The organism is Photobacterium sp. AWH4_225, assembly GCF_056158405.1.
On sequence record NZ_JBSWTF010000004.1, the window covers coordinates 403,701 to 461,371 of the forward strand.

A 57,671-nucleotide genomic window follows, 5' to 3' on the forward strand; every position below is an offset into this window, starting at 1 on the left:
TAAACCTTTTGGATATCAATTGTTCAATAACCAAGTACGACTATAATGCTAGCTCTAATCTATATAAATGATTAGAGGATAATGAGATTTTTCAATAGTAAAAACAGCTTTAAATAATACATGTTAGCTTCCAAGGTAAAAGTATACTGTTGCATGTATTACAAAAGGACAAACTTTCTCAGTTTAGAAAAACTGATGTATTTCTATTGTGTATTAATAATAAAAAATGAACTACCCTTTCCTTGAATGAATAAATAAATTCAAGGGATACCCACATGAAATACGTATTCGCTTTAATATTGGCTTTATGTTCTTTTTCTTCTTATGCGACAACAGATAAAGAATTGTGCGAACAATATGGTCATGCTTTGGCTGGTAATTATGTTGAAAAGCAAAAGGTTTTTCTTAGTGAATTGACATCACGAACCCAGCAAGGCTCTTGGTCGTTAAGCGTAGAAGAATGCGCAATGTATATCAAGCGTGGTAAAAATGACTTCAACTATGAACTCGTTGAGATCGTTCTCGATTAATTTTGTCTCGTTACCAATATTTAAAAATAAGGCCACTGCTTTTGCAGTAGCCTTTTTAATTTTTGATTAAGAATTACTCTAAAGCAATAATTCTTCAACTATCTCACCCGTTGCCTTCCCAGTAATATTGGTTTCTTAAACAACGAATTAAGTGGCAAGTTAAAACAATCGATAATAGATTAAGAGCTCCCCCTCATCTACTTATTGCCCACGGTTTTGCTTCGGATAGTTTGATGGAAATAGCGCTCGTCGGCTTTCATCATCCACCGTTGATTTAAACTCGATATCTTTGTCTATGCTTCGAGCGACGGCCACTGCTGGGCGGCTATTCACGCTTTCAAACCAACGCTTGAGGTTAGGGTATGGCGCTAGCCCCTCTTCACCCAATACAACCTGTGCCTTATCAATCCAGCCCCATGCAGCCACATCTGCAATCGTAAACTCATCACTGACAATGAATTCACGCCCTTCAAGATGACCATCTAACACTTCATAGTGGCGTTGTGCTTCCCGCAAGTAACGATTTTGCGCATAGGGGATTTGCTCTGGAGCCATACGGTGAAAATGCACACATTGGCCGGAAAATGGACCCAAGCCTGATGCTATGAACATCATCCAGGACAGCAATTCTGCACGGTCTTCTGCCTTACCAGCCAACAACCCTGTTTTTTCTGATAGGTATAACAAGATGGCATTAGAGTCGAATACACGGGTACCTTCATCCACAATCGCTGGAAGCTTGCCATTTGGGTTGATCGCACGGAACTCCGCAGTATGCTGCTCCCCTTTTAGCGTATCTACCGCAACCAGTTCATAAGGCAGATCTGTTTCAGCAAGAAATAGGGCAACCTTCATTGGGTTAGGTGTTTGATGAAAATAAAACTTAAGCATTGATGACTCTCCTGATGAATGGTGTGTAGCCGAAGACGTCTGTCGGCAACGTGTTATCCCTTGTAGCAAAAGGTTTTACTAGCTCTAATCATTAAACTATAGAACAACCTGAACGATCGCTCAATAAATTTTTGAGCATTCGTTCAAAAAATTAAATGGTATTTAACTTTCCGGATGAGATTTAGAAAGATCTACCTGCAAACCAACATAAAAATCATCACCCATAACATATATAACTAAGCCATGCTGATTTATGGCCTCCTTCATGCTATTTCGATCTGGATAAATGCCCGCACACGTCTACAGTAATGTCTAATACCACCATCTATGGCTATGCCATATAAGCTGACATTATGAACTCCCACCAAGAAACTCTCAGCAGTCAGTTTCAAGGAAGAATCATCGTACCTGATGACAGTGATTACGATGACATACGACAAATATGGAATGCGATGATAGATAAACGGCCTGCAGTTATCGCTCAATGCAGCAGTGCCTCTGATGTGCTTGCCGCACTCAATTACGCCAAAACGAATGACCTAGAAATCACCGTCCGCGGCGCTGGTCATAACATTGCCGGTAATTCGATTTGTGATAACGGGCTAATGATTGATCTTTCCAGCATGAATAATGTCACGGTCAACCCCAAAACCAAACGAGCACTAGTCCAGCCCGGAGCCACATTGGCAGATATTGATGCAGCAACCCAACAACACGGGCTCGCAACTCCTGTTGGCATTAATTCCACCACAGGTATTTCCGGGCTCACACTAGGCGGTGGTTTCGGCTGGCTCACCCGCAAATACGGAATGACTATCGACAACTTGGTATCTGCCCAAGTCTTGATTGCCGACGGTCGCCAACTGACGGCTTCAGCCAATGAAAACAGTGACTTGTTCTGGGCTATACGCGGCGGAGGCGGCAACTTTGGTATCGTCACTGAATTTGAATTCCAACTTCACCCTGTTGGCCCTGAAGTGCTGGCCGGCCTGATGGTTTTCCCGTTCGAGCAAGCCAAGCAAGTGCTAGAACAATACCGGGCATTCACCCAAGCAGCCCCAGCTGACCTCAATGTCTGGATAGTCATGCGCCAAGCACCGCCGTTACCGTTTTTGCCTGAAGAAGTACATGGTAAGGAAGTCATTGTGCTGGCTATTTTCTATGAAGGTGATTTGGCACTGGGTGAAAGCTTGCTTAACCCACTGCGCCAGTTCGGCACGCCTCATGGCGAGCATATAGGAGCCCAACCTTACACTGCCTGGCAGCAAGCCTTCGATCCCCTACTCACTGAAGGCATGCGTAACTATTGGAAATCGCACAACTTCACCGAACTGCACGACGAAGCCTTGGATCTCTTACTACATTACGCAGGTAACTTACCCTCACCGCACTGCGAGATCTTTATTGGCCAGCTTGCCGGGGCTGCCAATCAGGTCGCTTCCGATGCGATGGCCTACAGTAGTCGCGATGCAAAATTTGTTCTAAATGTCCATGCCCGCTGGGAGACGCCAGCCGAAGATGAAGGCGCTATAAACTGGGCAAGAGACTTCTTCAAAGCCACCACGCCTTATGCATCTGCGGGAGCTTATGTGAACTTCATGACTGAAGAAGAAGGTGGTCGAGTAACCGCAGCCTATGACAGTAATTATCAACGATTGGTTGAGCTGAAACGCCAATATGACCCTGATAATCTGTTCCATCATAATCAGAATATTAAGCCGTAATATCAAACCAAATTTACATTCTGTGCCAAGGCTGCTTTTGCGGTCTTGGTTCATTTTGAGACAAGCTTCCCACACCCAATTATCTTACTCGACCCAGATCAAACTTCTGTCACTTAACCCCTAAGTGCTTCAATACTATGACTACACTTATAGTGAAAATCATCATTGGAGGGGGAAGGATTATGGACTTCACACAAAAGATGAGACTGAGGGGTAAAGCCGAAGAAGATCTCTATTTCGCCGAACAAGACAGAGCACTTATTGAAGCCCTGCACGATATGCAGGAAAACGGTGAAATTGACAACTGGCATAAGTCGTCCAAGCGTGACAGTCAAGCAAAGTCGCAATAAATCTGTTCCAAATAACTTTTCGCGGCTCTGAGGCAAGACAGATAAGGAACCTTGTTCAATAAGGTTTCTTTGGTCGTGCTTGGTATTTAACACGAATAACTGAGCCTAAAGACTAACTTTAGTTCAAAGGGCTAAGCCCAAGCCGGGTTTATGCTGTCAGCGATTTTTTCATATAGAGTGCTGTCCATATTTCTCCATTAGCTGCCTTGAAACCCTTCTCCCGCCTATTCACAACAAAGCCCAATGATTCATAACAACGTCTTGCCTTGTTGTTATGTTCAAAGACTGTTAGCTTAAGATGCTCAGCGTTTAACTGGGTTCGTGCATACTCTATTGCAAGCTCTACCATCCTACGTCCGTGACCTTTGCCTCGGCTTGATGGTTCACCAATTAGGACACGGCATAATCGATACGTTGTCGCTGATTCTCGAAATAACTCTATGTATCCAAGTCGTTGTCCATCTTCATGAAGTATCAGAGGTGTGACTTCTTCATAGGTAAGGTGTTTTGAAAGTTGGGATTTCTCTAGCGGGAATGTAAATCGGTCACCACCCCAGAGGTGATTAAACTCAGCAGAATGAACCCAATTGATTAACACATCCATATCTTCCTGACTAAAGCTGACTAGCTTCATCCTTTGCTCCTTCCTTGGCCACACCAGCCTATTACTGGTAACTATCGAGTAATGCGCCGCCGAAAACGTTTATGTATCCCGCCAGTTACGTTAAACTTCACGGCAACTGACAATCAATAGTCACCCTGATACCTCAAATCGGCTCTAATCTCGCTGATTCGAGAGTAATTTATCTTGAGAGACTGATTTCGGCACATCATTCTTGCAAGTACTATGGTACTTAATGCCGGTGTCCGAGCCAATAAGAGTTAACAATCAATGAGTAACACAATCCAGTGGTTCCCTGGCCACATGCACAAGGCCCGTAAAGAGATCGAAGAAGTTCTACCTAAGGTCGATGTGATCATCGAAGTGCTAGATGCGCGTATCCCTTTCAGTAGTGAGAACCCACTGATCAAAACCTTCCGCGAGAAAACCAACAAGCCTGTTGTTAAGGTTTTGAATAAGCGTGACCTTGCTGATCCTGAAATGACCCAGCTTTGGATTGAGCACCTTGAACAAGAACAAGGTGTCAAGGCTCTTGCGATCACCACAGAGAATGTCAACGAAGTTAATAAGATCATGGATCTTTGCCGCAAGCTAGCGCCAAACCGTGAAGAAATGGGCAAGAACATTCGTACCATGATCATGGGTATTCCAAATGTTGGTAAATCTACCATCATCAATACCCTTGCTGGCCGTACTGTTGCAGTCACCGGTAACCAGCCAGCGGTTACCCGCCAACAGCAGCGCATTAACCTGCAGAACGGCATTGTGCTTTCTGACACCCCGGGGATCCTATGGCCTAAAGTAGAAAACCCACATAGTGGTTTCCGCTTGGCAGCGACCGGGGCGGTAAAAGACACAGCCATGGACTACATTGATGTGGCCTTCTTTACCATCGAGTACCTGATCAAGGCATACCCTAACCTTATCAAGGCCCGTTACGATCTTGACGAAGATGAAGTTCCAGAAACTGAAATAGAGCTAATGGAAGCCATTGGCCGCAAACGTGGCTGCCTCAAAGCCGGTGGTCGTGTCGATCTTCACAAAGCTTCTGAGATTCTGATCAATGAACTGCGTAACGGTACGCTGGGCCAAATCACCATGGAACGCCCTGAGATGATCACTCAGGAATTGATCAACGTAGCAATCGAAGCTGAGCAGAAAGCAGAGCAAAAAGCGAAGAAGAAAGAAGAACGCCGCAAGCGCTATCTAAAAAACAAGCGTTAATCTGATTTCGTGCTGTACGGCACCATGCTGAAATACGAAGCCCTCATGTGCTCAGGCCTATGAGGGCTTTCTTTTATCTCAATGTGTTACCAACATGCAGACAATGCCTGTTTACACATTAACCTTGCACATCAGTTGCGGTATAGAAAGAAAAATTAGAAAATGGCTAACAGCATACTTACAGTGAAACTTTTCTTTCCACATACGGTCTGAATGTCATTGTAAGGAATCAAGTTGTTACTGAGATATTCAATGAGCAAAGCGGTAAACCGAAGCCATACAGCCAGATATACCCTGCTGTTAGTAATGATCGTCATTTTTGTCTGTTCCGGACAAAATTTCGGCTTTGCGGCTTCGTGCACCTTGAACTCATCACCAGGTTATGAAGTCACTCAGGGTAAACAAGCTGTTGCTCAACACACGGTAACCGACAACTCCAGTACTGACTCAGCTGAACAGGGTCACTGCTCGCTTGCAGACCATTTACTTCAGATGCATCAACACTCGGTAGAGCATGCCATTGTTAGCATGTTTATCGTAGTACTGGCACTCTTGATCTATGCTGCTGTCACCAAAGCCACACCAGTATTTACCGAACCTATTCCTCCCACACGGCGGCGTCATCTAACGTTGTGTGTGTTCCGAGAATAAGCCTTAGCCTTCCTCTCTCAAGTATTGCTTGAGAACGCTTTTGTTATTCTTGGAGTTATTACATTGAAAAATATGATTTTTAAACGATTTTCCGTTCTGACATCCCTGCTTATTTTGCTGGGTAGCCTTTTCTCATTCACGGCTTCTGCAGTTGAGTATTCTACCGGCTGGTTGCAAAACCCTGATCACCCTCCTGTCCAGCTTCGCTATATGCTGACAGGCCAACAAGACCCGCAAAACAAGACAGTCGAAGCCCTGTTAGAAGTAAAGCTCGACACTGATTGGAAAACCTACTGGCGCAGCCCGGGCGAAGGCGGCGTTGCACCTTCTATTGACTGGTCGCTTTCCAACAACCTAGAAGACGTTGACTGGCATTGGCCGATGCCAAAGCGTTATGAGTTTTTGGGGGTTGAAACACTAGGTTACAAGCACACTATCATCTTCCCGATGACTATCCACGTCAAAGACATGTCCAAGCCTGTATTTCTCTCAGGCGTCCTGACTATGTCTTCGTGTACCAATATTTGTGTACTGACCGATTACGAAATCTCACTCGATTTTAACCCGGCCAACCTGACTGCTTCTGAGCAGGCAATGCATTTGTACAACCAAGGAATGAGCCACGTACCGACAGAACAACCAAGCGTCGAGATCAAGGCCCTTTCTTGGGACAAGAATAAGAAGGTATTGTCTGTCGTCGCCAGCAACACGCTTGGTTGGAACCAGCCAGATGTATTTATTGATGGCGAATCACAGAACGTTCAAGATGCGTCTTTCCTAAAACCAAACGTCAATGTGGACGGCAACACACTTACTGCACAGATGAAAGTCAGCAGCTGGTTCGGTGAGCCAAAACTGCTTGGTGAAACGCTCAATATCACCATCAGTGACACCGACTTTTCAGTTGAAACCAAAGGTGTTGCCAATGATATTCCCGTTACCATCACAGCAAGTAGCAATAACTTACTCGAAATCATCGGTATTGCCCTGCTTGGTGGTTTGATTCTAAACATCATGCCTTGCGTACTGCCGGTATTGGGTATGAAGTTAAGCAGTGTGATTGCAGCTGAAGGGTTGGAAAAACGCCAGATCCGCATGCAGTTCCTGTCGTCTGCAGCCGGTATCCTGACCTCTTTTTGGCTATTGGCAGGCTTCCTGATCGCACTTAAGCTTTCAGGGCAAACTCTTGGCTGGGGTGTACAGTTCCAAAGTCCTTATTTCATTGGCGCTATGGTGATCATTACCGCCCTGTTCGCCGCTAATATGCTTGGTTTGTTCGAAATACGGCTATCAAGCGACACCAATACATGGATGGCGACTAAAGGTGATGACTCTTATGTCGGTCACTTTGTCCAAGGTATGTTCGCTACCTTGCTAGCCACCCCATGCAGTGCCCCTTTCCTTGGCACCGCCGTCGCTTTCGCCCTTGGCGCTGATGTCGTTACCCTAGTAGCTATCTTTACTGCCCTGGCCGTTGGTATGGCTGCGCCTTGGCTACTGATTTCCCTGTTCCCTCGCCTTGCTAATCTACTGCCGAAACCAGGCATGTGGATGGATAAAGTTAAAAGCTTGTTCGGTTTGATGATGCTAGCGACCAGCTTGTGGCTACTGAGCTTGATGACCAGCTTCTTCTCAACCGCTGCAGTCATTCTGATCGGCGTCTTAATGGTTGTGGTATTGCTGTGGCGTCTAGGTAAGGTTAAAGGCCGCAAGCCGGTCATTCTGGCAATGGCTTTCATCATTGTCGGTTCTGGTGGTGGTTTGATCGCAGGAAGCATGACTGCCGACAACTGGGCGACACCTCTACCACAGGATCATGCATGGCAACCGCTCAATATCGATGCTATCCAGCAACAAGTCAGCCAAGGCAAGACCGTGTTTGTCGATGTAACCGCAGACTGGTGTATTACCTGTAAGGTCAACAAGGTCAGTGTACTGCTTCAAGATCCGGTTTACTCAGCCCTTGAGCAAGACCATATTGTTCTGATGAAAGGGGATTGGACTAAGCCTTCTGACTATGTCACTGGCTACCTGCGCTCCAATGGTCGCTTTGGTGTGCCATTCAACATCGTCTACGGGCCTAATGCCCCTACAGGCATTGCCCTACCGGTTATCCTGACCAGTAACGATGTTATCAAGGCGATTGAAGCTGCGAGCGGCAAAGGAGTTGAGTGATGGCATCAAAATCAACTGATGAGTCAAACAAAGCTATTCAAGCTGATAAAGCTAAACCCTCGAGGCTGATGAAGTGGATAAAAGAAGCACTCCTAATGGGCCTTGTACTCATTGCTGTTTCAACGGGATTAGATGTTTGGCGTAGCCAGAGCATGCCACAAGACGCGATTCCGCCTTTGGTTGCCCAATCAACCACAGGCGAACATATTGACCTTATCGCTCGTAGCCATGAAAAACCTGTCTTGGTCTATTTCTGGGGAACCTGGTGCAGTGTCTGCCGCTTTGTCAGCCCAACGATAAATTGGCTGGATGACAGCTTTGATGTGGTCTCTATCGCGGTTAATTCCGGCGATAACCGACGTCTTAACGCTTACCTTGGCCACAATGAATATGGCTTTACCACCATCAATGATAACCGTGGTAGTTTGATGCAACAGTGGGGAATTTCAGCAGTTCCTTCAGTCTTTATCATTAAAGACGGTGAAGTATCTTCTGTCACCACAGGCTTCAGCACTCCGCCGGGTTTATGGCTCAGAATGAAAATGGCCAGTTAAGGAAAAACAAACAGCCCAGTCTATGACTGGGCTGTTTTCTTCGTAAAACGTTACAACGTCAATACCAAGCTATTCCCACTCCCAGTGCCTGCCTTCATGGCCATCTGAAAACATCATCCGATATCCGCTGATGTTCTTATGGGGAATATCATGCATGATTTTATGGAACTGCTTGCTATCAACATGAATCAGGTTCTCATGGTCACCCGATTCAATGAACAGCTCATCTTGATCAAACAGCATATCATCCACCAGCATATCTACCTGATAAGCTTGGCCAATTGATGGAACCGCTCCGGGTTCACAGTCTTGGAATATGCCTGATAGCTCATGCTCACCGACAAGGAAATATTGTTTCCCCATCATGCGGCTGATCTTATCTATCATTACACGGCGGTTTGAAGGAACGACAGCCATCAAGAACTCACCGTTTTGATCTTTCAGCATTACTGCTTTCGCAACCTGTGAGGTTGGAACATGAGCCGATATGGCCGAGCTAAATGACGTATCGGTATGTTTGTGTCGAGTCAGACTAAAATCGACATTGTGGCTGTTGAGGAATTGCCCTACTGTCAGTGCCATAGCCATGGGATCACCTCCTGATCAATCATCAAGCCACTTCCCAACACTAGAAATCGGGCCTGATGGAAACTGGGCCTACAGCCTCAGTATGGAAGGTGATGGCCAATTTCGCGAGCTAAATTCAGAGCCAGAGCCGTAAAGAAATTCACACAGAAAGAAGTGCTATTGGACAACCCGTCTTGCTTGCCAGTAAGTACTGCGCCAGTAAGGGTTTTTAAGGTTTGAAATCATCACGCCTTGTGATGTTGAAGCATGAAGAAATTGTGAGTCCCCAAGGTAAATACCAACGTGACGCAGGGTGCGGCCAGTCTTGAAGAAAACGAGATCGCCTTCTTCCAGCTCTGTAATCGCCACCCACTTACCCTGCCTTACCTGCTCACCGGTCGTTCTTGGAAGCTTTTTCTGAAACACCTCGGCAAGACCAATCTGGACAAAGGCCGAACAGTCGATACCAGCCTTAGTCGTTCCACCCAAGCGATATGGCGTACCACGCCATTGGCGGTAAACAGAATCAAGCGAAGGAGATTGATGAATGGGCACATTCATTTCAACAAATTCATAACGCGGGGTATTGGCCTGTTGTTCACTAGAAGCCTCATCGCTTTCTAGAGAGTCAGGGGAAGAAGAACATCCCGAAAGCCAAATTGTCAAAGCCAGTGATAGTAACTGCTTCTTCACTGCGGTTGACTCCTTTACTGCGCTGAAATGGGCAGGCTATGAATTATTTGTGGTAATAATTTACTAGGTTAGTCAAAAATAGCCGATTCGGAAACACTATTGTGCGTTTACGGCAAAAATTTGACATAACTGATGAGAAAGTCAGCAAAGGCAGTGCAATGGTGGAAGGCAAGCAAAAAAAAGGCTGACAAAAGTCAGCCCACAAAACTCCACACAACAGAAGAGATAGATACCTTGCGCTCACCCAACCAAGGAGAGCATATTGCATCTATCGAAAGTATTTATCTCTTTAATTCAGCGACTTATCCAGTACTTTTTGGCTAGTACGGCCACAACTGCGAGCAACTTCACGCATTTATGAACACCAACTCATTATTTGTTCAATTATTTGCATTTTTGGCTATCCACCTAATTTTTATAGGCAAATCAACAAAAAGTGAATTTTCACCTGGATTTCGATGAACAATTTTTAAACATTTGTAACCTTCTATCAATTATTCAAATAAAACATGCATCGATTTACTGGTCATACAACTAAAAAGATTTCATAATGCACACAGTTTTTCATTAAATCGCTAAGGAGTAAGCGTGCTTGCATTCTTCCGTATTTTCCTCGCGGCCATTTTTATTATCTTTACTACACTCTTCGCACTGGTGTACTGCACCTTGTTTAAACCGCGCGATCCCAAGCACGTGCATTTTTTCTGCCGCTGGTTTAATCAACTGCAACGCATCGTAGGGGTCGAGCTCATTCATCGGGGCCAAGAAAAGATTGCTGACACCCCCAAAGCCGTTTACATCTCGAACCACCAGAACGTCTTCGATTTCGTCACTTCGCCAGGCATGCTGCCACCGCGAGCGGTATCTATTGGCAAGAAGAGCCTGTTATGGGTTCCTTTCTTCGGCCAGCTCTATTGGATCACTGGTAATATACTGATTGACCGTGAGAACAAGTCCAGCGCCCGCAATACCATCCAGCAAGTGGCTGATGCTATTCATAAGCGCAACCTGTCAGTATGGATGTATCCGGAAGGTACTCGTAGCAAAGGACGTGGTCTACTGCCGTTTAAGACCGGTGCTTTTCGTATGGCCATCGAAGCGGGTGTGCCGATCATCCCTATGTGCGTAAGCTCTATTCACAATAAGATTTCACTCTCTAACCGGGATAATGGCATTGTCATTGCCGAGATGCTGGACCCAATTGATGTCTCAGGCTACGAGCTATCTGATGCCCGTAAATTAGCAGACCACTGTCATGAGCTAATGGAAAAGAAAATTGCAGAACTAGACGCTGAAGTTGCCCAGCTTGAACAAGCTCGCGCGGGTGACAAAGTCAGTATCAGCTCTTAACCTACCCCCTTAACCAATAACAGGCTTGCCAACCGGCAAGCCTGTTTTGTTTCAAACACAAGCACTTTTGGCAACTAGTGCTCACCCTTGATTAGCAAATCGAATCCACTCTTGAGCTGATCACTTTGCAAGATCCTGCCATGGCCTAGGCCTTCTGTGGCAATCAAGGTGACATGTTGGTTAGCACTCGCTAGCTCAGAGTGCGCATAAGAAGCAAAGCGGTCATATTTATCATGGACAATTACCGCTTTCGCCTCCCTACCCTCGAGACGATCCATAGGGTTAATACTCTCTAGCGGGTATTGGTATTGCTCAGCAATATCATCTACCACTTCATGAAACAACTTCATGGAATAACCCGACTGCGCAACGGTCGACACCAGGTTCTCGGTATAATTTAATACCGGTGCAACCAGCAATACGGGTTTATCTTGTAATAAAGGATGGCGGCTTTCCAATACCATTGCACCACCCATGCTATGCGCTACAACACCAGCAATCGATTCCTGTTGCTCTAAAACACTATCAAATGCCGCGATAAAACCCGGCAAGTGGCCAAACCGCCCTTCACTCTCGCCATGGGCAGGGTTATCGAAAGCCAATGCCTTGTAACCTGAGGCGGCAATATGCTCCATCAAGGAAAAGAACTGACGGGATGAACCCGACCAGCCATGGCCTAGCACCCATGTCGGACCTTCTCCCAAGCTATAGGTCATCATCATACCTTCAGAGGTTGCGATAGTTTTTTTCTCCATACCCATTGGTTCTGCAACCACTTTTTTACTACGTACCGGCGTAAGCAGTACTTTGCGTGCCATACGCTTTGCATGCTCAGGGGCAAGACGGTGATGTAGGCTGGTTGTCAGGTTGATAAGCTTTCTACGTACATCAAAGCCTCGACTTTTTTTGAAGTAAATCTTGCTGCTCATGACTTTCTCACTTATTTTAATAGAACGACCGTGCTATTTTTATTTGTTGTAGTTTCACATATTCGACTTCATCACTGATGAAACAGCGATGAAGCTTAATTGTTGGTTAGACTCGCCACTGGCCAAGAAGTCCTTCAACCCCTTGCCAAAACCGCTGGTGATCATCCGTTTCTAGCTCCATGCTAAGGAACAAGTGACTACTAAGATAAACACCATAAACTTGGTAAACACACTGCCAGCTATCCAACGTAGATTTAAACTCGCCTTGCTCCTTGCCTTGCTCAAACTGACGATACAAATAGCCAAGCCAGCGCTTAGTGACTTCTTTTAGCCTCAGCTGCATTGACGGCTCTTTTTCGCCCCGTTCTGTCCAGGCATCCAAGAACATACAGCTACCCTGAAACGAACGATTCCAGGCCAACCAATTTGTCAGTAAAAGCCGTAACTTTTGCTCAATGGTATCAGGTTGTTGCAAACGAGCTGGTTGAATGACCCGTTCTACAAATTGTTCTCCGGCAAAGTCTAGGACGGCAATCTGCAAATTCTCGCGTGAGTTAAAGTGGGCAAACAAACCGCTTTTTGACATACCAGAGGCTTTCGCCAACTGACCAATCGTTAAGCTATCCAGCCCGTCTCGGCTCGCCAACGAAAAAGCGGTATTCAAAATGTGGAGGCGAGTGGCCTCTTTCTTACTCATTGCTTGTTTGTCCATTACAAAAACTCATTTTTACTGTCAGTTTTCGATTACCTTGTATATTTAGCACGATCGTACTTTTATGGGAAGGCTTAAATTGTATTGATACAACATACTTCGTACCGGTACCTAAAATACAGGCACGAAGCTAGGATACATACACGAAGGAAGAGAATTAACGCTCAGCAAAGCGGAACAAGCTATCTATGCGAACGGGACAATCACCAACCTGGTGAACCAAATCTTCCGCTTGTTTAAGCGAATCATAACTACATGGGATCCCGTAAGTATCCGTTATGGGATACTCATTACCCTGGTTATCTATAAAGTTAACCCCCCATCCGGCACTGAGAAAGTCATGCACCAAACGGGCTTCCACAATTGCATTTTCTGCCATCAACTGGCGACATTCTGACAGGACCATAATACCCTCCTAACAGAAAGAGCCATTTACCCAGCTAACTCTCTATCGCTCGAGTAAGATTCGGCTCAGCTAATGATAGTTTTATTATAGCAAGGGTATTAAAAAGGCCACCAAACGGTAGCCTTAAGAGTTGTTGTTGAGTGGGGAGTACTTATAGGTACATTTTCGCCACATCAGAAGGCTCAGCTTCAGAACCTTCAAGTTGATCAGTCCAGTTCAAGCCAACCAATACACCGTCTTCAGCCAGTGTAATCATCCAATCTTCAACAAACACATCTAGCGGGATCATCACAGCAGAGAACTCAGCCCACTCATCAACACAGTGAACTACTGCGTCTGCTTCGTTAGACCAGAAAGGCATTACTTCAGATTCTTCGAACTCGCTAGAGTCAACAGAAAGCCAGTCACCCTCTTCGTTACAAAGACCCCATACCTGCTGAGTATCTTTGGTTTCTTCAACAAACAGATCGCAATTTGCCTTAATGTCTGTGGTTAACTTAGTCATTCTATTCTCTCTTATATATGTTTATATCCAAGTAACTCGGATACAGCATCAGTAACTTGATTTGAGCTAATAATACCAGACATTCATGACAGAAGATGAACAATTTATCGTGATATCTGCTGCTAACCTCATCAGATTATTACCTCTTTATCCTTTGCATCGATAAGGTAGCTATACTTGTTTAGATGACCGGAACAATAATACTTAACGGGCAGTTTTAGAGGATATCGCATGGCAACCGTTGACTGGCTTTCTAACCTGAGTAATCAGACTATTCTGAATCCACGATCTCACCTCATTGAAGCCCACGAGTACATCGGTGAGCACGGTGAAAGAAAAGTTGCAGTTGATTGTGCTTGCGGTAACGGCAGAGATACTCTTTATCTGTTGGAGCAAGGCTACCATGTCTATGCCTTTGACAATGATCGCCCCAGGCTAAAAGCCTTGTCGGAACACCCTCTAATAGGAGCTCACCCCAATTTGGATATCCAAATTAGTAGTTTTGCCGAATATGAGTTCCCGCGAGCGAATCTTATCAATGCCAGTGCCTGTCTTTTCTTTTGCACACCTCATGACTTCAATACACTTTGGACCAATATCTCCAGCAGCCTAAAAAAGAGCGGGATTTTTTGCGGCCACTTCTTGGGTAAAGAGGCTCTAGAGCCCAATGAGAAATTACCGATTCTTACCCATAGCCAGTTTGAACTAGAGCAGCTGTTCGCGGACTTTTACATTATTTCCTGGAAGAAGAAACAAGAATATTCCGCTAACCTAACCGGGAAAAAACGGCTATGGCTTATCCATACCATCATTGCGATGAAGAAGTAACACCCAATACATTAATTCACTAAATGGCAATTAAAAAACTAGCGTTTAATGTTCGTTTTTTGTTCTTGTTTAGATGAAACCATGCCAAAATAGCAACTCCCCAATGAGTTTTCACCAAATCACGCTCAATCAAATCCTTGAATGAGTGCTCTTGGGTTTTTTGTCTTTCATGTACTTATGTAGGTTTGCTGCTATGCACACTCAACGTGCCGGAAATGCACTTGCTGCATTTTCTTTTGTGCTTTGGGGGATCCTCCCTCTTTACTATCAGTTTCTGCCAAGAGCTGATATCAATGATTTGCTGGCATTGAGGATTGTTTTTTCAATCCCATTTATGTTGCTCGTTATGTTGTTATTGCGCCGACCGATGCCGAAACTCGCACAAATTTGGCAGGACAAGCGTTCCCTGACCATGGCTGGCTTGGCCGGATTAATCATGTGTGTATCTTGGTATGCTTTCACTTGGGCTATCACCCATGATCAAGTGCTTGCTGCCAGCTTGGGCTTTTTTATCAACCCCCTGTTTGCCATTGCCCTAGGCGTTCTATTTCTCAAGGAAAAACTCAGCAAAGCACAATCGGCAGCGGTTGTTTTAGGCATCGTAGGCATTGGCTACCAGGTTTGGCACTACGGAGAACTGCCGTGGATCTCACTGATAATGGGCAGCTTCTTTGCCATTTATGGGCTGTGTAAAAAATACATCCGCTATGATGCCCTCACATCCGTCACTCTTGAAGCAGTGATCCTGGCGCCGTTTGCCCTGATGTATTTGGGGTATACCTTTGCCAATGGCACCTCAACAGCATTGTCAGCAGACTTTGGCACCCTGCTACTCTATATCGGCTCTGCCCCTGTAACACTTGCGCCTTTGATTTTCTTTGCGCTGGCTATCAGCCGTACTAGCTTAACAATGGTTGGATTGATGCAATACATCGAACCGACACTACAATTTTTACTTGCTGTATTTCTGTTTGGTGAAATCTTTGATCAGGTCAAAGCGATTAGCTTCGGCTTTATTTGGTTAGGTTTGCTACTGTGCAGCCTTGAAGCGCTAAGTGGCTTGGCCTTAAGGCGACTCAAAACATCGTAAAATCTCATTAGCTGCTAAGCCACTGTTCGCTATTAAGGATAGCTTTCAGTGGCTTACCCCCGCCCAACCTTATTACGACCCTGATTGCATAGTGCATTTTTATTGCCATAATAAGTGTATGGATTTAATCAGAGGCTCGCTGCGGTATGGATACCCACGAAATCTTTAATGACAGTTACGAGCGTTGTCAGCGTAACAAACAGTTCTTCCACATTTTCTACCACCATTTCTGGCAGCAAGACCAACGTTTCCAAGACATCTTTGAAGGCGTCGATATGGAGCGACAAATAAGGATGCTAAAGCTCTCAATTTCTATGATCATGTTGGCATCTACTTCCGATCAGGCAAGAGATGGTGTTCGTCGCTATGGAAAAGCTCATGGACCAGATGGGGTCGGGGTAAAACCCGAAGATTTTGAGTTGTGGTTGGAATCTCTAATCGAAACCGTCCGGCTTTGCGATCCAAAATTCAATGATGAGATTGCCTTGGCATGGAAAGACTGCTTTAAAGCAGGTATCGCTATAATGAAAGAGGAATGTATATAGAGAAATGCGATGCCTTCAAACTTTCAATCTGATGACTCGTCATCCAGGCAAAACAAAAAGCCGGCGGCACAGGAACGTTCGCTATTTGACTGGCGATATGTCCTGCTCATCGCAATTGCTTTGATCCTTGGTGCATTGGCGCTCTATTTCTCACCGATTAAGCAAAGCCGTAATTTCTATGACTATGCCGACCAGCGACTGCTATTGGGCATTCCTCATTTTTGGAATGTCATCAGCAATGTGGGTTTTCTCATCGTCGGGGTCATGGGGTTAATAGAGAACAAGCGCCAATCACTAGCAATTAAGCCCTCCATGTCTTTTGCCTATCAACTCTTCTTTATCAGCCTGATCGGTGCTTTTTTAGGCTCTAGTATTTATCATTTAGCTCCGGGCGCATTTACCTTGATGATAGATAGGATCCCTATCACCATTGGCTTTATCAGCTTATATTGCATCATTCTCGCTGAATACCTATCACCGAAACTTGGTAAGGCGATGCTATTGCCAACACTGGCATATGGGGTGATTTCGGTGATTTATTGGTATATGACAGATGTCATCACCGGACGTGGTGATATGGCCCCTTATGTACTGGTTCAGCTCTTGCCTATTATTCACATCCCGCTCATTGTGTGGCTTTATCCCAATAAGCAAAACCCGACTCGATACTACCTTTACGCTCTGGGCTTTTATGTACTGTGTAAATGGGCGGAATCAAACGATGATGAGATCTATGAACTTACTTCGCAGGTTAGTGGGCACTGCCTCAAGCATATCCTGGCGGCTATAGCTGGCTATTTCGTCTACCTTGGCTGGAAAAGAGCGGTGACAAAAAAGCCCTGCGGCTAGCAGGGCTTCTGGGTACGGCTTAATGGGTTACTTTTTACCGACACCACGGTTTTCTTTTTGCATCAAGGCAATCTTGCCAAAACCAAGCTTGCGGAAGTGGCTATCGCGGAAATCCCTCACCGCCTTACTACCGGAAGATACAGCTTCAACCTGCTGTTCCATTTTAAGGTATTCCGTCAAGTCAATGCCTTCTGCTGCTGCAACCGCCTCATGAATCGTATGATACTGAGAGTAAGAAAACGTGATTGTTTTCTCTTCTTTCTTATAGGTATAAATAATAGTGCGTGACATAACGCCTCCAACAGCAAAATCAAGACAGGGAATTTACCCTACTTCAAATTCAGAAGAAACCTTTTTTCCGGTTTGGCTAGAGCGTGTCGGCACAATATGTTCAGCCATGATCTGCGTTTTAGTCATTGGCCGGTAAAAGAAGAATCCCTGTACGTACTGCACACCTTTTTCTTGGATAAAGCCAAGCTCTTTAGCTGTCTCAACACCTTCTACGACAATCTTGGCTTGTGTAATGTGGCCAAGTTGAACGACAACATCAAACAAACTGCGACCGCGCTCTGAATCAAGGTTTTCAACCAGTGTTCGATCAATTTTAATCTTATCAAAGTCAAATCGAGAGAGATAAGCCAATGACGAATACCCAGTACCAAAATCGTCCAAGGCGACAGATACTCCGAGAGCCTTGATCTCTTGAATAACCTTTGCAGTTCGCACTTCATCCTGAATAAGCATCTCTTCAGTCACTTCAATTTCAACTTGGTTGTAATCCAATTTGCTACTGTCAATGACCTGCTTGAGAGACTGCACAAACCCTCTCTTTAATATTGTATCTGCCGACACGTTAACCGAAATGGTAAAGTTAGGGGTATGCACCATTTCTGATGCGTCGGAAATGGCCCTTTCAAGCACCCAAAAATCCACATCGGAAAGCAGCCCTAACTGACCAAAAGATTTCAAAAAAGTCGGTCCCATAACCCTCCCCTTTACATCTTCATGCCGGATCAAAGCTTCTAGAGCTACGACTTCTGCACTGTGGATATCCACTTGCGGCTGATAGTGCAACACAAATGAACCACTATTCTGCAGCTGCTCCACCTCACGTTGGGCATTCATGTTGTCCTGAATAGAAGGAATAAAGCTGTTCAGCTTGGATTTTACAGGGACTTCATCGTCCTTAAAGACATGAGTCCTGAACATAGAGGAGACATCTACCCCAAGAGAACGTTTGTCCATCACTTTAAAGAAAGGGTAATAGATCACGACACCCAGCAAAATAAGAAACAGCTGAAATACGGCTACCGAGACAGTGCCACCAGAAGACACATATCCGCTGATTATTGGCGGGATCAACCAGCTATGTACTTCGCTTAAAGGAGGAATAAGTCCTGCAGCGATTGCTCCATAGGCAAGCATAAAGCTGATAAGCGGTACGCACAGGAATGGGACTATCATTATCGGATTAAAAATCACCGGAATACCGAACAATATTGGTTCATTGATATTGAAAATGGTCAATATCAACGCAGCCTTCGCTAGCAGGCGATATCCTTTACCCTTGGCAAAAAACAACATGCACATTACCAAGCTTATCGTGTTACCACTTCCTCCCATACCGGTGAAAAAGTCATAGAAGTTAGTGCTGATTATGTTGAGGTCGGTCCCAAAGTTTTTCCAATCTGCCATATTGGCTATGCTAATATCGTATAATTCAGTCTTATACATATGCAAAATATTATGGCCGTTTACACCAACACTCCATAACAGCCCACGGATAAATTCATATAACAACCCATCATAAAATGATGTTGGATCCAGTTTAGGAAAAACTATTTCCGGCTCAATAAAGTGAGTAAAGATAAAAGATAATAAGTGCGAACCAATAATTAGTATTGCTAATGTAAGCACACATGTAACAATCATCTGGATTGATGCATCAACAGTACTAATGAACTTGTCAAAGTTAAATAAACGTAGCTTATTTATTTTCGCAATAATGACACAGGAAGCATATGCACTCAGTAAGGAGAGAGCGAAATTATTAGGTAACGCTATGACAGGTGAAATAAGATCCCATTGCTGTGAAATAATGAAAAAGGAGGCAAGCGCACATGATATCGGCGCAGCCTTAGGTAACCTGAGTATCGACGCGTAGTATGTTGCCAAAAAGATATTCAACAACAGCGGGAACATATGTCCTGTCATCTCTCCCACATAACCCAGTGTCACACTGACGCTGTCGTAACCCAATCTCCCCGAAAATATAGACAATAAGTTAAAAAATGCTGCTATTAATGAGACTGGCAATGCCATGATAAAGACATTGCTAATAGCAACTAAAAAGGGATTAGTAGATAACTTTGAAAGTAAAAGAGGCAATGTACACTATCCAATTTCTAAAACACTAAGTCGCTTACACCTAGTAATAAAGGCACAATAGCAACTTGATTAGCTGTTAATTTTAATCATATCAAATTAGATTTATAAGCACACTACAATTACGTTTTATATAGCTGATTGTTATATCTTATAGTTGGGAAATATTCTATAAACCACGAAATAAATCAGAATAAAGCATGATTGAAATTTTATTCATCAAGATTGATTATACCTGCATAAAAAGTACAATTCCTGAAAGTTATTAAGTAAATAGTTCCTTAGGAATATAAACACTAGAATATATACTTTGATTCATAATCAATTTTGAAGTTAATTTAAATTTATGAAAAAAAGTAAAGGATTATTTACTGGGGATTACATCAGGTAGCGAAATGTCATGCTTGAAAATCATGCCCTTAATTATCGGCACCATCTATTCAAACTGTTTTCCCAGAGTTATGCACAGAAACAGTGGATAACCCTCTGATTTAAACAAAAATTTAACAAAAGAGGGCTTTTTAGAGCAAACTTAGTCTATATCGAGCCAGAATTACAACGTAACACCGATCATTTTACTTACTCGGGCTCTTTAAGGTAGTGGATAACTTGATTACTACTCCCCCGCCAAACCAACTCAGGGTCATGAAACTCTTTTTCAAACTTACCATCAATCACAACATCAACATACTCAAGCACTGCTTTCTGTTGGACATCAAGTTCTTCTAGTCGGTAGCCACTCCACAACCAAATATCCTTACCCGGGCATTCTGCATGTACGCGTTGAACCAATTGCAAAATAGCGGGAACATTCGCTGGGTGTAGTGGATCTCCACCGGATAAAGACAAGCCACGGCGCTTTATACGCTTGTCATTGAGGTCTGCAATAATTTTGTCTTCCATCTCCTGAGTGTAAACATGCCCGGCATCAAGGCGCCACGTACTCTGGTTGTAACAACCTCGGCATTGATGCACACACCCTGACACAAACAAGGTACAGCGTGTACCAGGACCATTGACTACATCAACAGGGTAATAGTTGTGGTAATTCATTGCAGCTCCAAACAAAAAGTGCCGATAACTCGGCACTTAATTCAATTAACGGGTTTTCGCCAGTAATTACATGTGTTTTACGCGGCGTTTAACTTCTTCTTGTTTACCGAAGTTAAATGGACGAGCATCCGGGCTACCTAGGTAACCACACACCCGGCGGGTTACCGACACTTTGGATGGCTCATGGTTACCACATTTAGGGCAAGTAAAACCTTTGCTGGTACAGTCAAACTCACCGGTAAACCCACACTCGTAACACTCATCAATCGGTGTGTTTGTGCCATAGTATGGCACACGGGTGTAGCTGTAATCCCAAACGTTCTCTAGCGCTTCAACATTATGCTGAATGTTCGGGTATTCGCCGTAACAGATAAAGCCACCATTTGCGATTTCAGGATATGGCATCTCAAAATCAATCTTGTCGTAAGGGTTTACCTTCTTCTCTACATCTAGGTGGAAGCTGTTAGTGTAGTAACCCTTATCGGTAACGCCATCTACCACACCAAACTCTTTGGTGTCGATAGAACAGAAACGGCTACACAAGTTTTCACTTGGTGTGCTGTAGAGACTAAAGCCGTAGCCTGTTTCTTCTTTCCAGCTGTCTGTTGCGGCTTTCAGGCGCTCAACGATAGCGATCGCTTTTTGGCGAAGTTCTTCATTATCGTAAACATGCGTTTCTGTGCCGTACAATGCATTAATGGTTTCATGGATACCAATGTAGCCCAGTGAAATCGAAGCGCGGCCATTTTTGAAGATCTCAGACACATTGTCATCTGGCTGCAAACGCACACCACATGCGCCTTCCATATACAGGATTGGAGCAACACGAGCTTTCACACCTTCAAGACGGCTAATACGAGATTCCAAAGCGCGGCGCGCAAGGCCAAGCTTCTCATCCAGTAATGTGAAGAATTGCGCTTCATCGCCTTGTGCTTGCAAAGCAATACGTGGCAAATTCAAGCTAACAACACCTAGGTTGTTACGGCCTTCGTGGATCAGCTCACCATTTTCTTCATAGGCACCCAAGAAGCTACGACAGCCCATAGGGGTCTTGAACGAACCTGTAACTTCAACCACTTTGTCGTAGTTCAAGATATCTGGGTACATACGCTTAGATGCACACTCTAGAGCTAGCTGCTTGATATCATAGTTAGCATCGCCCTGCTTATGGTTCAAGCCATCACGAATAGCAAACACAAGTTTAGGAAACACAGCCGTTTTACGGTTTTTACCCAAGCCTGCGATACGGTTCTTCAGAATCGACGATTGGATCATGCGCGATTCCCATGAAGTCCCCAAGCCGAATCCAAAAGTAACGAACGGTGTTTGGCCGTTTGCGGTGTGAAGGGTGTTTACTTCGTATTCTAAAGATTGGAATGCGTCGTAACACTCTTTCTCGGTACGGGCTTTAGCGAATTCCTCTGGCTGAGGAATATCCCACTCTTTCGCCACTTTAAGGTGCTTTTCGTAACTCACAGTGACGTAAGGTGCCAGCACTTCATCAATACGGTTGATCGTTGTACCACCGTAAATATGGCTAGCCACCTGAGCGATGATCTGAGCGGTAACCGCAGTTGCTGTAGAAATCGATTTAGGCGTATCGATCTCTGCATTACCCATTTTAAAGCCATGGGTCAGCATGCCATTTAGGTCAATCAGCATACAGTTGAACATTGGGAAGAATGGGGAGTAATCCAGATCGTGGAAATGGATATCACCGTCTTCGTGTGCCTTCACGATGTCACGAGGCAACAGATGCTGCTTTGCGTAATGTTTAGCAACGATACCCGCCAGCAGGTCACGCTGGGTTGGGATAACCTTGCTGTCTTTGTTCGCGTTTTCGTTAAGCAAAGACGCATTGCTTTGCTCAATCAAACCACGAATTTCGTTATTTAGGTGACTTTTCTTCTCACGGGCAATATCACGATCGTGGCGGTACTCGATATATGCACGTGCAACCACTTTGTGTGGACCCATCATAAGATGATTTTCAACCGCGTCTTGAATGGCGTGGATCTCGACCTGATCCTGGTCAGCAAACTGAGAAAGTACTTGCTCAGCAACAGACTCAGCATAAGTGGCATCCATTGCCTCTACAGATTCGGCAGCGCTTAATACCGCTTCTTTAATACGCTTAGTATTAAACGGTACAAGGCAACCATCACGCTTAATCACAACAGGGTTCACACAAGGCTCCTAAAAATGACAGTGTCACGAAAACCACTAAATATAGGGCTAACTAATTTGACCAATACAAGATGTGGTGTATTAAGCGAGAATTCAGGAATGGAAACATTGATCTATGTCAGTATTTTACCAAGAGCGTACACCTAACGACCGATGTTTTCGGTGACCTCTCAAATTGGGCATTTTCACTCGTTGCATTGCAAAAATGTCAACTCATTTATTTTACCCTCGACACTGAAAACACTAAAAAAATCACTTGAATTAATTTTAGAGTTTAAGTTCAAATCTAGCGCGCTATTCGGCCCCGGCTCGGTCGCATTTTGTCGGTTATCTTCTCGCCCTCTATACTCAAAAGCATTATTGTGAAGAGTATTGCCTATGCGAACCGCATTGCCTTTCTTGTTCATGATTGGCGTACTGTTGTCTTCCGTCTGCGGCGCATTCCAAATCACCCCGCAGAAATACGAAAGATACACTGGCGATCTTCCTGTGATGGAAGAGGAGCGAGTGATTAGAGTTCTCGTTGCCGCAGACCTTGGGTTTTACTACCTGGACAGAGGTCAACCTAAAGGTCTCATTTCTGAGATGCTGCTGCTATTTGAAAAATTTGTCACAGAAAAAACCCAGAAAAAAATTCGCATACAAATCATCCCAGTAAACCGCGATCAACTCTTGCCTGCGTTAAATGCTGGCATTGGTGATCTGGTCACGGCAAACCTGACCATTACCCCAAGACGTATGAAGCTAGTGGACTTCAGCACCCCTATCCTTTCTGATATTCAAGAGTTGTTCATCACCCACTCAACTCGCAGCCCTATCACAAACATTAAGCAACTATCGAAAAAGAGTGTCTGGCTACGTGCCAGCTCCAGTTATTACCAAAGTATTCGTCGCATAAACAAACGACTTGAAAAACTAGGCAAAGAGCCGATGTTCGTCCATTTTCTCGAGGAAACACTTCAAGACTTTGAAATGTTACAGATGGTTCAGGAAGGCATCATTCCAATGACGGTGCTGGATTCACACAAAGCTGAGTTTTGGGATCTCGTTACCGACGATTTACAGATCCACTACGAATACCCAATCCGAAAAAATGGGGCTATAGGCTGGAGCTTTCGCAAAAATAGTCCTGAATTTGAAGCGTTAGTCGATGAATTTGTTGAAAACAACCGGCGTGGGACGCTCAACGGCAATGTCTTGTTCAACCGCTACCTCAACAGTAAGCAGTGGTTCCAAAAAGTGATGAGCCCTGACAGCATAGAAAAGTTCAAAGAGCTGGAGGATAGGTTTATCCGCTATGGAAATATGTACGACATCAACTGGTTAATTATTGCCGCTCAAGCATACCAGGAATCAGGTTTTGATCAGTCCAAACGCTCCCATGCCGGTGCTATCGGCATTATGCAGGTGCTACCACAAACAGCCAGTGAGCCTTACATCAACATTCGCAACATCCAGAACATCGAAAACAATATCCATGCCGGGGTTAAATATATGGACTTCATCCGCGAAAGGTACGTGACGGATGACGAGACCGATGAGCTCAACCAACTCTACTTCGCCCTTGCGAGCTATAACGCCGGGCCAAACCGGATCAGGCGACTGAGAAAAGTGGCTGAAGAGCGCGGCTATGATCCCACCAAGTGGTTCAACAATGTCGAAGTGATTGTTAAAGAGGAAGTCGGCATGGAGCCGATCACCTATGTCGGGAACATCAACAGATACTTCACTATCTACAAACAAATCTTTTCTTTACAAAATGCCGCTGGGCAACGTATGGCTAGCCAAAACCGATTGCGTTTTAAGCTGTCTCGTTAGCGTATTTCGTTCAGCCATCTCCCTGCTTAAAATTCATCCAAATAATATCACGGCGGGCTAGAAGGTGAGATCAATGTCTCGCTTTCACTCTTCTGTCATTTAATGCCGCTAACCTTGCCAGTACAACATTAAGTAACGGAATGTCCCCTGGGGATAAATTGGCTATGGGCCTCTGCCATAGCGCTATACAAGGTGTGTAACTATGGATTTACTGAACAATACAACAATTGTCGTACCGACAGATGAAGAGCTACTGGCAAACTGCCCAGATAGCCTGAACTTAAATGATGATGAAGACGAGCTTGCCAATGACATTATTGTGCTCTAGCTCTCTATGCTGCTGTGATCAAAAAGAGCGAGTCTGTGACTCGCTCTTTTTGTATTAGCATATAGAGGCATGATCCGGCCTGATCCGCGACATCAGCACCATATCGATATACTTACCCGCCTTGAACGTACTCAATCGCTTGATCCCTTCCGTTTCAAAGCCCACTTTTTGATACAGCGCGCATGCCGCTTCATTATCCACATGGACTTCCAGCTCAAGACGGATCAAGTTGAGCCAGTTATCGGCTTGTTCAATGGCTTGCTCCATAAGGTGTCGTCCTACCCCTTTTCCGTGGCATGAAGGATGCACAGCTATCGCCAAGAACGCCGCATGCCTATCCCTGACTTTTCTAGTCAAAAACAAGGTAACGTGGCCAACAACCCTTTCATCGACTTCAGCGACCAGCGTGTAATTTTCAGGGTTATCAAATAGCTGCTCCACCTTATCCGAGTTGATATACGGCAGTTGTGAAGTATTCGCCGTAACTTCCGGTAGGCGGTAAATCTCGAACAAATCAGCATTGTCCGTTTTTTCGTAGTGTCTAATCGATATTTCCACAAAATTCCTTTCTGCTTTGCTAACGTATTAATCACGTCTCAATGGACGTATCACGCTCTCCAGCCCTTCGATTTTCATCTCGAGGGCTAATGCCATCAGTAAACCCAGTTCCCCCTCAGGAAAACCTTTTTTCTGGAACCACAGCAAGTACTCTTCCGGCAAATCGATAATGACCCTGCCGGCGTACTTACCAAACGGCATCTTCACATTGGCTAACTTAACGATTTTTTCTTTATCAAACACGCTTAGTTTTTCTCTTTCAATATTGCATCGGTTTTTCAACGAACTACTTGGCGACCCACTGCGTTGAAACGATAACCTCTTCACCCGCCGTTACCTGAGCCTCAAACTGACTTCCGGCTTGTACTTTTCCCACACCAGACGGTGTACCTGTCATCACAATATCACCATCATTAAGCGTCATGAAGGTTTGCACTTCTTGTAAAATCACATCAGGTGAATAAATCATCAGTGAAACGGTTCCTAATTGGGTTAGCTCATCATCAATGAACAGTCGTAAACCCAACTCCCCCACTTCATCTGCAGGCAAAGGGACAAACTCACTAAACAATGCCGATCCATCAAACGCTTTGCTGCGTTCCCAAGGAAGTCCTTTCTCCTTTAGTTTGCTTTGTACACCACGCTTGGTGAGATCTAACCCTACAGCCACAGCATCAAAACGACCATTGCGGTAAAGAAAAGATAGCTCAGCCTCGTAATGAAGTTCATCACCTCGGTGGGAGGATAACAGTTCTTCAGAGATCGCCGAGTTAGGTTTGGTAAAGAGTACCATCTCATCGGGGACTTCATTGCCTAGCTCATGAATGTGAGCCACGTAATTACGGCCTACACACACCACTTTATTTGACGTAACGACCTTGTTCTCGACGATAACTGTATTCATTTCAATCCCTTTCAATCTTTCCATGAAATAGCAAAGTAACACCGATAAAAAAAGCCGACAATGGTCGGCTTTGAAAAAATATGCAATATTGGTTTTAGGTATAACCTACCAGGCATAAACTACCAAGACTGAATTATTTGCCTATTCAGCCACAAAAACCAAGTTCGCACTTACAGGTACCGTAAGCAATATCGAGTTTAATTTTGCGATTTCTTTAAGCTTACCTACCCCTTCATCGAGCCCAAAGCTAACTGCCTGCACTTCTACTGGACTAATTGTCGAAACCAACAAGCCGCCACCGTCTAGCCCTGTCACTTGAACTTTGGCATTCAGCGCTTCTTCCTTGCCATGCAGATCGAGCTTAAACTCAACATCTTGCACCAGTGTTTGTCCGGCACTCAATCCACTAATAGCTTCTCCATCCACTTTAGCTTCAACCGTCGTAAGCGGGTACTCTTCGGTATTAAAGAGCTCTTTCTTCATCCTTTCATCACGGATCTGGATCTTGGTATCTACACTGGTTAAGTCAATCGACAAAGATACATCACCGCTATCAGAAATTGACCCACTCAAGTTGCGAAAGCCGTGTTGCTCCATCACGCTATCGTTTTTTACCGACGAGAATCCTACAGAGGAGTGAGTACTATCTAACTTCCATCCAGCCCATGCATTGCTAGCTCCTAGCATTAAAGCAACAGACATCCCCCCTACCACTAATTGCTTCTTCCAATTTACCGCCATTGACTTCCCCTTCTCTTGTTATTTCTTTGAAATATCACTTAGAAATATAGGTCAGTAATTTAGTTAGCGTTAATTGGCGGAAAGCTTACCCTCTCCCCTTCAGCCGTCAAAATAGCAATATCAACCGGCTTACCGTCGGCATCCAGCCTGACTTCTCCAATGGCGCTACGGTTTATCAAACGATGATTCCCAGGTAAATCAGGATCGCGCTTGAAGATTTTGAGGCGCTTGCGCTTGGTAAGCCAGTTAAGTGGTGAACGAGGACTATAGAGTATTCGATCCATGAAATCACAGACACGAAGTAAACCATTAGGAAACTCGTTTTTAATTCCACTTGATGTGATCTGATAAATATTCGGGCTACAGTTTCTAAAACGCAGTTTAACGTCGTAGGCAAACGAATAATGTACATCTCCAGAGAGAATCACAAAATTTGTGGGAGTCTTGGTATGGGTAAATATACTGATCAAGGTATTGGCAGAACCCGGATGTGCCATCCAGTTTTCAGCATCAATCAATAAAGGCTGCCCAAGCCATGTCATACCACGCTGCAGCGATTCAATAAACTTTACCCCAAACATCGGCGCGGCAGAGACCAAAATCACTGCGGGTTCATTTATCAAGGACATTTGCAGCTCACTGAGTGCTTCCCAGTCCATTAAGCCAGATGGCTTGTTCATCTTGGACTCTGAACGCCACCTTCGAGTACGGGTATCAAGCACCAGCATTTTCGGCGTCGTGCCAATGGTGTAATGCCATTGTTCAAAGCGGTAAAGGTAATCAATCAAGCTGTCCTGGCTATCACTGAAAGGATGATTGAAGTAAGTATCCACATGAGTGTGAAATGTCTTGTCGAATTTTTCTGGCGCATTGCCCCAGCCCTGACATAACCAGTAACTGATCAGGCCATTACCAATGATCCTTCGCGAAAAATGATTATGGTAAGCCGCTTGCTCCCACCCCACCGTTAGGTTCCAGTCATCTGTTATGTCATGATCGTCAAAGATCATATAGGTAGGAATATGCGCCATTAACCGACGGACTTGCGGCAGGCCTTCGACAAACTGATCAATCTGGAGTTTCTCATCGGCCCAAAGGTTTTGCCATTTGGCTTCCAAGGTATTCGATTCCAAAGAAGCGCCCTGCCATTGAAATCTATTTTTTTCCAGCCGAGAGCTATCTACCAGTTTCCACAACTCTGGCGACCACACCAACAAGTACATGGCATTAAACTCACTCAAGGTGATCAGGTGATTGCCTGACTCACGTGAGCTGAAAACCGGAGACTTGCGTCTTAGCCAGTTAGCTACACGTGGAAACCGCTCAATGATATCTTCACCACCTTCTAAGTATTGCGGTAACAGTTTCTCCCTGCCATAGAAGTTATCGGCATGGCTTAGCAGCTCCTTAGTATTGGCGACCGGCGCTTTATCGAAATCTTCATCATAAAGCCCAAGTAAATCGATAACCTGATGGATGCTATCTAGGGTTGCACCGGCAACATGGTCGGCATAGATCTGATCCCCGCTCATCATTAGCAGTGATGGCCTCTCAAGAATACCTTGAGCTGCAACTTTATTATCTGCCGCCACTAAGCTGTCTTTGCTTGGATAGTGCGGATTTCGGCAAGAGCCGTGCATCACATAATCAGCTTGGGTTCTGATGATAAACGAAGGGCGTGACTCACCGTCATAAAGCAGATCAGGGACGAGCTCAGTGAGCAGGCCACCCTGCGTTTCAACTTGATACTCCAAAGGCGTATCAGCAGGGAACTCACCGCTATATGTCACTTGATATACCCAAGCTCGCGTACCAATTTGGATGTGCTTACCCTGTGAGAGGCTGCCAGAAAACAGCTCTTTTTGATCAGCTTGGTGATAGAGAGCAAATCGTCCTTCAAGCGGGCTTGAGACCGCAAACCACAACGTCAGCTCCTTGGGCGTTACCTTACGTAATATTGGCCCGGCAAGGATAAGAGGCAATGGCTGAGAGTTAGCTGGGGTTGTATTTAACGGTGATTCAACGGTCATAGCTTGGCTTTACTCTTTACTTCTTTATGTTTGGCTGTGTTATGTTTCACTTTGTTATAGATACGACATTAGCAGCAACAATTTGTTTAATAAAGATAACTAGAAATTGAACCTCAGCTAGAAAATGTTTGCTAGCTCGGCATACATCCAGTTCATCACTTGGCCGACGCCCTTGTCCCTGCGCTTAACCACGCCCATCTCTACCATTAGAGGCTCTGGAATTTCTTCACAGGATAGCTCCACCAGTTCATCCACATACCATATTTCCTTCGCAACGTGCTCCGGAACTAAGGCCCAGCCTATGCCACGTATTACCATGGAAGAAATCAAGTAATATGAATCAATATGCCAATAATTGGACGAGATAGGTTTCGCCTTACCTATACCCATTCGATCGCGAATCACTAGTTGTCTATGCTGAGTGAGATCGGCGATTTTTGGGACAGATATCTTTGCCAGCGGGTGTGATCGCGACACAATCAAGGCATGTTTGAACTGGCCTATAGAGGTAAACTCCAAACTCTCAGGTAAAACGTCTTGGTGAAACAACACACCAAGATCAGCCTTTTCTTGCTCCACCCATTGCGAGATATCTTGTTGTGAGCCATTAATGATCGTCAGTTTCAGCAATGGGTAGCGCTCTGCCAATAAAGCAAACAGGCTCTCGAATGCAGTAACCGGCACAGCTTCGTCAATCGCAATAGTAAACGTCGCCTCCTCACCTGAGGATACGGTCATGGCTCTGGCCGATAATCGCTGGCATTGTGCCAGTACCGTCTGGGCTTCGATGTACATCTCTTCACCAGCGGCAGTTAATACTGGTAACCGGGCACTGCGATCAAACAACTCAAACCCCAAATCCAGTTCAAGATTGTTAATAGCGGTACTCACTCTTGATTGGGCTTTACCCAAATGCCTGGCTGCGGCTGAAAAAGAGCCGTGTTTTACCGCACTAACAAAAGCTTCCAGTTGATCAATTGTCCAATTCACGCTGCTCATCTCGCACTAATCCAATGAAACATCATTTTAACCCATCCGAAAAGCGGATGGATACTAACTTCAATCAATCTTGAAAATAGCGATAATAATTTCAAAGTCACAAAAGCCTGATATCCCCATGCAAGAGAAAGTCACTCAAGAATCATCACAACCAAACACCACAATCGATAACAAGAGTATTAGTAAAACATTCTGGCGATATGCGATCCCTTCCGTCGCCGCCATGCTGGTCAACGGCCTCTATCAAGTCATTGATGGTATTTTCGTTGGCCACTACATCGGTTTTGAAGGCTTGGCTGGTATCAATATGGCTTGGCCTATCATCGGCCTTATTGCAGGCCTCGGCTTGCTTGTTGGCATGGGCACAGGCAGCCTAATTTCGATCTACAAAGGTGAAGGCAACCACAACAAAGCCCAGCAGGCCCTATCAACCGGCCTGGGTCTGATCGCTATTTTTGGTTTATTGGTGATGGCTTTACTCACCATGATTGCACCTTCTCTGTTGCTCGCACAGGGCGCAACAGGGACACCATTGGTAATGGGCAGCGCTTATATCGAAGTCTTCACTTGGGGCGCCGTATTTACGATCGCCGCAGGTGCCCTGCCTATGCTCATTCGTAACGATGATAGCCCTAACTTTTCAACTGCGCTGATGATGGCGGGTGCAGTGATTAATATCATCCTCGATTATATTTTCATTGCCCATTTGGACATGGGCCTGAAAGGGGCAGCAATTGCAACAATCATTGCCCAGATATCTATCACTATCGTGGCCGTTGGCTATTTTTTTACGCGCTATTCAAAGCTCAGACTCAATCTAAGCTCGATAAAATTTAACTTTCGCATTGCAGCCAATGCAGTAAGTCTTGGCACATCCAGCTTGTTTATGTATGTCTATTTCAGTTTTATCATTGCCGTACACAATAAGCTTTTCATGGATTACGGCAGTGCAGTTCATGTCGGGGCATTTGCTATTGTTGGCTACTTGATGACCATGTACTACTTACTGGCAGAAGGTATCGCCAGCGGTATGCAACCTCCGGTCAGCTATTACTACGGTGCAGGCCATGGCAATAAGATCCGGGCAACGCTCATCCTTGCCAGTAAAGTGGTTGTAATCACTGGAGTCGGTTCCGTTATTTTCCTTAACCTGTTCCCAAATACCTTGGTGAGCTTATTCAGCAACGGCGATCCAGCCCTTGCCATTGAAACAGTCAATGGACTGCGTCTGCACCTGTTTGCCATGTTCCTGGACGGTTTTATTGCCCTAGCTTCCGTTTACTTCATGTCAGTTAATCAAGGCGGGAAGGCGCTCGGGATTTCTGCAGGGAACATGTTGGTTCAACTGCCATTCCTTTACTTCTTGCCACAATGGCTTGGGGTAGATGGCGTTTGGCTGTCGGTGCCATTATCGAACATTCTACTGGCAGCGATTGTTGTGCCTTTGGTATGGAAGGATATTCAGAAAAAACAGCGTAACGATGTCTCATTTAACGCTGTGACGGCTTAATACAGCCATAGGAAATTAAAGCAAACCCCATAAAAAAGTACACGCCTAAAGCGTGTACTTTTTACTTGTTCTTTTACCTTAAATTGCAGCAGGAGGTTATTGCTAGAATATCCCTTTCTTCTTGATCTTCTGCACATGAGCTAGGCGCTCATTGAGATCAACAACAGGCGTTTCATTCTTCTCTTGTGTTGATCGCCCCTGTTGAGCACCAACACTGCCATTAGGTAAATTACGGATCATTTCAGTCTGAGCTGTGAGTAATCTCTTTAGCTCAGCAATCTCTTGCGATTGCTCCTCTACCCGCTTCAACAACTCTGTCTGTGTTGGTTGCTGCACTTGTGATGCCTGCTTTTGAGACAACAACTCACGGGTATGGCTACCTTCAGCTTGAATTTGCTCGACAATTGAGGCTTTCATCGCCTGAAGCATTTCACTCTGTGCATGCTGGCTAGCCTCTGGCTCAAACTCTTTCGCTAACAGACTCAACCCTTTCAGGGTTCTCTCCAGAGTGGACGCCGACACCTGAGATTCCGTCACCTGCAAACTCAGTTGTTGGGACAGTTCAGGGCTTAAAAGGTGCAAGTACAAGCCACTGAGGTAGACCTGCTTCTGAACATTCCGCGCATTGATTAATGCCAACCCGTTTTCTTCTGGCGACTCAGCTTTCAAGCGCGAAAAATCATCAGCCCATTGATGAAGGATTTTACTCGCATAAAGATCAGCCGGGTTGTTCAACGGGTCGAGGTAAATCGAATAATTAATCCGCTTCAAACGATCAGCCATTGACAGCCTCTTGCACAGGCATGTTCACGGCCTCGCCGTCAGCATGATACAAACAAAGCTCGCGTGCCAATGCTTCTTGTGGCTCTTCCACCAGCACGACTCGCTCACCCAAGGTCTCATAGGCTTTTTTCACAGCCGGATAAATTAAGCTCGCTCCACCGCCAACTAGGTAGACACGGTTAGGGTTCTTGGCGAACTTCTTCGCTTCGTAAGCAACTTGCTTACCCAGTTCATCAATTTTTGTTTCGATTTTGTCGAGAATGACCGAGATCTGGCTTTCGTCATTTACCACCTCGCGCACAAAATCTTGATTATCTCGTTGCTTGATAAGCTCATTCGCCACCAAGTAACTTGAATCACTGTCAGCTACAGCTAGTGACTTACGCGCCACATCCGTCACCATGGATACACCGATTTCGTTATTGCCGTATATAGCTGACACATCATCGAACTCACCGACAATCACACCCATATCCAATGTTGTGCCACCGATATCAATCACCAGAGAGCGGTTGAACTGGCTAACAGACTGCATAGTCAGAGTAGAAAGCACCGCAGGTAAGCTCTCCGGCATCACCTCAACATCAACGATTTCAAACAGTTCGCCTTTGTTAAGCTCGATCTGACGCATCAAATTGTCACGCTTACGGGCAATTTTATCTTCGTTCTTCTGACAATCTTCGGCGTTGTAGTATTCAGTAATAGGCAGGGTCACCACCAATTTTACTGGGCCTGGTGCAATGCCAGTCTGTAACAAAGCATGATGGACAGACAACAGGTTCAAATCATCATACTGGTAATCGACATGTGTTGTTTCCAATGCCTTGTCCGAAGTCATGTCGTAGGTATATTTCGTTGAGCCAATCGTATAGTTAAAGATCTTCTTGTCTTTTCTTAGTGCGGCACTTTTCCAGTTTTTCCTGAACGAGTTAGGAGAGATAACGGTATGTAGTTCACCTTGTTCAATCCAACTTACTTTAACGTTGGTTGAACCGTCATCAACCGCAAATTTACGTGGCGTCATTGTATTCCTGCTTTTTCTCGGTGAGAGTAATTGGTCTGCGCGAAAGTAAATAAAAACTGCAGGCCAATGGCAAACTCAGCACGAGAGATTTGAAGCAATTCAGCAAAACAAAAATAATCTTAGTTTTTCATTTAATTTCTCTAAAAACGTGTCGATCCGCTTTGTTTGAATGCAGGTAGATGCAACCAACTGACTGAGTCATGATTGTCTGATTGCACCACTTAATTTAAAAGCTTAACTTTCTTTTTCAAGCTCCCTTTACCTTTCACAGCCACTATTAAGGTATTAAATAACAATGCATTACTCTTATTAAATGAAATCATCACTTATTTATAAAACCTGTAGAAACACTCTTTGTTTATAATATGAGGTATTATCAAGAGCAAAAACAGCGGTAAAAGAAATGTTTGCCGGTGATTCAGATGAAACCCATCCAATATTCACATAAGAAATACAACACCAACGGTAAATAACGCCCGTTAATGCAATATGAAATCGACATTTTTTTGTCGCCACAAGTAAAAAGACACGTTCAATAATTCGCCAAACTGGTCGCACCAATTTGCTAGACAAAGATCACCATTCCATATAAATTCAAACACTTAATTGAAATCACAATATCACTCAAGTTCATGAAGCAAGCTCACATACCCACAAGTTTTTGCTATCAATTAAAATAAAACAAAAGATTTTTCTTTGACCAAAATAAGCACCTTTGCTACTAATTTAATAGTACTTGTGACAACGGCAAACTAAATGAAAGTTTAGGACGCAAAGCTTCCGATCTAATGAGTTTTCTATGATAGCGGGGCTACCTCAAGTGGAGTTTACTCCCTTTCGTTGTGCTCGTATTTATTAAAACAAATGGAGTGTGAACATTATTGATTGGTTCTGTTTTGTCTCGTTTTCTAAATAGAGTTTCAATTTATTCCGCTCAACAAACCATTACTCGTTTTATGTAAATGGAGTTCATTCTGTGAAAAAGTCTAATCTAGCCATATTTATTGGCGGCTTACTCTCGTCCTCAATAAGCTATGCTGTCGCACCCGGCGCACCAACCATTGATTGGGGTGAGCACACCTACGCTCTTGTCGAGTTAAACCGAGATGCCAGCAGCTACGAAGATATCGTGGTTGGTGTACATGACAGTGTCGCCGTTACCGTTTCTTGGCAAACATGGAGCGGCGACCCTGCAGAGACGGCCAATGTGAAACTTGATGGCAATACGGTCTGGACCGGCAGTGGCAGCGTTAAAAGCGCCACATTTGATGTCAGCAAAGGTGGTGTCTACGACATGACCGTTGAACTGTGTAACGCTGATGGCTGCAGCGAAAGTGGCAGCGTCGAGCTTACTATCGCCGATACCGATGGTAGCCACTTAGCGCCGTTGGTACCCGTTCTGCAAGAGAACAATAAACCTTATACCAATAAATCAGGTAAGGTTGTCGGTAGCTATTTTGTTGAGTGGAGTGTGTATGACCGCGCCTTCCCTATCGATAAAGTCCCAGCCCAAAACCTCACTCACATCATCTACGGTTTCACCCCAATCTGTGGCGGCAATGGCATCAATGACAGCTTGAAGCAAATCCCTGGCAGCTTCGAAGCATTGCAAAAAGCCTGTGCGGGGCGAGAGGATTTCAAAGTCGCTATCCATGACCCTTGGGCTGCACTTCAAAAAGGCCAACAAGGCGTCAGTGACTGGGCTGATCCATACCGGGGTAACTTTGGCCAGATGATGGCGCTCAAACAAGCCTACCCAGATTTGAAGATCCTGCCTTCTATTGGTGGCTGGACCCTTTCAGACCCATTCTACTTCATGCACGATGAAGCGAAGCGCCGGACCTTTGTTAACTCAGTCAAAGAGTTCCTACAGACCTGGAAGTTCTTTGATGGTGTAGATATCGACTGGGAATACCCGGGCGGTAACGGTGCCCACCCTACTCTTGGCGACAAAGAAAAAGACGGTGAATTATATGTCACGCTGATGAAAGAGCTGCGTGAAATGCTGGATGAGCTTTCGGCAGAAACAGGCCGCACCTATGAGCTGACTTCTGCCATCGGTGTCGATGTCAAAAAGATCGAAGTCGTAGACTACAGCCGCGCCCAGCAATATATGGACTACATCTTCCTGATGAACTACGACATGTTCGGTGCCTTCGATTTGAACAACCTAGGCCATCAATCTGGACTGTATGATGCGAGCCATAACCCTGCGGTTACCCACACCACAGACCGAGGGGTCAATGATCTCCTGGCACAAGGGCTCGATCCGGAGAAATTGGTGATTGGGGTACCAAAATATGGTCGTGGTTGGAAAGGAGTTCACAACTATACCGGCGATAACCCGATGACAGGACAGGCCACCGGCGGTATTGATGGCACATGGGAAGCAGGCGTATTGGATTACCGCGATATTGCCGACAATCACTCAGGCAATGGCTGGGAAGACCGTTACGACGAGCAAGCAGAAGCTTCATACAAGTGGAACCCTACCACTAAAGAGCTTATCTCCTACGATAACGCCAGAGCTGTAAAAGCGAAAGGCAACTATGTTCAGCAACGTGGCTTGGCAGGCCTATTCTCGTGGGAAATTGATGCCGACAATGGCGATATCCTCAATGCGATGCACGAAGGGCTCGGCCATGGTGATGGCGGAGTGACACCACCACCGGAGAACAAACCACCTCATGCCAATGCCGGCATTGACCAGACCGTAACAGGACCAATTGATGTCATTCTGGATGGCTCAAACTCCTACGATCCTGAGCAACAAACCATTACCTATAGCTGGAAACAAACTGCTGGCGACACCCTGGCTATTACTGGGGAACACGAGGCAAAGGCAACGATAACCGTACCTTCAACCGATACTGATATCAGCTATTCCTTCACCCTGACAGTAACAGACGAGGAAGGCCTGACTGACAGCGACACAGTTACCATCAATAACAAGGCAGAGCAGGAAAACCAGCCGCCGAGCGTATCGCTGCCAGCCCAGCTTACTGTTGAGACGCAAGATACCTTCACCCTCAATGCCCAAGCGGATGACCCAGACGGTGACCCGTTGACTTACAGCTGGACTATCCCTCAAGGGTTTAGCCTAGTTTCGGGCCAAGGCACAGCGTCACTTACCCTAACTGCGCCTGCCGTTACTGAAACATTGCCGGCAACGGTAGCTGTATTGGTATCAGACGGCGCACTGGATGCACAGGCGCAAACAGCCGTGACTGTGACACCTAAAGATACAGGTGGCAATGAGTGTGACTTAACCGATCCAAATGCGGGCAACTATCCTGCTTGGTCAGGCGGTGCTGTTTACAATACCGGTGACCAAGTCAGCCACGACCAACTGGTTTGGGAGGCAAAATACTGGACGCAAAACAACGAGCCAACTTCGACTGCCGATCAGTGGAAACTGATCAGTGATGTTGAGTTTGGTTGGAACACGGGTGTGGCGTACAACGGTGGTGGTGAAGTCAACCATAACGACTACCGTTGGAAAGCCAAATGGTGGACCAAAGGCGAAGAGCCAGGAGTTGCTTCAGTATGGGAGAACATCGGTGCAGCTACTTGTGACTAGCAGCGAAAAAGAATGAATGATAGCTAAAAACAGCGACTCTATGAGTCGCTGTTTTTCAGCTTTTCTTCAAGTTAATCTCGGGTCAAAATTAATTCAATACGGTCCCATTCAACTAGTTTTTCTTCATTAAAACCAGTTTCTTCCGACTTCATACTAGCACTTCGATATACAACAAAAGGTTGTACTGTCTGCCACTCACCATCATAAAACGCGAACTGATTAATCGAGGATTTATCAATAATTTTATAAGTCAATATTAGATTAGTTGGCCCCTCTTCACATGGTTTCCCATTCAATAAACCGACAGCATGCTTCTGTTCAATCAAATTAGGTAAGTTCGATTCATTTACTTCGGAAGCACAACCCTCATATCGCTGTACAAGCAAACGAACTGAACGTGTAATTTTAGTTCCTGAATTTCCTAAAGGCTCAGAAGATACAACGTCTACAGATAATATAAGACCGTGGCCATATTGCCTTATCTCCTCATAAGTTTCTGCCTCTATAGTTGCACCAACAAGCTTAATTTTAGAACTATCGAATTTATCGTCACTGTTTTTCACCGAGCTTTCAAGAGTAACAAAGGACTCTGATATGGTCAGATCTCGGGTAGCCTTTCCTTTTTCTGGTGGCTTAATGTTTATGAATCTGACAGGCTGAGGCTTCAATTCTTTATAAAGTTCATTTGACTTTTCACTTACCCACAACGTGAAATTTTTCTTTGGTGCATAGTCGAATAAAGAAATTTCTCCTGAACCTGGCTGTACTTGCAAGTATTTGCCAAACCATCCACCGTTTACCCCCTCGAGGCTATATGTTCGAGTACCGTATGATAAAGGCAAATCAGCGAATACTTTTTTCAATGGTGCATATTCAAAACTTTCATTTTGAAGTTCATAGCCTGGATGTTCCGCCTTATGAATAACCCCATCAACATTACCAAACGCTGGTAAATAGTTCCTTGAGTCAGCAGCCTCAAATGAAATACTAAACTCCCCTGTTGATTGAATAGACAGTATTCCACCTTCAATCAACGTCACTGGCGATGTATTGGGATAATTCACCTTAAAAGAAATATCACCTTTTAGATTTTCAATCACCGGTGTTATCACGCCATCAGGAGAATACACAGCATCACTATAATCTACTTTTACGGGGTTAGCAGCTTTATCGATAGTGACAGAGAAAGAGGTCTTTGTCGGCTTATATTTATCATCACCTGAATCAGTTACTTCCACGACTGCATGTCCAGCATTGTGAACGGTCATTTCTCCACTAGAAGAGTTGATCGATATAACATCGTTTTCACTTTTATCATCAAGAATCTTATAAGTTAAATCACCCACAACACCACTAATTTTAGGTGAAGAAAGTATAGGATTACCTTCAGAAAAAGTACTGACTAAGTCACCTTTGACGATTAACGAAGAATCAGCAGCATTCACAACAACACTCATTTTTTTAGGCACTGATGCGAGATAATTTTCACTTTCTTCTACAACAGCAGTAAAATTAGCAACACCACTTTTTAATATCTTAAAGCAATGCTTTGAAACATCGTACTCAACGATTTTTCTATCACCATCTGTTGCTGGCAACAAGGTAATCCTGCCCATATTGCCTGTGAAATTTGTGTCCAAACACAAATCTGGCGCATATGTTGTAGTCAAGCTGCTTACAGTAAAATCTGGATGACGAGCTTTAAGTACATTGACGGTCAAAAATGCCGGTGACGATGACTGGTAGTTTTCTCCGCCGTCATCAATAACAGATAGATTTGCTGTTCCTGCACGTAAGATACTCAATTGATTATCATTTAATGAAACAACATTACTATTTCCACTGAAAGATAGCTTACCTAGTTGCCCCTTCATTGATGGAGTAACTTTCATATCTTCTGCGAAGGTATAGGTTACTACACTGTCTTTAATCCCCGGATGAACAGCAGGGTTCACATTTACAGAAAACAGTCGTTCATCAGCAGCAAAATTCTTGTTGATATCATCAACAACTTTAACTTCAGCATGACCCACTTTTAGTATTCGCAATAAACCTGTTTGCTCATCAACTTCAATAGCATCGTTCCCAGTTAGAACCTCATAATGAACAGGTGCGACACTGTTATTTACTGCAGGAGTAAATAGCTTCTCACTATCAAAGAAGATGTTAGCATCGGAAACAGTTAAATTAGGACGTTTACCTACCTCAACTCTCACTTTAAAACTGGCTTCTTCCGTTGCATATCCATACTCACTGCCAAAGTATTGCGTAGCTTTAACAGTGGCATCACCGACTCGTAAGGCCGTCATCAAGCCCGTGTCTTCATTGAGCGTAATAACAGGATTTGATTTATCCTCGTCAGCCAATTCATAGTGGAAGTATCCATCTTCAGAACCACTTATCTTGACTGGATTAAAAGACAAGCCTGTTTGGAAACTGCGTATAATTGAAGAAAAATCAAGCACGTCAGGCTCAATGGCTTCTATGTTTATTTTGGCTGATTTAGTGGTTTCAAAATAATTTCTATTTCCGAGATCCGTAAGCGTAACTTCAACTGTCCCTGGCACGCCTTCAGCAACAATAGTCCCCGACTCTGGGATAAAGCGTACTAACCCTTCTGGCTGAAAATTAACTTCGATTTCACCTTTATTTCCAGAAAAAGGTAAGAATATATCCCCATTAGTAACTGTAGAGATATTGATGTCTGATAGTTCTAGCTCAGTATTCTTGGCTTTATCAACCACAACATTAAATGTTGCACTTGAAGTCTTATACTCTCTGCTACTATCAACAACAGTAACTTCAGTTTCTCCAACCGCAAGTATTGATATCACGCCTGAATTAGGATCAATGGTGATCACATCATTTGGTTCACCAGCAGAGATGCTAAATTCAGTTTCTCCAACTTGATGATGTACCTGCGGGTAGGCAATGCCATTCTCAGAAAAGGTTAGCGAAAGGTCTTGAACGGATAATGCTGTTCGCTCTAGTTTTTCAGGTGGTTTCGGGGCTGAATTTGGTTCACTTGAACCTCCGCCTCCACCACCGCATCCAAATAAGATAAGACTTAATATCAATGCAGAATATTTAGTATTCATGTTTTTCCGCCTGCAAAAAAATATATTTACCACTTATGTGGTAGAATTAATCGAACAATATTTTATTTCGTGCGGATTATACGTTCAGCAAACATTAAGATTCAATAACATTGATTTATTGAAATGTATGACTATGTCATATATTTTATAAATTTAAAAACAGCAACCAAAAATAAGCAAAAAAAATCAAGAACTTAACCACAAGTTAAGTTGGACTTGAAATGAATGAATTAAAATTAACAATCAAATTTTTCATATATGAAAAATAAAATCAAATAATTTGTGAGAAAAACCCTTGATATTATTTAAATATTCAAGGATTTCGAGTTTTTAAAGAGATTAACTTTGAAGTAACTGTACTGTCGTCACAAGCTTATCATTCAAATGCGGATGAATTATGCCACCATTTTCAGGGTCGAAATTCTCGTAAAAACTCGGAACAGATAATGTTGCTTTCACTTCCGCACCGAAGAATGGCATCGATGACTCAGCCGCTGCCAATACGTTCTTGGCACCACCAGGGCCTGGTGAGGTTGATAGCAAAACAACGGGTTTATCTTTATACACTTTAGGCTCGATGCGAGAAACCCAATCAAACAAATTCTTATAGGCCGCTGTGTATGAGCCATTGTGCTCGGCGAATGAAATCAGCAGTGCATCTGCAGATTGAACCTTCTTAAGGAATGCATGGGCGAGTGCGGGTTGTCCCAGTTCATTTTCCTTATCCTGGCTAAAAAGTGGCAACTCGAAATCATTGAGATCCAACACTTCAACGTTGATGCCTTCCAATTGCGAGGCGGCATAGGTGACAAGTTGTTTATTAATGGAGGTGCTGCTATTGCTTGCGGCGAAGGCTATCACTTTCATTTTGTCATCCTTTTCAATAAGTATTATTTTGCTTGCCCGTTAACAGTAGCAATCCAGTTTAGCTAAGTAAACCTAATAGCTTATTTAGCATCCTGCTATATAACCTTATGAAAAAAGGGGAGAACTAGCGTTCTCCCCTCTTGCTTATTCATTCAACCCGGCCATATAGAAGGCTGAAAGTATTCTCTTTTTTAAAGTAATACCGTGCTTAAAGTGACAGAATCACACCTGCGATTGAGGCACTCATCAAGTTCGCCAGTACACCAGCAGCAATCGCACGGAAGCCCATTTTCGAAATAAAGGTGCGACGTTCAGGGGCAAGGCTGCCCAAACCACCAATCAGAATCGCCATGGTTGAAACATTGGCAAAGCCGCACAATGCGAAAGTGACAATCGCCAGTGAGTGCTCGCTCAGCTGATCTTTCACTTCCATCATTTGGATAAAGGCAACGAATTCGTTAACTACTACCTTGCTACCAATCAATGAGCCAGCCACCAAGGCTTCATTCCAAGGCACACCAATCAGGAATGCAATCGGCGCAAACAGGTAACCAAGGATAATTTCAAAGCTCAGCTGAATACCAAACAAGTCACCAGCACTACCCAGCAGACCGTTAAGCAGCGCAATCACACTAATGAAAGCAAGTAGCGTTGCACCTACCGCAACGGCAATACGCACGCCGGACATGGCACCGTCCGCCAAAGCTTCAACCACATTGGTCGCACGTGGCAGCTCAACAGACGTGATTTCATCTTCATCGTTCACCTGCTCGCTTGGTGGTACCATCATTTTAGCCATCAACAAGCCTGCAGGAGCCGACATGAAGGCCGCAGCAATCAGAAAGTTCAATTCCACACCCAGCGAGGCATAGCCAACCAAGGTTCCACCTGCCACTGAAGCTAGGCCGCAAGTCATCACCGCAAAGAATTGCGAGTCACTCATTTTTATCAGGTAAGGCTTAACCACTAGCGGTGCCTCAACCATACCAACAAAGATATTAGCGGTTGCAGATAGTGATTCAGCACGGCCTGTGCCCAGCAGACGCTGCAAGCCACCGCCGATGACGTTGATCACTTTCGGCATCAAGCCAATATGGTAAAGCGCAGAAATAAGCGCCGAGAAGAAAATGATGATGCCCAGTACATTAATGGCAAAAACAAACCCCACGCTGCCAGTTGCCAAGCCACCAAACAAAAAGCTAATTCCCTGCTGCCCATAGTCGATGACACTGGATACACCTGCTGTTACTGCATTTAGGGCATCTTTTCCTGCAGGGACATACAGCACCAGCAAAGCAAAAATGATCTGCAGACCAAATGCCAGTGATACAGTTCTGACAGGGATATTGCGGCGATCTGTTGATAGGAGATACGCAATAACCAGAATGGCGAAAATACCCAGTAAGGAAGACATGAAATAGCACCTTTGCTCTAAATGTTGAGCCGCGCATTCTAGAGAGCAAAGGATTGCGTACAAGGCAGGTTTGCTATTTGTTTGTTACACGTTTAAATCACCCCAAACACCAACGAGCACAAATAATTGATTTTAATGGGGTTTACTTTATGCCATCCTTGATTATTGCCAAATGGAAAAAGTATTTATGCCTTCGCGAACAATTATTTGCTATCAACTGTTGGAATAATCAGCAATTATTAGATCTTTACCCACGGCTTTAACGCTTCGTCCCAATAAGGCGCCTCACCGATATATTGCTTAAAGAAATCGATAACAGCACTTATCTTGCGGGGTAAATGCTTACGGCTTGGATAAACGGCATAAAACGGCATGGTTTGATTTGCTGTCCAATCAGGTAACAGTTGAATCAATTTACCGTCCCGAAACTCGTCAGTTAATAGATAACTGGCAAGATAGGCGACTCCCCACCCTGCTACTGCTGCATCCCTAACGGCTTCGGCCAAATCAACCCGGTAATTGCCATTCACCTTAACACTTAGAAACTCCCCCTCTTTGATAAAGTCCCAACAACTATAATCGCGCTGACGGCTTTGGTAAGTCACGCAATTGTGGTTGGCAAGATCGGACGGATGGTTGGGTGCAGGGTGTTCAATCAGGTATTTTGGGGAAGCAGTAACAATAAAACGTGTCTCTGCCAAACGCTGTGCAACATATCCTTCTGGAATATGTTCAAAGTTGGTGATCCACAAATCCAAACCATCAGCCAACATATCCGCTTTATGGTCAAACAGGCTAAGCTCAACCTGTAAATCAGGATAGAGCTGACGCAGTTTCTCTATCGCAGGGATAATATGCATAGTGCCAAATGACTGGGAGAGCCCCAAACGAATCACACCGGTTACGTCATCACGCTTCTGTGCCATGGTGTCGTTGGCTTCGTTAACGGCATCAACAATTTGATTGGCGTACTGAGCAAAATGGAGGCCCGCTTCTGTCAACGTTAAGCTACGTGTAGTTCGCTGGATCAATTTGACATTCAAATCACTTTCCAACATCCCTAACTGCTTACTAACATGGGAAGTCGATACCCCCAGAGTACGTGCTGCTGCGGTAAAGCTCCCCGCCTCTACTAAGGTATGAAAAATCACCATCTGGCTGGCTCGGTCATGGATCATGGTTTGCCCTCTCTACACACCATCCATGGCTCACATTCCAATACAAGGAATAAAAAGCTCGCCAGTTTACTCTTACAGCGCTAAATGTCACGTCCGGGAGTTATGCGATTCAACCCATACCGATAACTTATTAATCTGTTTTTTAAACACCAGTTACAAGCATAGGATTAAATGCCTATTTGTCATATAGTTAAAAAAGTTAATAGTTCAGGTCATAACAATGGCAATTCAAGAGAATGCGTATTTCGACGCAATCATAGTAGGCAGTGGACCAGCCGGTGCAACAGTCGCTAAATCGCTAAGTGAACAGGGCAAGAAAATCCTTGTGCTGGAATGGGGAGATAACTCTCCATTAACCGGCTCTTTCTGGCAAATGGCGAACATCGCAGCGATTCCCAGCAAAGGGGCATTCATCGGCAAAGATCTGTCCTTGCTTATTCGTGGCATTACTGCCGGCGGTAGTTCGGCGATCAACTATGCTACGGCCATGTTGCCTCCGTTTGATATGTTCGACCGCTATGGCATTGATTTACGCGATGAAGCAAAGGAAATGCAGCAGGTTGTTCCCTACTCCTCCCTGCCTGATACCCTCATTGGGCCCAGAGCAAAACGTATCAGGCAAGGAGCAGATAAAGCAGGGATAAAATGGCAGAAGCTCGACAAGCTTATCGATATTGAGCAATGCCAAGCGAACTGTCCTTTGTGTGGCTACGGCTGTCCGCATAATGCCAAGTGGACTGCCCGTAACTTCTTGGATGACGCAGTATCAATGAGTGCTCAGCTCATTACCAAAGCAAAAGTCACCAAAGTACTGACTGAACATCACCATCAGCTCGGCCAACATGCGGTTGGTGTTGAGTACCAACATAATGGTGGTGTGCATCTGGCATTATCAGAGCAAATCATTTTAGCTGCTGGTGGGATTGGCTCACCACAAATCTTGCAACAAAGTGGGATTAAAGAAGCCGGCCAGCAATTTTTTATTGATCCGGTTGTGGCGGTTATGGGCACTGTCGCTGAAAAGTTTGAATCCGGTGAGGTGCCTATGGCTGCAGGTTTGCACCTGCCAGATGAAGGTATTGTCCTGTCAGATCTTGCTCTGCCCAAGCCATTTTTCCACTTATTTACCGCCCAAGTCGGTCGGTTTGATCGTATGTTCTCTGCTGACAATACCCTTACTATCATGGTAAAAGCCAAAGATAGCCTGACAGGGAAAATTTCTGCTAACTGGGCCAATAAAACACTTTGTGATGAAGATAAACAACGATTAAACCAAGGTGCAGAAATCGCAGAGTCGATTCTCGAAGCCGCAGGGGCAACCCATATATACCGTACCCATCACTTTGCTGCACACCAAGGGGGAAGTGCAGCCATCGGCGATATAGTTGATAGCAACCTAGAAACTGACATCAAAGGGCTTTATGTCTGTGATGCCTCGGTTATCCCCGAAGCATGGGGTTTACCACCTACGTTTACCCTACTCTGCTTGGCAAAAAGATTGTCCAATCATCTAACCAGTCAGTAAAACAGAAAAGCTTTCGGCATGAGAGCAATAGCCACCGTTTGTGACTAATATTATTTTCATGCCAAAGCTTATTCGATTTACGCCACTTCTCATTGCTTTCAGTGCATCTGCTTCGTATGAACGGTCAGTAGTGCAATTTAGCAATGAAGATATCTCTTCTTGGAAAGTAAAGCACTTCCAAGGGCGCACCCATTACTCTCAAGTACGACTTGATGATCAGCGGGTACTCAAAGCCGCTAGCAACAATAGCGCCACTATCATCACCAAACCTATACGTATCGATCTCGAAGAGACCCCCTATCTAAATTGGTCATGGCGGGTGGAGAGTCAATTAACAGGGCTCAATGAAACCACAAAAGGCGGTGACGACTACGCCGCTCGAATTTATCTTGCCATCGGCTCTAACTGGCTTTCCTCCACCAGCAAAGCCATCAACTATGTGTGGTCCAGTAACCAACCGCGCTTTTCTCGTTGGAGCAACGCTTATGCAGGGGAAAGAGTGCAGATGATAGCGATACGGGGCACCACTGACAGCATTTCGACATGGCAAAATGAAAAACGCAATGTCTACCAGGATTTCATCAATACATTTGGGGATAAAGGCAGCGAACAAGCCAATCGAGAAGCCTATCGGTATCTCAATGGCATTGCCATCATGACGGATACCGATAACAGCGGCCAAGTCGTTACCGCTTATTATGGTGATATCTTCTTTTCAACCAAGTAGCAAAGAGACAAGTAACAAAGAAAAAAGTGTAATGGCAAACAAGCAGACGTTCGTTGCCATCACACTCCCCCAATCTGAGGTAAATAGACGAGATTTTATTAAAACATCATCAAAGGTCACACAATCCGCATATTATCAGTACCAAGTACGGAACACCATACCATATAGTAGATAAATTCATTATTAAGGTATTTCGCGAGCATCAGGCCCTGCATAAGACCAAAGCAGGTTACGCGGAATCGGGCCTTTATTTCTGCCGCCCTGCCCTGTTTGCTCCCACGCATGGGCTAATATCCCCACCGAGCGGGACAGGCAAAACAGCCCCCTAGCAAGCGGCGCAGGAAAACCGAGCTCGGCATAAATCACTGCCGTAGCCCCGTCGATATTCATCGGAATACGTTTGCCTTTTTGCTGAAACAGATAGTTTTCTACCCCCATTGCAATCTCTGCAAACTGTCCAGAGACAGTGCCGCTATCTGCTGCTTGCTTCACGAGCGCCATCAAAGCGGGAGCTCGGGGGTCTACGGGATGGAAACGATGGCCAAAACCAGGAATGAATTTACCGTGTAGCTCTTTGTGCGCCGTCACCTCTAACTCTATCGCTGCCTCCAGCAATTCACCTCGCTCGCAGCGAGCGGCTATGGCTTGATATAACGCGACAGCTTGCTCGCCCGCTCCACCATGTACATCACCCAACACATTTACCGCCGAGGCCATGGCATTATTGAGGCCAACGCCACAGGTTGATGCCATTCTGGCAATCGCAATACTTGGGGCCTGAGGGCCGTGATCAACCGCCGACATCAGGGTGGCATCGAGTAGTTTGGCTTGTGAAGGCGAAGGCAGCTCCCCCCTTACCATCAACCAAATCATCTGGGCAAAGCTGACATTGCCGATTAGCTCTTCAATGGGATAACCATAATAGCGAATTACACCCGGTGACATATCGATGATATCGGTCTTCCACCAGTCACTCACATCGCGGCCTATTCCTTGCTCGGGTCTTTCGATACTCATATTGCCCCCTGTCCTTTTAACTGTTCGATGTCTTCCTTGCTCAACCCCAGATTCGTCAACCACTGTTCGGTATGCTCGCCTAACCGAGGAGGCGGCAATGTCACCGCAGGGCGCTCACCATCGAGTTTGAAGCCGGTCCGAACATAGCGGACATCTTGGTTTACCCCAGGCGAATCGACAAAACACCCTGTGAAGTCACGGCCTTGCACTTGAGGTAAATCCAGTGCCTGTGGAACGCTCAGCACCCTTCCAGCAGGTACACCAATATGGTTAAGCTCAGATTCCCACTCTTTTGCCGTTTTAACCGCAAAAGCCGCTTCGATGTGACCGGTGAGTAATTCACGATTTTCCAGCCTCGCCTGCCGCTCGGCAAAGCGAGGATCAGCTATCAAGTCCTCCCGCCCAATGAGCAGGCATAAAGCTTCAAACTGCTCTTGTTTGTTGGCAGCAATGTTCAGCAAGCCCTCACCGGTTCTGAAGGTTCCCGACGGGCTGGCTGTGACATTGTTATTGCCAAGCGGCTGGGGCGATTTATCAGCGACCAAGTAGTTGGAAACCGCCCACCCCATTGTGGTCAATGTTGACTCCAGCATGGATACATCGATGAATGAACCTTCGCCCGCTTTCTCCCTGCCAGCTAATGCTGCACAGATGGCGAATGCGGCGGTCATCCCCCCTATGGTATCGGCAATCGGATACCCCACCCGATAAGGGGCATTTTCCGGCGCTCCGGTAATGCTCATCACCCCGGACATGCCCTGGATAATCTGATCGTATGCGGGTAAATGGCGCATAGGGCCATCAGCGCCATAGCCAGAAATCGCACAATAAATGATATTGGGATTAACCGCTTTTAACTCTTCATAGCCCAAGCCAAGTCTGTCCATCACACCCGGACGGAAGTTTTCAATCACCACATCTGCAGTTTCAACCAACTGTTTAAAAAGGGATTTACCTTCATCGGTTTTCAAGTTCAGCGTGACCGATTGTTTGCCTACATTCTGGGCGAGAAATGAAATGCCCATTCCTGCTTTGTTCAATGTGGGAGAAGCGCCCAACTGGCGGGCTAAGTCGCCACTTTTCGGCACTTCGACCTTAATAACTTCGGCTCCCAAGTGGGCCAGCTGATGGCCACAGAATGGCCCTGCCAGCACATTGGTCAGATCCAGCACTCGGTATTGGTTTAGTGGTGTCAGCATCCTTCGACTCCATCGTAGTAATTGTTATTTATTCTGTAGTGTGTTTATTGCTGTTCAGGCGCAGCAGCAGCTTCATCCATTTGAGCGCGCTTTGCTTTTCGTGCATCTAACACGTTGCTGACCACAGGCATCATCAAAGCAAGTACGGCACAAATCATGATGGACAACGTCAGTGGACGCTCCCACAAGAAGGCATAACTACCATCAGATAAGGTCAGTGAGCGGCTCAGGTTCTTCTCGAGTATTTCGCCGAGAATAAAGCCCAGCAGCATAGGTGCCATCGGGAAGTTAAGCAGCTTCAAGAAAGTGGCGATGATCGTGATGATCACCATCATGTGAATGTCGAAGGTGTTAAAGCTCACCAGGTAAACACCCGTGATAGAGAAGAACAAGATCAATGGGATCAGGATTGGCCTTGGGATCACCAACAAGCGTGAGATATATGGGATCAACGGTAGATTCAGAATAAGCAGAACCAAGTTACCGAAGTACATCGAGATAATGACAGACCAGAACACATCCGGGTTATCAACAAACAAACGCGGGCCTGGCTGAATACCATAGGCAATCAATGCGCCCAGCATAATCGCCGTCGTACCTGAGCCCGGAATACCCAATGTAAGAAGTGGCACGAAAGAGCCTGTTGAAGCGGCATTATTAGCTGACTCTGGCGCAGCCAAACCACGCAGTGCTCCTTTGCCGAATTTGGCTTTTTCTTCTTTGCTGGCAAGATTTCGCTCCATGCCGTAGCTCAAGAATGAGGCAATGGTTGCCCCTGCGCCAGGAAGAACCCCGACTAAGAAACCAAATACAGAAGAACGGCCAACGGTCGGCGCGACATGTTTTACTTCCTCTTTGTTCAGTTTCATGCTGCCCAAAGAGTCCATATCCATCTGTGGCTCTTTCTCCTTATGCTCGCCACGCAATACCGTCATGATCACTTCGGTCAGGGCAAACGTCGCCATTGCCAGCAGCAAGAAGCTGATACCGTCAATGAGGTTAACGTTATCAAAAGTAAAACGTGGGATCCCCGACATCACATCATTACCCACAGTGGCAATCATCAAGCCGAATACTGTCATCATCAGCGCTTTGATAACCTGCCCTTTCCCTGAGAAGGCAGCAACAGCCGTCAGGCCTAAGATCATTAAGGCAAAATAGTCAGACGACTGGAAGCTGAGTGACACCTTGGCAAGTGCAGGTGCGGCAAACAACAGGATAATCGCGCCAATGGTACCGCCAGTAAAAGATGAGTAAGCCGCCAGTGCCAGCGCTTTACCCGCCTGCTTGCGCTGCGCCATTGGATAGCCATCAAACGCGGTAACCACGGTACTGGCACAGCCCGGCGCATTAATCAAAATCGATGATGTCGAGCCACCAAAAATCGCACCGTAGTAAACACCTGCCATCAAGATAATACCCGATGACGGATCCAGCCCGTACGTAATAGGGATCATCAAGGCAATGGCAGAAATCGGCCCTAATCCCGGAAGCATTCCGATGAAGGTACCGGCAAAGCAGCCGACCACCACCATCATTAAATTAAATGGCATAAATGCCGTTGTCAGTCCTGACATCATTCCATCAAACATGGAAGTCTCTCCCTTTTAGATAAATGCCCAAAAGCGGCCTGGGGCTAAGTAAATATCGAGCAACTGAGTCAGGACGTACCAAAAACCAGTAGCAAACGGCACTGATGCCAAAAACAGGATTTTCGGACGACGCTCACCCAGTAACCAATATCCACCAGCTAGAAAGAAAACCGTGGAAATAAGGAAACCCACCCATTCCAGAGCAATGGCAAACAGCACCATCAAAACCAATAACTTGCTGATAATTTTGAAATCCAGCCCAGCTAAAGACAGCATGTCAGAGGCTTTTACTTGGTTTTTTCGATGAGCGGCAACTAACTGCAACAGCGATAGTGAGATGCCCAGCATAGCCAGCATGGTCGGCATCGATTTAGCGTGGAAGGGTTCGTACTCGTCCCCAGGAAACAATGGTATTTGATTGGCGTAATAACCGTAGGCAACTGAGAAGCACAAGAAGATCAGCCCGCCGATATGATCTTTGGTAAGCGTCATGGGTGTATCCCCTGATTGATATTATTCGAAATCTTTCGCTTTAGAAGTGGGCAGAGCAGGAATCTTGCCCACTCTGCATGTTGGTAAGTCGTAGGGTTAATTCAAAAAGCCAAGCTCTTTCATCAAGTTACCCATCTCTTTTTCCTGCTCTTGCAAGAAAACTTCGAACTCTTCACGTGGCTTGTAGATTTCAGTCCAACCGTAGCGGTCTCGAACATTTGTCCACTCATCGGTTTGGTACATCTTCTCTAACACGCTGGCAAACTCATCAGCCTGCTCATTGCTGATCCCCGGCGCCGCGAAGAAACCACGCCAGTTAACAAAGCTCGCGTCATAGCCCAGCTCTTTCAGGGTTGGTACATTTGGTGCTACTGGCGAACGGCTTTCACCTGTCATGGCCAAAATGCGGACTTCACCCGCCTCGGCAAGGCTAAGCGCTTCGCTTAAACCCGTTGATAGCACTTGGGTTTCACCCGACAGTAAGCCAGCCATTGCTTTACCGCCTGCATCATAGGCAAGGTATTTTACGCGACGTGGTTCACCACCAGCGGCTTTGAAAGCCAATGCCGCAACAAGGTGATCCATACCACCACGAGATGAACCACCAGCTACAGAGACGGAACGAGGATTTTTCTTATAGGCTTCTGCGAGTTCATTGAAAGACTGATACGGAGAATCTTTCGCCACGACAAAGGCTGCATAGTCACCAATAGTCGCTGCAACTGGGGTCAGGTCACGGAATGACTGAGGGAAAACTTTCGAAAGGGAGCGAATAACAATAGGAGTCGAATTCACCATCAAGGTATCTTGTGACTGTTCAGCCGTCTTGATCAGATAGGCAATTGCTTTACCGCCGCCGCCACCAGACATGTTTTCATAAGACACTTTGTCGACCAATTCTGATTTCGAGAGTGCTTCACCGGTACCACGTGCTGTGCTATCCCAACCACCACCTGCACCACCAGGTACCAAGAAGTGAATTTCGTCGACTTTCGCCTGCACCGAGCCAATGCTCATTGCAGAAGCCATAATCGTCGCCAATAGGGTTACACGTTTGCGGGTAATAAACTGAGTAAGCATAGCTCTTTCCTCGTTGAGTGTTGTTTTTATCCTTCAACACAAAGGTAAGGCAGCTATTGAGCAAACTAAAGATTGTAAAATTAATGTGAATAACGGCTTTATTTATCATTTTGTTCATATTGTTCACAGCATGTCGCCACAAAAACAGGTAAAGTCGTTACATCATTAACGGTGAAAGGAATCACCCGCTTCATGTTACGTATGCTGTCGTTACGCCACCTCAGATTAAAGTGGCGTATGGTATTGATTTTAGGTGTTATTGCCGTACTTCAAACCGGCATGCTTGGCCATTTCGCGATCCGCTACCTCGATAGTGTGCTGGATGAGCAAATCGGTCAGCAGGCCATGCGAGTGGCTCTGGCGATTGCTGCTTCCCCCGATGTGGTTCGCGCAGTTGAAGCCAGAGACTCTGATTTTTTGCAACCATTAAGTTACAAACTGGCCCATTCAGCAGAAGCCCGATTTGTCGTTTTTGGCGATAAGGACGGTATTCGCCTTGCGCATCCTTTCCCACATATGATTGGTAAGTCCATGGCGGATGACGATGGTGATACTAATGAACCCGCCCTTGTGCATGGTAAGCCCTATGTATCTAAAGCCCTTGGCAGTATCGGCTGGTCAATGCGAGGCAAAGCACCGGTTTTCAATGCTTCCGGCACCAAGGTTATTGGTATCGTCTCTGTAGGTTATATGCTCGATACCGTCGATAGATTAGTGAGCAACCACCGCCTCAGCATGTTCTTCGCCATTGGGGGTGCTTTCCTCTTCAGTGTGTTTACCGCTGTCTGGTTTGCTTCCCATTTCAAAAAAGCTATTTTCAACTTAGAACCGGAACAAATCGGCCGGATGTTCCAGGAACGAAATGCGACTTTGGAGACCGTTCGCGAAGGGATTGTTGCTATCAACCACGAAGGGAGGATCACTACCTTCAACCACGCAGCAATTAAAACATTGGAGCTGCCGGAAGACGTCAATTACATCGGTAAACATATTCAATCGGTATTACCTGATAGCGGCATGCTCGATGTACTTGAGCAAGGTGAACCCCAGTATGATCAAGAGATTTGGCTACATAACCATCTACTGATAGCTAACCGGATCCCACTGATCCAAGGCGATCAGGTTACAGGTGTGGTCTCAAGTTTCAGGCTGAAAAATGAAGTTGATTTAGTCAGCCGCAAGCTTACCCGTATCAAGCAATATGCCGAGAGCTTGCGCAGCCAGTCCCATGAGTACAACAACAAACTCCACACCATCGCTGGGCTTATTCAAATCGATGCCAAAGACGAGGCACTGGCAGTCATTGGCCAAGAGTCATCAAGCCATCAAGCTTTCATCCAACAACTTATGGAAGTCACCTCCGATAGCATTCTCGCTGGTTGCCTACTGGGTAAATACAACCGTGCCAAGGAGCTAGGGTTAGAACTGGTCATCGAGCAAGACAGCCAGATGTCAGCCCTGCCCGACACCCTACCCCGAGAGCAACTGGTTAGCATTTTGGGGAACCTAATAGACAATGCATTAGAAGCGACCCTTTCCCATCATGGTAAAGGCGGCACAGTAACTCTTGTCCTTTCAGATTTTGGCAAAGAACTGATTTTTGAAGTAGAAGACCAAGGGCCCGGTATCTCAACTGACGATCAGGACAAAATCTTTACCCGTGGCTACACAACCAAAACCTCGCAAGGGCACGGTATCGGGTTGGATTTAGTGAAAAGTCTGACTGATCATCTCGGTGGACTAATTACCGTTGAATCTATTGAGGTTGGAACGGAAACCACCGGCAGTCGATTTACTTTATATCTACCCAAACAGCTAAACCACAATAACAAAAATATCCAGGACAAGGATTCAACGACGCACACGGAGGAGCAATCATGACCACCATGATTCGTATTGTTATCGCTGAGGATGACCCACAGATTGCCGAAATCCAACGCCGTTTCATTGAACGAATAGAAGGGGTCGAGGTGATAGGGATCGCACACGGCATTGATGAAGCGCGCGACCTAATTGAAGTGCTAACGCCAGAATTGGTACTGCTGGATAACCAGTTTCCGACGGGAACCGGCTTAGAGTTACTCAGAGAGCTACGTGCAAATGGCTGCAACACCGATGTCATTCTGGTCACCGCTGCCACTGAAGTCGATACCCTGCGTCAGGCGATGCACAGCGGTATTTTCGACTACATATTAAAACCTCTGGTATTCGAGAGACTGCAGGCCTCATTGCAAAAGTTTCGTGGTCACCTTGAACGTTTTTCCGATATCGACTCATTGCTCCAGAGCGATGTCGATGGTTTGTTACAAGCCTCAACGGACGATACCAGTCAGCAAGTCAGTGTTGCTAAGGCGACTAATCGCCTACCTAAAGGCATCGACGGGTTAACTCTAGATAAAATCCGGGCAGTATTCAGTACGCCGTCTACCCTCCTAAATGCTGAAGAAGTCGGGCAACAAATCGGCGCCAGCAGAACAACCGCGAGGCGGTATCTTGAATATATGGTTAGTACCGATGAACTCAGCGCTGAAGTCTCTTATGGCAGTGTTGGCCGGCCTGAACGCAGATACCAGTTGTGTTAAAGATTTAAAAACAAGGGGAAGCCATTTCGGCTTCCCTTTTTGCTTAGTCTCTTTTATCTCTTATTTAAATGGTATCAAGTTGCTGTGGCACTACTTTCCCGCCCTCGGAAAGCATTCAAAGATGTAATCACCACAACCACGGCAACAGCCGCAAGCTTGATAGTCAGTCCGCTGAAAATCAGCGCAAAAGGCACCACCAATAACACTGCACGTTCGACCATAGACAGAGGCTTGATTAGCCGTCCTTCAATTGCCCCGGCAAAGGCGACAATCAAGGCGATAGTCGTGACAATCGCAAACATGAAGCCCAGTAGGTTTTCTCCATCATAGATCAATGGCGAGAAAGCCATCATTAATGGGATCAGGAAGAAGCCCTGTGCCAATTTAAATGCCTGAACCGCAGACTGCATCGGTGATGCACCAGCAACACCAGCGCCGGCAAACGCAGCCAAGGCGATTGGTGGTGTCACATTCGATGTTTGCGACAACCAGAACACAATCATGTGAGCGGCCAGGATGCTCAAGCCTAGCTCAGTTAAAGCTGGTACCGCCATAATCGACAATACAATATACGCAGCAGTAACTGGTAAGCCCATTCCCAAGATAACGGCCGCTACAGCAATCAAGGCCATCACCGACCACAAGTAACCACCAGACAGCGCCATCAGGAATTGAGTAAACTGCAAACCGATGCCGGTTTGACCGACGACCCCAACCACAATACCCGCGGTAGCACAGGCAACCGAAATAGGCAGCGCCAATAGTGCCCCTTCTTTCATCCCTTCAAAGAAAAGACGGATACTGATACGGCTGTGCTTACGGCACATGGCTGCGACCAATATAGCACTACAGCCTGCGATACCCACCAGCACAGGCGAGTAACTCATCAGCAGCAAGGTCGTGATCAGCACCAAAGGCACAATAAAGTGCCAGCCTTGCTTCATCACTATTTTTAGCTGGGTGACTTTGTCCATACCTTTTAGGCCAAGCTTACAGGCCATCAAGTGGACATAAAGCAGGGTACAACCAAAGTACAAAATAGCCGGTGCAATCGACACCAATAGAATTTCGCTATAGGCAATACCGGTGAACTGGGCCATGACAAAGGCCCCTGCCCCCATTACCGGCGGCATAATTTGCCCACCCGTAGAGGCCGCCGCTTCAATACCTGCGGCTTGCTCAGGCTTATATCCGAGCTTCTTCATCATCGGAATGGTCAAGGCACCGGTGGTCACCGTATTGGCAATAGCCGAGCCGGAAATAGACCCCAGCGCAGCAGAAGCCACCACACTGGCCTTTGCCGGACCACCACGGTATTTACCCGCGACAGCAAACGCCGCGTCAATAAAGAATTGGCCCGCGCCGGTCACCTGCAAAAATGCACCAAACAGCACGAAGATAAAGACCACACCTGCGGCAATTGCCAACGGCGCACCAAACACCCCGTTGGTAGAATAAATATGGAAACGGATGATTTCATCCAGTGCGAAACCTTTACTCGCTACACTGGCAGGCAAGACATCGCCAAACATGGCGTAAGCCAAAAAGATCGCAGCAATCACCACCATGACCATCCCCACGGTCCGGCGTGTCGCTTCAAGCAGTGTGACGATTAATATCGAGCCGGCCAGGACATCATCAGCACCTAACCCGTCAAGCAAAAAGCCAATATCGTCATAATCAAACCGGACGATATGCTGCGCAGCCCACAAGGTGGCTAATACCATTGATAAATCGATAAGCCTTGCTGGAAGATAAAGTCGGCTATCTTCTTTGACTAATGGCCTAACGAGGAATACGAGAGCGAGGATCCAACATAGGTGGACGGGGCGAAATACAGGTGCGGAGAGGTTGGCAGTTAGCCCCTGCCAAATTTGAAACACTGATAATGCAATTGCAGCAATGGTTGCTATTTGCATTAACCGCTCAGTGACCCTGTGATTTAACGCCGAAGATTTGGTCATTGCGAACTCCTTGTACACTGCAATGTTTTCTACCCCCGAAATGCTTCGGGGGTATACGTTTACCTATCGATAGAGATAGGCATTACTTCGGTTCTCTTATTTTTTCTCATCCATGAACTGCTGAGAGCCTGGGTGCAGAGGAATACCTGCAAGCTTGTTCATGTTCTCAACCGTAGTGAATTTAGTCACGCCGATAGACTGTCGGATTTGATCGATGTTATCGAACGCTACCTTAGTCATCTCGTAAGCTAGATCTTTATCCAAGTCCCCTTTCACCACCAGTACATTCCATACTGCTGGCGCTTGGAAAGCAGGGACATTACGGTAGCTGTCGGCATCGACATCTAGCCCGCTGTATGACGCGTTAGCCTCATTGATTTGCGCAATTTCTTCATCGCTGAACGACAAGATACGAATATCACGAGTCAAAGCGAGCTCGGTAATTGCACCAACACCCAGGCTACCGACGATAACACCTGCATCAATCTGGCCATTAGCCAATGCTTCGGTCGTCGCCGTGTAGTTCAGGGCCTGACCGCGCATATCGCTTTCTTCAACACCTAGGGTCTTCAAAATGTTCAGTGCACTAACACGAGTACCTGATCCCGGCGCACCTAGAGCTACACGCTTCCCTTTCAGATCAGCTACAGATTTAATGTCTGAGGTGGCAGGTACCATGAATTGAACAACGTTAGGGTACAGTGCAAACAGAACGGACACGTCCATTTTACGTGGGAACGGCTCTGTGCCCTGATAGGCCTGCTGTACAACATTGCCCATTGCAATACCGGCAAGCTGCTGCTTGGTCGACACCTTGATGACATTTTCTACCGATGCCGCTGTGACTTCTGCTCGCATATTGAAGTCATCAATATTCTCACTCCAGATCTTTGCTAACAAACCACCCAAGGGATAGTAAGTACCGCTTTGGCTACCGGTGCCTATTGTGTAGTTATTCGCAGCAACTGGCAGAGAAACCGCTAGAGCCAAAGAGATAATCCCTTTTTTGATCATTGAACGCATTGAGTACTCCTTCTCGTTGAATGCCGGATACTAAGTGTCAAACTCGACACATACGCATCAGGTTTTATTGTCATACAGATGTTGCATCAAATGAAATCGCATTGAAATGTTAAAATTGTGAAAGTTGTGAAAATGAGATATTGGTGGTGTTAAAGGTATCAATAGCCTCCTTTGCCGAATAAAAGCGCGAAGCATCCCCTGCCGCTCCACATTATTACAGTATAGAAAAAGTAATTTGCCTTACTAGGCAATTACCACCAAAAGAGAAACAGTTATACTACGCCTCATATTGATACCAACTATCAACAAACAAAAGAGAGGAATAAATGGGCTGGCTATTTTTATTGCTAGGGGTAATGGCAGAGGCAACTTCACATGTCGCACTTCGTGCCACGAATGGATTCACCAGCTGGCTGCCAAGTGTCATCGTTATTTTCGGACACCTGATCGCCTTTGTATTTTTGGGACAGGCAATGAAATCGCTTCCTATTGGTATCGTCCATGCAATCTGGGCAGGGCTTGCTATTGTTACCGTCACGGCAATGTCCGGACTTATCTATAAACAACATCTTGATGCCAAGGTATGGCTTGGCATGGTAATTGTTGCGATCGGTATTGCCATTATCAACCTAGGTGGCGCTGCCCACAGCCATTAATCAAGCCCTTCCTTTAATAGAAGTTCCTATTCAAACAGAAGGAGATTTTCTGATGGCATCAACTTTGGGATATACACATTTGATCATTCACCAATCATTTTAATCGTTTAAGTTTGGAGGAGAATATGACTGAAGAACGTGCCATCAACCTATACTACTATC

Annotated in this window: 54 protein-coding genes and 1 riboswitch (1 of these 55 only partly in view); of the genes, 23 read left to right on the top strand and 31 right to left on the bottom strand. The window is 45.5% G+C overall.

Annotation, left to right across the window (positions count from 1 at the left end):
- Positions 1-275: 275 nt before the first annotated feature.
- On the top strand, positions 276-530 hold the full coding sequence (locus ACXAD4_RS19265) for a hypothetical protein (RefSeq protein ID WP_475243461.1): 255 nt from the start codon (positions 276-278) through the stop codon (positions 528-530).
- Positions 531-731: 201 nt separating this feature from the next.
- Here the strand turns inward: ACXAD4_RS19265 and ACXAD4_RS19270 are convergent, their stop codons facing one another.
- Positions 732-1,421 (bottom strand): glutathione S-transferase family protein, encoded by a 690-nt coding sequence (locus ACXAD4_RS19270; protein ID WP_475243462.1) that lies wholly within the window; start codon positions 1,419-1,421, stop codon positions 732-734.
- Between the two features lie 353 nt (positions 1,422-1,774).
- Between ACXAD4_RS19270 and ACXAD4_RS19275 the strand changes: the two genes are divergently transcribed.
- Positions 1,775-3,145, top strand: a complete 1,371-nt coding sequence (locus ACXAD4_RS19275) for an FAD-binding oxidoreductase (RefSeq protein WP_475243463.1) — start codon at positions 1,775-1,777, stop codon at positions 3,143-3,145.
- 182 nt (positions 3,146-3,327) lie between these two features.
- Positions 3,328-3,495, top strand: coding sequence for a hypothetical protein (locus tag ACXAD4_RS19280; protein ID WP_475243464.1), 168 nt, complete (start codon positions 3,328-3,330; stop codon positions 3,493-3,495).
- Between the two features lie 148 nt (positions 3,496-3,643).
- On the opposite strand, the gene ACXAD4_RS19285 is transcribed toward ACXAD4_RS19280, so the two are convergent.
- Complete coding sequence (locus ACXAD4_RS19285; protein ID WP_475243465.1) at positions 3,644-4,129, bottom strand: GNAT family N-acetyltransferase; 486 nt, start codon at positions 4,127-4,129, stop codon at positions 3,644-3,646.
- A 258-nt stretch (positions 4,130-4,387) separates the two neighbouring features.
- Between ACXAD4_RS19285 and ylqF the strand changes: the two genes are divergently transcribed.
- The 4 genes from ylqF (at position 4,388) to ACXAD4_RS19305 (ending at position 8,721) form a co-directional block, all read left to right on the top strand.
- Positions 4,388-5,341, top strand: a complete 954-nt coding sequence (gene ylqF / locus ACXAD4_RS19290; RefSeq protein ID WP_317523032.1) for a ribosome biogenesis GTPase YlqF — start codon at positions 4,388-4,390, stop codon at positions 5,339-5,341.
- Between the two features lie 252 nt (positions 5,342-5,593).
- Positions 5,594-5,992: a hypothetical protein gene (locus ACXAD4_RS19295; RefSeq protein WP_475243466.1), complete on the top strand. Its 399-nt coding sequence runs from the start codon at positions 5,594-5,596 to the stop codon at positions 5,990-5,992.
- Positions 5,993-6,064: 72 nt separating this feature from the next.
- The gene (locus ACXAD4_RS19300) at positions 6,065-8,167 is read left to right on the top strand and encodes a protein-disulfide reductase DsbD family protein (RefSeq protein WP_475245591.1); all 2,103 of its coding nucleotides are present in this window, start codon (positions 6,065-6,067) and stop codon (positions 8,165-8,167) included.
- Positions 8,167-8,721 (top strand): protein disulfide oxidoreductase, encoded by a 555-nt coding sequence (locus ACXAD4_RS19305; protein WP_475243467.1) that lies wholly within the window; start codon positions 8,167-8,169, stop codon positions 8,719-8,721. The genes ACXAD4_RS19300 and ACXAD4_RS19305 overlap by 1 nt, the downstream gene beginning before the upstream one ends.
- Positions 8,722-8,790: 69 nt before the next feature.
- On the opposite strand, the gene ACXAD4_RS19310 is transcribed toward ACXAD4_RS19305, so the two are convergent.
- Positions 8,791-9,309 carry an aminoacyl-tRNA deacylase gene (locus ACXAD4_RS19310; RefSeq protein ID WP_475243468.1) on the bottom strand — a complete coding sequence of 173 codons (519 nt, stop codon included), beginning with the start codon at positions 9,307-9,309 and terminating at the stop codon, positions 8,791-8,793.
- Here ACXAD4_RS19310 and ACXAD4_RS19315 point away from each other — a divergent pair.
- Positions 9,308-9,442, top strand: coding sequence for a hypothetical protein (locus tag ACXAD4_RS19315; RefSeq protein WP_475243469.1), 135 nt, complete (start codon positions 9,308-9,310; stop codon positions 9,440-9,442). The genes ACXAD4_RS19310 and ACXAD4_RS19315 overlap by 2 nt on opposite strands.
- Before the next feature lie 23 nt (positions 9,443-9,465).
- Here the strand turns inward: ACXAD4_RS19315 and ACXAD4_RS19320 are convergent, their stop codons facing one another.
- A complete protein-coding gene (locus ACXAD4_RS19320) occupies positions 9,466-9,981 on the bottom strand; it encodes an NlpC/P60 family protein (RefSeq protein ID WP_475243471.1) in 516 nt (171 codons plus the stop codon).
- Between the two features lie 588 nt (positions 9,982-10,569).
- Between ACXAD4_RS19320 and ACXAD4_RS19325 the strand changes: the two genes are divergently transcribed.
- Positions 10,570-11,331 (top strand): 1-acylglycerol-3-phosphate O-acyltransferase, encoded by a 762-nt coding sequence (locus ACXAD4_RS19325; protein WP_475243472.1) that lies wholly within the window; start codon positions 10,570-10,572, stop codon positions 11,329-11,331.
- 74 nt (positions 11,332-11,405) lie between these two features.
- Here ACXAD4_RS19325 and ACXAD4_RS19330 read toward each other — a convergent pair whose 3' ends face one another.
- The 4 genes from ACXAD4_RS19330 to ACXAD4_RS19345 form a co-directional block, all read right to left on the bottom strand.
- Positions 11,406-12,260, bottom strand: coding sequence for an alpha/beta hydrolase (locus ACXAD4_RS19330; protein ID WP_475243473.1), 855 nt, complete (start codon positions 12,258-12,260; stop codon positions 11,406-11,408).
- A 106-nt stretch (positions 12,261-12,366) separates the two neighbouring features.
- On the bottom strand, positions 12,367-12,957 hold the full coding sequence (locus ACXAD4_RS19335; protein WP_475245592.1) for a TetR/AcrR family transcriptional regulator: 591 nt from the start codon (positions 12,955-12,957) through the stop codon (positions 12,367-12,369).
- 172 nt (positions 12,958-13,129) lie between these two features.
- Positions 13,130-13,378: a hypothetical protein gene (locus tag ACXAD4_RS19340; RefSeq protein ID WP_475243474.1), complete on the bottom strand. Its 249-nt coding sequence runs from the start codon at positions 13,376-13,378 to the stop codon at positions 13,130-13,132.
- 151 nt (positions 13,379-13,529) lie between these two features.
- Complete coding sequence (locus tag ACXAD4_RS19345; protein ID WP_475243475.1) at positions 13,530-13,883, bottom strand: DUF2750 domain-containing protein; 354 nt, start codon at positions 13,881-13,883, stop codon at positions 13,530-13,532.
- Between the two features lie 231 nt (positions 13,884-14,114).
- Here ACXAD4_RS19345 and ACXAD4_RS19350 point away from each other — a divergent pair, with 231 nt between their 5' ends.
- From ACXAD4_RS19350 to ACXAD4_RS19365, 4 genes are all read left to right on the top strand, one after another.
- Positions 14,115-14,711 carry a class I SAM-dependent methyltransferase gene (locus ACXAD4_RS19350; protein ID WP_475243477.1) on the top strand — a complete coding sequence of 199 codons (597 nt, stop codon included), beginning with the start codon at positions 14,115-14,117 and terminating at the stop codon, positions 14,709-14,711.
- 193 nt (positions 14,712-14,904) lie between these two features.
- Positions 14,905-15,801 carry an EamA family transporter RarD gene (gene rarD / locus ACXAD4_RS19355; protein WP_475243479.1) on the top strand — a complete coding sequence of 299 codons (897 nt, stop codon included), beginning with the start codon at positions 14,905-14,907 and terminating at the stop codon, positions 15,799-15,801.
- 146 nt (positions 15,802-15,947) lie between these two features.
- Positions 15,948-16,346: a globin gene (locus ACXAD4_RS19360; RefSeq protein WP_475243481.1), complete on the top strand. Its 399-nt coding sequence runs from the start codon at positions 15,948-15,950 to the stop codon at positions 16,344-16,346.
- A 9-nt stretch (positions 16,347-16,355) separates the two neighbouring features.
- Positions 16,356-17,195, top strand: coding sequence for a ceramidase domain-containing protein (locus ACXAD4_RS19365; protein WP_475243483.1), 840 nt, complete (start codon positions 16,356-16,358; stop codon positions 17,193-17,195).
- A gap of 27 nt (positions 17,196-17,222) precedes the next feature.
- Here ACXAD4_RS19365 and ACXAD4_RS19370 read toward each other — a convergent pair whose 3' ends face one another.
- From ACXAD4_RS19370 to nrdD, 4 genes are all read right to left on the bottom strand, one after another.
- Positions 17,223-17,486 (bottom strand): DUF2960 domain-containing protein, encoded by a 264-nt coding sequence (locus tag ACXAD4_RS19370; protein ID WP_317523048.1) that lies wholly within the window; start codon positions 17,484-17,486, stop codon positions 17,223-17,225.
- 33 nt (positions 17,487-17,519) lie between these two features.
- A complete protein-coding gene (locus ACXAD4_RS19375) occupies positions 17,520-19,517 on the bottom strand; it encodes an EAL domain-containing protein (protein ID WP_475243485.1) in 1,998 nt (665 codons plus the stop codon).
- Positions 19,518-20,159: 642 nt separating this feature from the next.
- On the bottom strand, positions 20,160-20,633 hold the full coding sequence (nrdG, locus tag ACXAD4_RS19380) for an anaerobic ribonucleoside-triphosphate reductase-activating protein (RefSeq protein WP_475243487.1): 474 nt from the start codon (positions 20,631-20,633) through the stop codon (positions 20,160-20,162).
- 66 nt (positions 20,634-20,699) lie between these two features.
- Complete coding sequence (gene nrdD, locus ACXAD4_RS19385) at positions 20,700-22,820, bottom strand: anaerobic ribonucleoside-triphosphate reductase (RefSeq protein ID WP_475243489.1); 2,121 nt, start codon at positions 22,818-22,820, stop codon at positions 20,700-20,702.
- 378 nt (positions 22,821-23,198) lie between these two features.
- Between nrdD and ACXAD4_RS19390 the strand changes: the two genes are divergently transcribed.
- Together ACXAD4_RS19390 and ACXAD4_RS19395 are read left to right on the top strand one after the other, a co-directional pair.
- Positions 23,199-24,638: an MltF family protein gene (locus tag ACXAD4_RS19390; protein ID WP_475243491.1), complete on the top strand. Its 1,440-nt coding sequence runs from the start codon at positions 23,199-23,201 to the stop codon at positions 24,636-24,638.
- 202 nt (positions 24,639-24,840) lie between these two features.
- Complete coding sequence (locus ACXAD4_RS19395; RefSeq protein WP_475243493.1) at positions 24,841-24,966, top strand: hypothetical protein; 126 nt, start codon at positions 24,841-24,843, stop codon at positions 24,964-24,966.
- Positions 24,967-25,020: 54 nt separating this feature from the next.
- Here the strand turns inward: ACXAD4_RS19395 and ACXAD4_RS19400 are convergent, their stop codons facing one another.
- From ACXAD4_RS19400 to ACXAD4_RS19425, 6 genes are all read right to left on the bottom strand, one after another.
- Positions 25,021-25,524 carry a GNAT family N-acetyltransferase gene (locus ACXAD4_RS19400; protein WP_475243495.1) on the bottom strand — a complete coding sequence of 168 codons (504 nt, stop codon included), beginning with the start codon at positions 25,522-25,524 and terminating at the stop codon, positions 25,021-25,023.
- A gap of 27 nt (positions 25,525-25,551) precedes the next feature.
- Positions 25,552-25,767 carry a DUF3820 family protein gene (locus ACXAD4_RS19405; protein ID WP_039469726.1) on the bottom strand — a complete coding sequence of 72 codons (216 nt, stop codon included), beginning with the start codon at positions 25,765-25,767 and terminating at the stop codon, positions 25,552-25,554.
- Between the two features lie 43 nt (positions 25,768-25,810).
- Complete coding sequence (locus tag ACXAD4_RS19410; RefSeq protein ID WP_475243496.1) at positions 25,811-26,428, bottom strand: fumarylacetoacetate hydrolase family protein; 618 nt, start codon at positions 26,426-26,428, stop codon at positions 25,811-25,813.
- 141 nt (positions 26,429-26,569) lie between these two features.
- Positions 26,570-27,169 (bottom strand): YceI family protein, encoded by a 600-nt coding sequence (locus tag ACXAD4_RS19415; RefSeq protein ID WP_475243498.1) that lies wholly within the window; start codon positions 27,167-27,169, stop codon positions 26,570-26,572.
- Between the two features lie 59 nt (positions 27,170-27,228).
- The gene (locus tag ACXAD4_RS19420) at positions 27,229-29,199 is read right to left on the bottom strand and encodes an alkaline phosphatase D family protein (RefSeq protein ID WP_475243500.1); all 1,971 of its coding nucleotides are present in this window, start codon (positions 29,197-29,199) and stop codon (positions 27,229-27,231) included.
- Positions 29,200-29,316: 117 nt separating this feature from the next.
- Positions 29,317-30,189, bottom strand: a complete 873-nt coding sequence (locus ACXAD4_RS19425) for a LysR family transcriptional regulator (RefSeq protein WP_475245593.1) — start codon at positions 30,187-30,189, stop codon at positions 29,317-29,319.
- A 127-nt stretch (positions 30,190-30,316) separates the two neighbouring features.
- Between ACXAD4_RS19425 and ACXAD4_RS19430 the strand changes: the two genes are divergently transcribed.
- Positions 30,317-31,708, top strand: coding sequence for an MATE family efflux transporter (locus ACXAD4_RS19430; protein WP_475243502.1), 1,392 nt, complete (start codon positions 30,317-30,319; stop codon positions 31,706-31,708).
- A gap of 102 nt (positions 31,709-31,810) precedes the next feature.
- On the opposite strand, the gene ACXAD4_RS19435 is transcribed toward ACXAD4_RS19430, so the two are convergent.
- Positions 31,811-32,491 (bottom strand): hypothetical protein, encoded by a 681-nt coding sequence (locus tag ACXAD4_RS19435; RefSeq protein WP_475243503.1) that lies wholly within the window; start codon positions 32,489-32,491, stop codon positions 31,811-31,813.
- The gene (parM, locus tag ACXAD4_RS19440; protein ID WP_475243505.1) at positions 32,484-33,515 is read right to left on the bottom strand and encodes a plasmid segregation protein ParM domain-containing protein; all 1,032 of its coding nucleotides are present in this window, start codon (positions 33,513-33,515) and stop codon (positions 32,484-32,486) included. The genes ACXAD4_RS19435 and parM overlap by 8 nt, the downstream gene beginning before the upstream one ends.
- A gap of 736 nt (positions 33,516-34,251) precedes the next feature.
- A riboswitch (cyclic di-GMP riboswitch) is annotated at positions 34,252-34,334 on the top strand.
- A gap of 157 nt (positions 34,335-34,491) precedes the next feature.
- Between parM and ACXAD4_RS19445 the strand changes: the two genes are divergently transcribed.
- A complete protein-coding gene (locus ACXAD4_RS19445) occupies positions 34,492-37,095 on the top strand; it encodes a glycosyl hydrolase family 18 protein (RefSeq protein ID WP_475243507.1) in 2,604 nt (867 codons plus the stop codon).
- 71 nt (positions 37,096-37,166) lie between these two features.
- Here ACXAD4_RS19445 and ACXAD4_RS19450 read toward each other — a convergent pair whose 3' ends face one another.
- From ACXAD4_RS19450 to ACXAD4_RS19465, 4 genes are all read right to left on the bottom strand, one after another.
- A complete protein-coding gene (locus ACXAD4_RS19450; protein ID WP_475243509.1) occupies positions 37,167-40,193 on the bottom strand; it encodes a cadherin repeat domain-containing protein in 3,027 nt (1,008 codons plus the stop codon).
- A 339-nt stretch (positions 40,194-40,532) separates the two neighbouring features.
- Complete coding sequence (locus tag ACXAD4_RS19455) at positions 40,533-41,060, bottom strand: NADPH-dependent FMN reductase (protein ID WP_475243511.1); 528 nt, start codon at positions 41,058-41,060, stop codon at positions 40,533-40,535.
- Between the two features lie 208 nt (positions 41,061-41,268).
- The gene (locus ACXAD4_RS19460) at positions 41,269-42,474 is read right to left on the bottom strand and encodes a NupC/NupG family nucleoside CNT transporter (RefSeq protein WP_475243513.1); all 1,206 of its coding nucleotides are present in this window, start codon (positions 42,472-42,474) and stop codon (positions 41,269-41,271) included.
- A 239-nt stretch (positions 42,475-42,713) separates the two neighbouring features.
- Complete coding sequence (locus ACXAD4_RS19465) at positions 42,714-43,652, bottom strand: LysR family transcriptional regulator (RefSeq protein WP_475243515.1); 939 nt, start codon at positions 43,650-43,652, stop codon at positions 42,714-42,716.
- Positions 43,653-43,872: 220 nt separating this feature from the next.
- Here ACXAD4_RS19465 and ACXAD4_RS19470 point away from each other — a divergent pair, with 220 nt between their 5' ends.
- Complete coding sequence (locus tag ACXAD4_RS19470) at positions 43,873-45,177, top strand: GMC family oxidoreductase N-terminal domain-containing protein (protein WP_475243517.1); 1,305 nt, start codon at positions 43,873-43,875, stop codon at positions 45,175-45,177.
- 40 nt (positions 45,178-45,217) lie between these two features.
- On the top strand, positions 45,218-45,904 hold the full coding sequence (locus tag ACXAD4_RS19475; RefSeq protein WP_475243519.1) for a DUF3047 domain-containing protein: 687 nt from the start codon (positions 45,218-45,220) through the stop codon (positions 45,902-45,904).
- 183 nt (positions 45,905-46,087) lie between these two features.
- Here the strand turns inward: ACXAD4_RS19475 and ACXAD4_RS19480 are convergent, their stop codons facing one another.
- From ACXAD4_RS19480 to ACXAD4_RS19500, 5 genes are all read right to left on the bottom strand, one after another.
- Positions 46,088-46,921: a citryl-CoA lyase gene (locus ACXAD4_RS19480; RefSeq protein ID WP_475243521.1), complete on the bottom strand. Its 834-nt coding sequence runs from the start codon at positions 46,919-46,921 to the stop codon at positions 46,088-46,090.
- Positions 46,918-48,120 carry a CaiB/BaiF CoA transferase family protein gene (locus ACXAD4_RS19485; protein ID WP_475243523.1) on the bottom strand — a complete coding sequence of 401 codons (1,203 nt, stop codon included), beginning with the start codon at positions 48,118-48,120 and terminating at the stop codon, positions 46,918-46,920. The genes ACXAD4_RS19480 and ACXAD4_RS19485 overlap by 4 nt, the downstream gene beginning before the upstream one ends.
- Before the next feature lie 44 nt (positions 48,121-48,164).
- Positions 48,165-49,712, bottom strand: coding sequence for a tripartite tricarboxylate transporter permease (locus ACXAD4_RS19490; protein ID WP_475243525.1), 1,548 nt, complete (start codon positions 49,710-49,712; stop codon positions 48,165-48,167).
- 15 nt (positions 49,713-49,727) lie between these two features.
- Complete coding sequence (locus tag ACXAD4_RS19495; protein WP_475243527.1) at positions 49,728-50,204, bottom strand: tripartite tricarboxylate transporter TctB family protein; 477 nt, start codon at positions 50,202-50,204, stop codon at positions 49,728-49,730.
- 96 nt (positions 50,205-50,300) lie between these two features.
- Complete coding sequence (locus ACXAD4_RS19500) at positions 50,301-51,284, bottom strand: tripartite tricarboxylate transporter substrate binding protein (RefSeq protein WP_475243528.1); 984 nt, start codon at positions 51,282-51,284, stop codon at positions 50,301-50,303.
- 192 nt (positions 51,285-51,476) lie between these two features.
- Between ACXAD4_RS19500 and ACXAD4_RS19505 the strand changes: the two genes are divergently transcribed.
- A complete protein-coding gene (locus ACXAD4_RS19505; RefSeq protein ID WP_475243530.1) occupies positions 51,477-53,165 on the top strand; it encodes an ATP-binding protein in 1,689 nt (562 codons plus the stop codon).
- The gene (locus ACXAD4_RS19510; protein ID WP_475243531.1) at positions 53,162-53,866 is read left to right on the top strand and encodes a response regulator; all 705 of its coding nucleotides are present in this window, start codon (positions 53,162-53,164) and stop codon (positions 53,864-53,866) included. Before ACXAD4_RS19505 ends, ACXAD4_RS19510 begins: the two co-directional genes overlap by 4 nt.
- A 74-nt stretch (positions 53,867-53,940) precedes the next feature.
- Here the strand turns inward: ACXAD4_RS19510 and ACXAD4_RS19515 are convergent, their stop codons facing one another.
- Positions 53,941-55,830, bottom strand: coding sequence for a TRAP transporter permease (locus ACXAD4_RS19515; protein WP_475243533.1), 1,890 nt, complete (start codon positions 55,828-55,830; stop codon positions 53,941-53,943).
- A 96-nt stretch (positions 55,831-55,926) separates the two neighbouring features.
- Entirely contained in the window at positions 55,927-56,853 is a 927-nt protein-coding gene (locus tag ACXAD4_RS19520) for a TAXI family TRAP transporter solute-binding subunit (RefSeq protein WP_475243534.1), read from the bottom strand.
- 326 nt (positions 56,854-57,179) lie between these two features.
- Here ACXAD4_RS19520 and ACXAD4_RS19525 point away from each other — a divergent pair, with 326 nt between their 5' ends.
- Both ACXAD4_RS19525 and ACXAD4_RS19530 read left to right on the top strand, forming a co-directional pair.
- Entirely contained in the window at positions 57,180-57,509 is a 330-nt protein-coding gene (locus ACXAD4_RS19525) for a DMT family transporter (RefSeq protein ID WP_475243535.1), read from the top strand.
- A gap of 125 nt (positions 57,510-57,634) precedes the next feature.
- On the top strand, positions 57,635-57,671 hold the beginning of the coding sequence (locus ACXAD4_RS19530; RefSeq protein ID WP_475243536.1) for a hypothetical protein. The gene runs 185 nt beyond the window's last position; 37 of the gene's 222 nt are visible here — the first part of the coding sequence; its start codon is at positions 57,635-57,637; the stop codon falls past the right edge of the window.

What these genes read in the sequence shown, in the direction of transcription:
- ACXAD4_RS19485 (WP_475243523.1), bottom strand. Translation starts at nt 48,120, where the DNA reads ATGCTGACACCACTAAACCAATACCGAGTGCTGGATCTGACCAATGTG.
- ACXAD4_RS19280 (WP_475243464.1), top strand. Translation starts at nt 3,328, where the DNA reads ATGGACTTCACACAAAAGATGAGACTGAGGGGTAAAGCCGAAGAAGAT.
- parM (WP_475243505.1), bottom strand. Translation starts at nt 33,515, where the DNA reads ATGACGCCACGTAAATTTGCGGTTGATGACGGTTCAACCAACGTTAAA.
- ACXAD4_RS19525 (WP_475243535.1), top strand. Translation starts at nt 57,180, where the DNA reads ATGGGCTGGCTATTTTTATTGCTAGGGGTAATGGCAGAGGCAACTTCA.
- rarD (WP_475243479.1), top strand. Translation starts at nt 14,905, where the DNA reads ATGCACACTCAACGTGCCGGAAATGCACTTGCTGCATTTTCTTTTGTG.
- ACXAD4_RS19495 (WP_475243527.1), bottom strand. Translation starts at nt 50,204, where the DNA reads ATGACGCTTACCAAAGATCATATCGGCGGGCTGATCTTCTTGTGCTTC.
- ACXAD4_RS19470 (WP_475243517.1), top strand. Translation starts at nt 43,873, where the DNA reads ATGGCAATTCAAGAGAATGCGTATTTCGACGCAATCATAGTAGGCAGT.
- ACXAD4_RS19365 (WP_475243483.1), top strand. Translation starts at nt 16,356, where the DNA reads ATGCCTTCAAACTTTCAATCTGATGACTCGTCATCCAGGCAAAACAAA.
- ACXAD4_RS19465 (WP_475243515.1), bottom strand. Translation starts at nt 43,652, where the DNA reads ATGATCCATGACCGAGCCAGCCAGATGGTGATTTTTCATACCTTAGTA.
- ACXAD4_RS19515 (WP_475243533.1), bottom strand. Translation starts at nt 55,830, where the DNA reads ATGACCAAATCTTCGGCGTTAAATCACAGGGTCACTGAGCGGTTAATG.
- ACXAD4_RS19310 (WP_475243468.1), bottom strand. Translation starts at nt 9,309, where the DNA reads ATGGCTATGGCACTGACAGTAGGGCAATTCCTCAACAGCCACAATGTC.
- ACXAD4_RS19340 (WP_475243474.1), bottom strand. Translation starts at nt 13,378, where the DNA reads ATGGTCCTGTCAGAATGTCGCCAGTTGATGGCAGAAAATGCAATTGTG.
- ACXAD4_RS19435 (WP_475243503.1), bottom strand. Translation starts at nt 32,491, where the DNA reads ATGGCTGATCGTTTGAAGCGGATTAATTATTCGATTTACCTCGACCCG.
- ACXAD4_RS19420 (WP_475243500.1), bottom strand. Translation starts at nt 29,199, where the DNA reads ATGACCGTTGAATCACCGTTAAATACAACCCCAGCTAACTCTCAGCCA.
- ACXAD4_RS19390 (WP_475243491.1), top strand. Translation starts at nt 23,199, where the DNA reads ATGCGAACCGCATTGCCTTTCTTGTTCATGATTGGCGTACTGTTGTCT.
- ACXAD4_RS19295 (WP_475243466.1), top strand. Translation starts at nt 5,594, where the DNA reads ATGAGCAAAGCGGTAAACCGAAGCCATACAGCCAGATATACCCTGCTG.
- ACXAD4_RS19315 (WP_475243469.1), top strand. Translation starts at nt 9,308, where the DNA reads ATGGGATCACCTCCTGATCAATCATCAAGCCACTTCCCAACACTAGAA.
- ACXAD4_RS19480 (WP_475243521.1), bottom strand. Translation starts at nt 46,921, where the DNA reads ATGAGTATCGAAAGACCCGAGCAAGGAATAGGCCGCGATGTGAGTGAC.
- ACXAD4_RS19450 (WP_475243509.1), bottom strand. Translation starts at nt 40,193, where the DNA reads ATGAATACTAAATATTCTGCATTGATATTAAGTCTTATCTTATTTGGA.
- ACXAD4_RS19375 (WP_475243485.1), bottom strand. Translation starts at nt 19,517, where the DNA reads ATGGCATTGCCAGTCTCATTAATAGCAGCATTTTTTAACTTATTGTCT.
- ACXAD4_RS19275 (WP_475243463.1), top strand. Translation starts at nt 1,775, where the DNA reads ATGAACTCCCACCAAGAAACTCTCAGCAGTCAGTTTCAAGGAAGAATC.
- ACXAD4_RS19490 (WP_475243525.1), bottom strand. Translation starts at nt 49,712, where the DNA reads ATGTTTGATGGAATGATGTCAGGACTGACAACGGCATTTATGCCATTT.
- ACXAD4_RS19500 (WP_475243528.1), bottom strand. Translation starts at nt 51,284, where the DNA reads ATGCTTACTCAGTTTATTACCCGCAAACGTGTAACCCTATTGGCGACG.
- ACXAD4_RS19510 (WP_475243531.1), top strand. Translation starts at nt 53,162, where the DNA reads ATGACCACCATGATTCGTATTGTTATCGCTGAGGATGACCCACAGATT.
- ACXAD4_RS19415 (WP_475243498.1), bottom strand. Translation starts at nt 27,169, where the DNA reads ATGGCGGTAAATTGGAAGAAGCAATTAGTGGTAGGGGGGATGTCTGTT.
- ylqF (WP_317523032.1), top strand. Translation starts at nt 4,388, where the DNA reads ATGAGTAACACAATCCAGTGGTTCCCTGGCCACATGCACAAGGCCCGT.
- ACXAD4_RS19300 (WP_475245591.1), top strand. Translation starts at nt 6,065, where the DNA reads ATGATTTTTAAACGATTTTCCGTTCTGACATCCCTGCTTATTTTGCTG.
- ACXAD4_RS19455 (WP_475243511.1), bottom strand. Translation starts at nt 41,060, where the DNA reads ATGAAAGTGATAGCCTTCGCCGCAAGCAATAGCAGCACCTCCATTAAT.
- ACXAD4_RS19265 (WP_475243461.1), top strand. Translation starts at nt 276, where the DNA reads ATGAAATACGTATTCGCTTTAATATTGGCTTTATGTTCTTTTTCTTCT.
- ACXAD4_RS19350 (WP_475243477.1), top strand. Translation starts at nt 14,115, where the DNA reads ATGGCAACCGTTGACTGGCTTTCTAACCTGAGTAATCAGACTATTCTG.
- ACXAD4_RS19430 (WP_475243502.1), top strand. Translation starts at nt 30,317, where the DNA reads ATGCAAGAGAAAGTCACTCAAGAATCATCACAACCAAACACCACAATC.
- ACXAD4_RS19395 (WP_475243493.1), top strand. Translation starts at nt 24,841, where the DNA reads ATGGATTTACTGAACAATACAACAATTGTCGTACCGACAGATGAAGAG.
- ACXAD4_RS19305 (WP_475243467.1), top strand. Translation starts at nt 8,167, where the DNA reads ATGGCATCAAAATCAACTGATGAGTCAAACAAAGCTATTCAAGCTGAT.
- ACXAD4_RS19330 (WP_475243473.1), bottom strand. Translation starts at nt 12,260, where the DNA reads ATGAGCAGCAAGATTTACTTCAAAAAAAGTCGAGGCTTTGATGTACGT.
- ACXAD4_RS19505 (WP_475243530.1), top strand. Translation starts at nt 51,477, where the DNA reads ATGTTACGTATGCTGTCGTTACGCCACCTCAGATTAAAGTGGCGTATG.
- ACXAD4_RS19460 (WP_475243513.1), bottom strand. Translation starts at nt 42,474, where the DNA reads ATGTCTTCCTTACTGGGTATTTTCGCCATTCTGGTTATTGCGTATCTC.
- ACXAD4_RS19520 (WP_475243534.1), bottom strand. Translation starts at nt 56,853, where the DNA reads ATGCGTTCAATGATCAAAAAAGGGATTATCTCTTTGGCTCTAGCGGTT.
- ACXAD4_RS19270 (WP_475243462.1), bottom strand. Translation starts at nt 1,421, where the DNA reads ATGCTTAAGTTTTATTTTCATCAAACACCTAACCCAATGAAGGTTGCC.
- ACXAD4_RS19335 (WP_475245592.1), bottom strand. Translation starts at nt 12,957, where the DNA reads ATGAGTAAGAAAGAGGCCACTCGCCTCCACATTTTGAATACCGCTTTT.
- nrdG (WP_475243487.1), bottom strand. Translation starts at nt 20,633, where the DNA reads ATGAATTACCACAACTATTACCCTGTTGATGTAGTCAATGGTCCTGGT.
- ACXAD4_RS19360 (WP_475243481.1), top strand. Translation starts at nt 15,948, where the DNA reads ATGGATACCCACGAAATCTTTAATGACAGTTACGAGCGTTGTCAGCGT.
- ACXAD4_RS19410 (WP_475243496.1), bottom strand. Translation starts at nt 26,428, where the DNA reads ATGAATACAGTTATCGTCGAGAACAAGGTCGTTACGTCAAATAAAGTG.
- ACXAD4_RS19345 (WP_475243475.1), bottom strand. Translation starts at nt 13,883, where the DNA reads ATGACTAAGTTAACCACAGACATTAAGGCAAATTGCGATCTGTTTGTT.
- ACXAD4_RS19370 (WP_317523048.1), bottom strand. Translation starts at nt 17,486, where the DNA reads ATGTCACGCACTATTATTTATACCTATAAGAAAGAAGAGAAAACAATC.
- ACXAD4_RS19285 (WP_475243465.1), bottom strand. Translation starts at nt 4,129, where the DNA reads ATGAAGCTAGTCAGCTTTAGTCAGGAAGATATGGATGTGTTAATCAAT.